This is a genomic window from Streptomyces sp. NPDC046197 (assembly GCF_040646295.1).
GTDB lineage: Bacteria > Actinomycetota > Actinomycetes > Streptomycetales > Streptomycetaceae > Streptomyces.
The window spans coordinates 1-57137 of the sequence record NZ_JBEYZY010000008.1 but is presented as its reverse complement, the minus strand read 5'-3'; the positions used below and the strand labels follow the sequence as shown (position 1 = coordinate 57137).

The 57137-nt window shown below is 72.2% G+C and carries 49 protein-coding genes and 1 pseudogene; 23 read left to right on the top strand and 27 right to left on the bottom strand.

All coding sequences use genetic code 11. The features are described from left to right. Positions 1-68: 68 nt before the first annotated feature. The 8 genes from AB0A61_RS13640 (at position 69) to hypE (ending at position 8697) form a co-directional block, all read left to right on the top strand. Positions 69-437 carry a hypothetical protein gene (locus tag AB0A61_RS13640; RefSeq protein WP_361290987.1) on the top strand — a complete coding sequence of 123 codons (369 nt, stop codon included), beginning with the start codon at positions 69-71 and terminating at the stop codon, positions 435-437. A 66-nt stretch (positions 438-503) separates the two neighbouring features. Beyond that, a complete protein-coding gene (locus AB0A61_RS13635) occupies positions 504-2213 on the top strand; it encodes a hydrogenase maturation protein (RefSeq protein WP_361290984.1) in 1710 nt (569 codons plus the stop codon). Further along, positions 2210-2791 (top strand): hydrogenase maturation protease, encoded by a 582-nt coding sequence (locus AB0A61_RS13630; protein WP_361290981.1) that lies wholly within the window; start codon positions 2210-2212, stop codon positions 2789-2791. Before AB0A61_RS13635 ends, AB0A61_RS13630 begins: the two co-directional genes overlap by 4 nt. A gap of 46 nt (positions 2792-2837) precedes the next feature. Continuing rightward, positions 2838-3707 carry a hydrogenase nickel incorporation protein HypB gene (gene hypB, locus AB0A61_RS13625; protein ID WP_361290978.1) on the top strand — a complete coding sequence of 290 codons (870 nt, stop codon included), beginning with the start codon at positions 2838-2840 and terminating at the stop codon, positions 3705-3707. Next, positions 3704-6088, top strand: a complete 2385-nt coding sequence (gene hypF, locus AB0A61_RS13620) for a carbamoyltransferase HypF (protein WP_361290975.1) — start codon at positions 3704-3706, stop codon at positions 6086-6088. The genes hypB and hypF overlap by 4 nt, the downstream gene beginning before the upstream one ends. 59 nt (positions 6089-6147) lie before the next feature. Further along, a complete protein-coding gene (locus tag AB0A61_RS13615) occupies positions 6148-6483 on the top strand; it encodes a HypC/HybG/HupF family hydrogenase formation chaperone (RefSeq protein ID WP_361290972.1) in 336 nt (111 codons plus the stop codon). Next, positions 6480-7622 carry a hydrogenase formation protein HypD gene (hypD, locus tag AB0A61_RS13610; RefSeq protein WP_361290969.1) on the top strand — a complete coding sequence of 381 codons (1143 nt, stop codon included), beginning with the start codon at positions 6480-6482 and terminating at the stop codon, positions 7620-7622. Before AB0A61_RS13615 ends, hypD begins: the two co-directional genes overlap by 4 nt. Further along, positions 7615-8697, top strand: a complete 1083-nt coding sequence (hypE, locus tag AB0A61_RS13605) for a hydrogenase expression/formation protein HypE (protein ID WP_361290966.1) — start codon at positions 7615-7617, stop codon at positions 8695-8697. Before hypD ends, hypE begins: the two co-directional genes overlap by 8 nt. A gap of 88 nt (positions 8698-8785) precedes the next feature. Here hypE and hypA read toward each other — a convergent pair whose 3' ends face one another. From hypA to AB0A61_RS13555, 10 genes are all read right to left on the bottom strand, one after another. Beyond that, on the bottom strand, positions 8786-9142 hold the full coding sequence (hypA, locus tag AB0A61_RS13600) for a hydrogenase maturation nickel metallochaperone HypA (protein WP_361290963.1): 357 nt from the start codon (positions 9140-9142) through the stop codon (positions 8786-8788). 7 nt (positions 9143-9149) lie between these two features. Continuing rightward, complete coding sequence (locus AB0A61_RS13595) at positions 9150-9389, bottom strand: hypothetical protein (protein ID WP_361290960.1); 240 nt, start codon at positions 9387-9389, stop codon at positions 9150-9152. A 22-nt stretch (positions 9390-9411) separates the two neighbouring features. Next, positions 9412-9618, bottom strand: a complete 207-nt coding sequence (locus AB0A61_RS13590) for a hypothetical protein (protein ID WP_361290957.1) — start codon at positions 9616-9618, stop codon at positions 9412-9414. Positions 9619-9683: 65 nt separating this feature from the next. Further along, positions 9684-10280, bottom strand: coding sequence for a DUF5947 family protein (locus AB0A61_RS13585; protein WP_361290954.1), 597 nt, complete (start codon positions 10278-10280; stop codon positions 9684-9686). Continuing rightward, positions 10277-10888, bottom strand: a complete 612-nt coding sequence (locus tag AB0A61_RS13580; protein WP_361290951.1) for a NifU family protein — start codon at positions 10886-10888, stop codon at positions 10277-10279. Before AB0A61_RS13580 ends, AB0A61_RS13585 begins: the two co-directional genes overlap by 4 nt. After that, positions 10881-12674, bottom strand: coding sequence for a nickel-dependent hydrogenase large subunit (locus AB0A61_RS13575; RefSeq protein WP_361290948.1), 1794 nt, complete (start codon positions 12672-12674; stop codon positions 10881-10883). The genes AB0A61_RS13580 and AB0A61_RS13575 overlap by 8 nt, the downstream gene beginning before the upstream one ends. A 64-nt stretch (positions 12675-12738) precedes the next feature. Continuing rightward, positions 12739-13827 (bottom strand): hydrogenase expression protein HypE, encoded by a 1089-nt coding sequence (locus AB0A61_RS13570; protein ID WP_361290945.1) that lies wholly within the window; start codon positions 13825-13827, stop codon positions 12739-12741. Beyond that, positions 13824-15503: a hypothetical protein gene (locus tag AB0A61_RS13565; protein ID WP_361290942.1), complete on the bottom strand. Its 1680-nt coding sequence runs from the start codon at positions 15501-15503 to the stop codon at positions 13824-13826. The genes AB0A61_RS13570 and AB0A61_RS13565 overlap by 4 nt, the downstream gene beginning before the upstream one ends. A gap of 243 nt (positions 15504-15746) precedes the next feature. Further along, a complete protein-coding gene (locus AB0A61_RS13560) occupies positions 15747-16070 on the bottom strand; it encodes an acylphosphatase (protein WP_361290939.1) in 324 nt (107 codons plus the stop codon). Positions 16071-16176: 106 nt separating this feature from the next. Then, complete coding sequence (locus AB0A61_RS13555) at positions 16177-16977, bottom strand: SDR family NAD(P)-dependent oxidoreductase (protein ID WP_361290937.1); 801 nt, start codon at positions 16975-16977, stop codon at positions 16177-16179. 150 nt (positions 16978-17127) lie between these two features. On the opposite strand from AB0A61_RS13555, the gene AB0A61_RS13550 reads away from it, so the two are divergent. Then, positions 17128-18114 (top strand): YhjD/YihY/BrkB family envelope integrity protein, encoded by a 987-nt coding sequence (locus AB0A61_RS13550; protein ID WP_361290934.1) that lies wholly within the window; start codon positions 17128-17130, stop codon positions 18112-18114. Here AB0A61_RS13550 and AB0A61_RS13545 read toward each other — a convergent pair. Next, positions 18077-18463, bottom strand: a complete 387-nt coding sequence (locus AB0A61_RS13545; protein WP_361290931.1) for a DUF6233 domain-containing protein — start codon at positions 18461-18463, stop codon at positions 18077-18079. The two genes, AB0A61_RS13550 and AB0A61_RS13545, sit on opposite strands and share 38 nt — an antisense overlap. A gap of 137 nt (positions 18464-18600) precedes the next feature. Between AB0A61_RS13545 and AB0A61_RS13540 the strand changes: the two genes are divergently transcribed. Further along, positions 18601-19569, top strand: coding sequence for a hypothetical protein (locus AB0A61_RS13540; protein ID WP_361291529.1), 969 nt, complete (start codon positions 18601-18603; stop codon positions 19567-19569). Between the two features lie 32 nt (positions 19570-19601). On the opposite strand, the gene AB0A61_RS13535 is transcribed toward AB0A61_RS13540, so the two are convergent. From AB0A61_RS13535 to AB0A61_RS13525, 3 genes are all read right to left on the bottom strand, one after another. After that, positions 19602-20810, bottom strand: coding sequence for a carbohydrate-binding protein (locus AB0A61_RS13535; RefSeq protein WP_361290928.1), 1209 nt, complete (start codon positions 20808-20810; stop codon positions 19602-19604). 145 nt (positions 20811-20955) lie between these two features. Further along, the gene (locus tag AB0A61_RS13530; RefSeq protein ID WP_361290925.1) at positions 20956-21969 is read right to left on the bottom strand and encodes an MASE1 domain-containing protein; all 1014 of its coding nucleotides are present in this window, start codon (positions 21967-21969) and stop codon (positions 20956-20958) included. A 131-nt stretch (positions 21970-22100) separates the two neighbouring features. Then, positions 22101-23435 carry a GAF domain-containing SpoIIE family protein phosphatase gene (locus AB0A61_RS13525; protein ID WP_361290922.1) on the bottom strand — a complete coding sequence of 445 codons (1335 nt, stop codon included), beginning with the start codon at positions 23433-23435 and terminating at the stop codon, positions 22101-22103. A gap of 400 nt (positions 23436-23835) precedes the next feature. Here AB0A61_RS13525 and AB0A61_RS13520 point away from each other — a divergent pair, with 400 nt between their 5' ends. Further along, on the top strand, positions 23836-24855 hold the full coding sequence (locus AB0A61_RS13520; protein WP_361290919.1) for a sigma-70 family RNA polymerase sigma factor: 1020 nt from the start codon (positions 23836-23838) through the stop codon (positions 24853-24855). A gap of 37 nt (positions 24856-24892) precedes the next feature. Here the strand turns inward: AB0A61_RS13520 and AB0A61_RS13515 are convergent, their stop codons facing one another. Further along, positions 24893-26560 carry an alkaline phosphatase family protein gene (locus AB0A61_RS13515; protein ID WP_361290916.1) on the bottom strand — a complete coding sequence of 556 codons (1668 nt, stop codon included), beginning with the start codon at positions 26558-26560 and terminating at the stop codon, positions 24893-24895. A gap of 508 nt (positions 26561-27068) precedes the next feature. Here AB0A61_RS13515 and AB0A61_RS13510 point away from each other — a divergent pair. Further along, entirely contained in the window at positions 27069-28142 is a 1074-nt protein-coding gene (locus AB0A61_RS13510; RefSeq protein ID WP_361290913.1) for an NAD(+)/NADH kinase, read from the top strand. A 62-nt stretch (positions 28143-28204) separates the two neighbouring features. Here AB0A61_RS13510 and AB0A61_RS13505 read toward each other — a convergent pair whose 3' ends face one another. Next, on the bottom strand, positions 28205-30232 hold the full coding sequence (locus AB0A61_RS13505; RefSeq protein WP_361291527.1) for an NPCBM/NEW2 domain-containing protein: 2028 nt from the start codon (positions 30230-30232) through the stop codon (positions 28205-28207). 310 nt (positions 30233-30542) lie between these two features. Here AB0A61_RS13505 and AB0A61_RS13500 point away from each other — a divergent pair, with 310 nt between their 5' ends. After that, a complete protein-coding gene (locus tag AB0A61_RS13500; protein ID WP_361290910.1) occupies positions 30543-31502 on the top strand; it encodes a LysR family transcriptional regulator in 960 nt (319 codons plus the stop codon). A gap of 143 nt (positions 31503-31645) precedes the next feature. Further along, positions 31646-33583 carry a collagenase gene (locus tag AB0A61_RS13495; protein WP_361290908.1) on the top strand — a complete coding sequence of 646 codons (1938 nt, stop codon included), beginning with the start codon at positions 31646-31648 and terminating at the stop codon, positions 33581-33583. Between the two features lie 42 nt (positions 33584-33625). Here AB0A61_RS13495 and AB0A61_RS13490 read toward each other — a convergent pair whose 3' ends face one another. The 6 genes from AB0A61_RS13490 to AB0A61_RS13465 all read right to left on the bottom strand — a co-directional run bounded on the left by AB0A61_RS13490 (position 33626) and on the right by AB0A61_RS13465 (position 41256). Next, on the bottom strand, positions 33626-34705 hold the full coding sequence (locus tag AB0A61_RS13490) for a PP2C family protein-serine/threonine phosphatase (RefSeq protein ID WP_361290905.1): 1080 nt from the start codon (positions 34703-34705) through the stop codon (positions 33626-33628). A 377-nt stretch (positions 34706-35082) separates the two neighbouring features. After that, positions 35083-36024: a LysR family transcriptional regulator gene (locus AB0A61_RS13485; RefSeq protein WP_361290902.1), complete on the bottom strand. Its 942-nt coding sequence runs from the start codon at positions 36022-36024 to the stop codon at positions 35083-35085. 70 nt (positions 36025-36094) lie between these two features. Continuing rightward, positions 36095-37894: an FUSC family protein gene (locus tag AB0A61_RS13480; RefSeq protein ID WP_361290899.1), complete on the bottom strand. Its 1800-nt coding sequence runs from the start codon at positions 37892-37894 to the stop codon at positions 36095-36097. Between the two features lie 571 nt (positions 37895-38465). Then, positions 38466-39308 carry a cytochrome c oxidase assembly protein gene (locus AB0A61_RS13475; RefSeq protein WP_361290897.1) on the bottom strand — a complete coding sequence of 281 codons (843 nt, stop codon included), beginning with the start codon at positions 39306-39308 and terminating at the stop codon, positions 38466-38468. Between the two features lie 17 nt (positions 39309-39325). Next, the gene (locus tag AB0A61_RS13470; RefSeq protein WP_361290894.1) at positions 39326-39886 is read right to left on the bottom strand and encodes a DUF2243 domain-containing protein; all 561 of its coding nucleotides are present in this window, start codon (positions 39884-39886) and stop codon (positions 39326-39328) included. A 221-nt stretch (positions 39887-40107) separates the two neighbouring features. Continuing rightward, the gene (locus tag AB0A61_RS13465; RefSeq protein WP_361290891.1) at positions 40108-41256 is read right to left on the bottom strand and encodes a PP2C family protein-serine/threonine phosphatase; all 1149 of its coding nucleotides are present in this window, start codon (positions 41254-41256) and stop codon (positions 40108-40110) included. A 435-nt stretch (positions 41257-41691) separates the two neighbouring features. Here AB0A61_RS13465 and AB0A61_RS13460 point away from each other — a divergent pair, with 435 nt between their 5' ends. The 5 genes from AB0A61_RS13460 to AB0A61_RS13440 all read left to right on the top strand — a co-directional run bounded on the left by AB0A61_RS13460 (position 41692) and on the right by AB0A61_RS13440 (position 45574). Further along, entirely contained in the window at positions 41692-42600 is a 909-nt protein-coding gene (locus AB0A61_RS13460) for a serine hydrolase (protein WP_361290888.1), read from the top strand. Between the two features lie 133 nt (positions 42601-42733). Further along, positions 42734-43393, top strand: a complete 660-nt coding sequence (locus tag AB0A61_RS13455) for a beta-glucanase (protein ID WP_361290885.1) — start codon at positions 42734-42736, stop codon at positions 43391-43393. 296 nt (positions 43394-43689) lie between these two features. Next, the gene (locus AB0A61_RS13450) at positions 43690-43902 is read left to right on the top strand and encodes a hypothetical protein (RefSeq protein WP_361290882.1); all 213 of its coding nucleotides are present in this window, start codon (positions 43690-43692) and stop codon (positions 43900-43902) included. 130 nt (positions 43903-44032) lie between these two features. Continuing rightward, positions 44033-44878, top strand: coding sequence for an RNA polymerase sigma factor SigF (locus AB0A61_RS13445; RefSeq protein WP_361290879.1), 846 nt, complete (start codon positions 44033-44035; stop codon positions 44876-44878). Positions 44879-45139: 261 nt separating this feature from the next. Beyond that, on the top strand, positions 45140-45574 hold the full coding sequence (locus AB0A61_RS13440; protein WP_361290876.1) for a hypothetical protein: 435 nt from the start codon (positions 45140-45142) through the stop codon (positions 45572-45574). 117 nt (positions 45575-45691) lie between these two features. Here AB0A61_RS13440 and AB0A61_RS13435 read toward each other — a convergent pair whose 3' ends face one another. From AB0A61_RS13435 to AB0A61_RS13425, 3 genes are all read right to left on the bottom strand, one after another. After that, positions 45692-48472 (bottom strand): SpoIIE family protein phosphatase, encoded by a 2781-nt coding sequence (locus AB0A61_RS13435; protein WP_361290874.1) that lies wholly within the window; start codon positions 48470-48472, stop codon positions 45692-45694. 119 nt (positions 48473-48591) lie between these two features. Then, positions 48592-51015, bottom strand: coding sequence for a SpoIIE family protein phosphatase (locus AB0A61_RS13430; protein ID WP_361290871.1), 2424 nt, complete (start codon positions 51013-51015; stop codon positions 48592-48594). 818 nt (positions 51016-51833) lie between these two features. Next, a complete protein-coding gene (locus AB0A61_RS13425) occupies positions 51834-52655 on the bottom strand; it encodes an NAD(P)H-binding protein (RefSeq protein WP_361290868.1) in 822 nt (273 codons plus the stop codon). Positions 52656-52923: 268 nt separating this feature from the next. Here AB0A61_RS13425 and AB0A61_RS13420 point away from each other — a divergent pair, with 268 nt between their 5' ends. Both AB0A61_RS13420 and AB0A61_RS13415 read left to right on the top strand, forming a co-directional pair. After that, complete coding sequence (locus AB0A61_RS13420) at positions 52924-53391, top strand: MarR family transcriptional regulator (RefSeq protein WP_361290865.1); 468 nt, start codon at positions 52924-52926, stop codon at positions 53389-53391. 107 nt (positions 53392-53498) lie between these two features. Then, positions 53499-54239, top strand: a complete 741-nt coding sequence (locus AB0A61_RS13415) for a hypothetical protein (protein ID WP_361290862.1) — start codon at positions 53499-53501, stop codon at positions 54237-54239. Between the two features lie 612 nt (positions 54240-54851). Here AB0A61_RS13415 and AB0A61_RS13410 read toward each other — a convergent pair. Together AB0A61_RS13410 and AB0A61_RS13405 are read right to left on the bottom strand one after the other, a co-directional pair. Further along, positions 54852-55181: a hypothetical protein gene (locus tag AB0A61_RS13410; protein ID WP_361290859.1), complete on the bottom strand. Its 330-nt coding sequence runs from the start codon at positions 55179-55181 to the stop codon at positions 54852-54854. A 126-nt stretch (positions 55182-55307) separates the two neighbouring features. Beyond that, entirely contained in the window at positions 55308-56102 is a 795-nt protein-coding gene (locus AB0A61_RS13405) for a polysaccharide deacetylase family protein (RefSeq protein ID WP_361290856.1), read from the bottom strand. Positions 56103-56362: 260 nt separating this feature from the next. Here AB0A61_RS13405 and AB0A61_RS13400 point away from each other — a divergent pair, with 260 nt between their 5' ends. Next, positions 56363-56710: a DUF1330 domain-containing protein gene (locus tag AB0A61_RS13400; protein WP_361290853.1), complete on the top strand. Its 348-nt coding sequence runs from the start codon at positions 56363-56365 to the stop codon at positions 56708-56710. A 95-nt stretch (positions 56711-56805) separates the two neighbouring features. Then, positions 56806-57042, top strand: a pseudogene (locus AB0A61_RS13395) (class I SAM-dependent methyltransferase); the annotation flags it as partial. Positions 57043-57137 lie beyond the last annotated feature (95 nt).

The following is a 57137-nucleotide window of genomic DNA, read 5'->3' as shown; positions in this document are numbered from 1 at the left end:
CGCCGACGGCCGGGCCTGCCGAGGTGCGGCCCGGTCCGCCGGTTCCCGGGGCGGGGTAAGGCTCACCCATGACCTTCAAGAGTCCCGTTCACCGCGGCGGCCCCCGGCGCGGCCGGTTCGAGCAGTTCGCGGAGTACGCCTCCTACTTCACCAGCTCCCCGGCCTTCTTCCTCATCTGCTTGCTCCTGGTCGGCTTCTTCGTCGCCGCCCACGCCGCGCACCTCCCCATCGAACTGCTGTTGCTGGCGGGCGAGTCCATGACCGCGGTGACGCTACTGCTGCTCGCGCTGCTGAAGAACGCCGAAATGCGCGCCGAGCACGCGGTCCAGCGCAAACTCGATGCGATCGCCCGGGCCCTGCTGGAGATGAACAGAAACGATACGAGCAAAGCCTTCCAGGATCTGAGGGATTCGATCCGGATGGAGGAAGAGACCTGACACAGGCGGACGAAACACGGTCAGGGTCCTTCGTGGCACCCGCAGAAGCGACGAACATGCCGCGTCATGGACATTCTGCTCGTCGCCAGCGCGTTCAACAGCCTGTCCCAACGCATGTACGCCGAACTGACCGACCACGGCCACCGGGTGGACGTCGTACTCGCCTCGCACGGGCCCGACGCCGTCCGAACCGCCGTACGCGACACGCCCCCGGACCTGGTCATCGCGCCGATGCTGAAGACGGCGCTGCCCGAGGACCTGTGGCGTGAGCACACCTGCCTCATCGTGCACCCGGGGCCACCGGGCGACCGCGGCCCGTCCTCCCTGGACTGGGCGATCGCCGAAGACGCGCCGCGCTGGGGAGTGACGGTCCTGCAGGCGGAGGCGGCGATGGACGCGGGCGCCGTCTGGGCCGCGGCGCCGTTCGAGACGGCACCGGTGGGCAAGAGCGACCTGTACCGCAACGAGGCCTCCGACGCCGCCATGGCCGCCGTCCTGACGGCCGTGCGGCGGTATGCCGACGGCGCCTTCAAACCGCAGCCGCAGACCGACCCCTCGATCCACGTGGTGTGGCGCGACGTCCTGCGCCAGCAGCAACGGCGGATCGACTGGGAGAACGACAGCACGGAGACGGTGCTGCGCAAGCTCCGCGGCGCCGACTCGCAACCAGGAGTGCGGGACGAACTCCTCGGCCGCGAGGTGTTCCTGCACGGCGGGCACCCGGAGGACCTGCTGCGCGGACGCCCGGGCGAACTGATCGCCACGCGCGCGGGAGCCGTCTGCCGGGCCACCCGGGACGGCGCCGTGTGGATCCCGCAACTCCGCCCGCGCAAAGCCTCCGGCGATCCGGCACCGTTCAAGCGTCCGGCCGTCTGCGTCCTCGGCCCGCTCCCCGTCCCGGAGTCGGCCGTCCCGCTCGAACTGCCCCCCGAGCGGCGCACCTGGACCGACATCCGCTACCGGCAGCGCGGCGACGTCGGCTTCCTGACCTTCTCCTTCCCCGGCGGGGCGATGAGCACCGACCAGTGCCGCAGACTGCTCGCCGCCTACCACCACGCGCTCGCCCGCCCCACCTCGGTACTGGTGCTCGGCGGGGCCCGTGACTTCTTCTCCAACGGCATCCATCTGAACGTCATCGAGGCTGCCGCCGACCCGGCCGCCGAGTCGTGGACCAACCTCAACGCCATCGACGACCTGGTCGAGGCGGTGCTGCGCACCACCGACCGGCTGGTTGTCGCCGCTCTGGGCGGCAACGCGGCCGCCGGCGGCGTCATGCTCGCACTCGCCGCGGACGAGGTGTGGTGCCGCGCCGGCGCCGTCCTGAACCCGCACTACCGGAGGATGGGTCTGTACGGCTCGGAGTTCTGGACCTACAGCCTGCCGCGCCGGGTCGGCCGGGAGACGGCAGAGCGGCTCACCACCGAGGCCCTGCCGATGAGCGCCGCGACCGCGGCCGGGCTCGGGCTGGTGGACCGTCTGGTGCCCGTACCGGCAAGGGAGTTCTCCGACGAGGTCGACCGCATGGCGGCCGCGCTCACCCGGGCACCGGACCTCGGCCGGCGGGTCGCGGCCAAGGCGGCGGCACGCGAGCGCGACGAGGCGGTACGGCCCCTCGCGGAATACCGCCACGCCGAACTGACCCGGATGCGCGAGATCTTCTTCGATCCCCGGGCCGGCTACCACGCCCTGCGCTCGGCGTTCGTCCGCAAGGTCCCGGGCGGCTCCGCGCGCCCCCTGGCCCCCGTCGCCGCGCCCCCGGCGGGAGCAGCCCGGTGAGCGGCGCGCGTGTGCTGGTCGCCGGCGTCGGCAATATCTTCCTCGCGGACGACGCCTTCGGCCCCGAGGTGATCAGGGCGCTCGACGCCCGCCCGCTGCCGCCCGGCGTCAAGGTCCGGGACTTCGGCATCCGCGGCCTCGACCTCGCCTACGAACTGCTGGACGGATACGACACCGCCGTCCTCGTCGACGCCGCCCCGCGCGGCCACCGGCCCGGCACCCTGTCCCTGATCGAGGCCGACCCGCCCGACGGCACGGCCCCGCCCGAGGCCCACGGCATGGACCCGGCCAAGGTGCTGGCGCTGGCCACCCACCTGGGCGACGGGCCGCTGCCCCGCGTCCTCGTCCTCGCCTGCGAGCCCCAGGTGCTGCCGCGCGGCGACGACGACATCGTCGGCGGGCTCAGCGCCCCGGTGCGGGCAGCGGTCGACCGGGCCGTGGAAGCGCTGCACACCATGGTCCCGGTCCTGCTCGCCGACCCCGCGGCCACACCCGTCTTGGTCCGCCCGGAGGAATCCGCGCGGCCGCACACGGCTCGGCTCCCCCACCTCGCGGCCGAGGGAGCCGAGGATCGGTAGGGGACGGACATCCGTTCGCCCCGAGCGACCACGAGGAGCAGCGCCCATGTGCCGGTCCGTCGACGTCAAGCAGGCCGTCCTGGCGAAGAACGACGATCTGGCCGCGGCTCTTCGCGGCGACCTGGCCCGGCAGGGCGTGACCGTGGTGAACCTGCTGTCCAGCCCCGGCAGCGGCAAGACCGAACTGCTCGGCCGGGTGCTGGCCCGGGCGGTCGAGCGGGACGTCCCGGTGGCCGCACTGACCGCGGACCTGGCGACCGAGAACGACGCCCGCCGGCTGGCCCGTTCGGGAGCCCCCGTGCAGCAGGTGCTGACCGACGGCCTGTGCCATCTGGAGGCGGGGCAGGTGCGCCGCCGACTCGAGGGCTGGCTGCCCGCCCGCACACAGGTGCTGTTCGTGGAGAACGTCGGCAACCTCGTCTGCCCGGCCTCGTACGACCTCGGCGAGACCCTGCGGATCGTGCTGATGGCCGTGACCGAGGGCGAGGACAAGCCGCTGAAGTACCCCACCGCCTTCGGCTCCGCCCACCTGGTCGTCGTCACCAAGACCGACCTGGCCGAAGCCGCCGGATTCGACGAGGCCGCCTTCCGGGCCAACGTCCACCGGGTCAACCCGGGCGTGGAGATCGTGGGGACCTGCGCACGCACCGGCGACGGCGTCGGCACCGTCCTGGAGCGCGCGCTCGCCACCCGCGACGCAGCCCCGCCGCACCGGCCTCCCCTCGCGCCGCACCCCCACGGCCACCAGCACGACGACGACCGGGACCGCGGTGACGGCCACGGACCCGCGCACGAGGCGCAGGAGGCCTACCAAGCCCACGAGGCGAACGAGGCCCACACCGTGCACGGGACCGCCGGCGACGCCCGCGGCGACCACCTCGCGCATCCGCGCCCGGCTGCCGCTCCCGCCTCGTGACCGCACACGCCACCGGCCCGGTACGCCGACGGCTTACCGTGCGCGGCACGGTGCAGGGCGTGGGCTTCCGGCCCTATGTGCACCGTCTGGCCGCCGACCTCGCGCTCGCCGGCTTCGTGAGCAACACCGCGAGCGGGGTGCTGATCGAGGTGGAGGGCCCGCCGGACGGCGTCACCCGGTTCTGCGACCGACTGGCCGAGGAACCGCCGCCCCTGGCCGCCGTGACCGGCATCGGGTCCGAGGACGTCCCCGCCACCGGCGCCACCACCCCGTTCACCATCCGTCCCAGCGAGCAGTCCACGGGACGGACCCAGCTCCCCCCCGACACCGCCACCTGCGCCGACTGCCTGCGGGAGCTGGCCGATCCGGCCGATCGCCGGCACCGGCACCCCTTCATCACCTGCACCCACTGCGGCCCCCGCTTCACCATCGCCACCGCCATGCCGTACGACCGGGCGGCCACGACCATGGCCGGCTTCCCGATGTGCCCGGCCTGCGCCCGCGAGTACGCCGATCCCGCCGACCGTCGCTTCCACGCCCAGCCCGTGGCCTGCCCCGACTGCGGCCCCCGCCTGCGCCTGGTGCCCGCGGCGGGCAGCGGCCTGCGCCCGGCCCGGGACGCGGACGCGCTGACGGGGGCCCGTGCCCTGCTCACCGCGGGGCGGATCGTCGCCGTCAAGGGCGTCGGCGGGTACCACCTGGCCTGCGACGCCACCGACGCGCGTGCGGTCGCCACCCTGCGCACCCGCAAGGAGCGGGGCGGCAAGGCGTTCGCCGTGATGTGCGCCGACCTCGCCACCGCGGAGCGGATCGCCGACCTCTGCGACCGCGAACGGGCCGCGCTCACCGGGCCCCGGCGCCCCATCGTCCTGCTTCGCCGGAGCACCGGGCAGGACGGACCCCGACTGGCCGACGCCGTGTGCCCCGGCAGCCCGCACGTCGGCGTGATGCTGCCCTACACCCCCGTGCACACCCTGTTGTTCGGGCTCCCCGGAGATCCGCCCGGCCCCCGTGTGCTGGTCATGACCAGCGGCAACCGGTCCGGCGAGCCGATCGTCACGGACGACGAGGAGGCGCTGACCCGGCTGGCCGGGCTGGCCGACGCCTGGCTGTCCCACGACCGTGCCATCGCCTCGCCGTGCGACGATTCGCTGCTGCGGGTACGCCCCGACGGAACCGAGCAGGTGCTGCGCCGCTCCCGCGGCTACGTACCGCGCCCGCTGCGCCTGCCGCGTCCGGTGCGCCCCGCGTTCGCCGTGGGCGGCGACCTGAAGAACGCGCCCTGCGTCGGCGACGGCGAGCAGGCCTGGTTCGGACCGCACATCGGCGACATGGGCGACCTGGCCACGCTGGACGCGGCCCGGCGCGCGGAGCGGCACCTGCTGCGCCTGACCGGTGTCGCGCCCGCACTCGTCGTGGCCGACCGGCACCCGGGCTACCACTCGGCCCGCTGGGCGCGCCGACGGGCCGCCGAACTGCCCGCCGGGCAGACCCGGTTCGTCCAGCACCACCACGCGCACGTCGCCTCCGCGATGGCGGAGCACGGCCTGGACGGCACCGCGTCCGTGATCGGCGTCGCGTTCGACGGCACCGGCTACGGCGACGACGGCACCGTCTGGGGTGGCGAGGTCCTGATCGCCGACTACGCCGGCTACCGGCGCTTCGCCCGTCTGGCCCCCGCCCCGCTGCCCGGCGCTGACGCCGGCGTCACCAACCCCTGCCGCCTCGCCCTGGCCCGGCTGTGGGCGGCCGGCCTGCCGTGGGACGCGGACCTGCCCTGTGTCGCCGCCTGCACCGGCGACGAACTGGCCGTACTGGAACAGCAGTTGGCGCGGCAGGTGGCCTGTGTGCCCACCTCCAGCATGGGACGCCTCTTCGACGCGGTGTCCTCCCTGGTGGGCGTGTGCCACCGCGTCGGATACGAGGCGCAGGCCGCACTGGAACTGGAGGCGGCGGCCGCCTCGGCCTGGGACGCGGAGCGCTCGGCGTACTCGTTCGGCATCGCCGCCGGGACCGGCGGCGGCACGGGCGTCCTCGGGTGCGACCCGGCACCCGTGCTGCGGACGCTAGTCGCCGACCTGCGGCGCGGCACCCCGGCACCGGTTCTCGCGGCCCGCTTCCACCGGGCCGTCGCGCGGGCCGTGGTGCGGATCTGCCGGGGCGCGCGCCAGGCCACGGGCCTGACCACCGTCGCCCTCAGCGGGGGCGTGTTCGCCAACGGCCTGCTGGAGGAGGAGTGCACGGCGCTGCTCGCCGAGGACCGCTTCACCGTGCTGCGACACGGCGAAGTCCCGCCGAACGACGGCGGGTTGGCCCTCGGACAGCTCATGGTCGCCGCGCACCGGCGGCAGGACGGGCGTCATCCGGCGGCCGCCCGGTGACCCGGCGGGCCCGTCGAAGCTCCGGCGGCCCGCACAGAAGCGACGAGACGGAGTGACCCATGTGCTTGGCAGTGCCCGGCAGAGTCGTGTCCATCGACCACCGCGCCGACCCGCTCACCGGGTTGATCGACTTCGGCGGTGTGCAGAAACAGGCGTGTCTGGAATACCTGCCCGACCTGCGGGTGGGCGAGTACGTCATCGTCCACGTCGGGTTCGCCCTGCAGCGCCTGGACGAGGAGTCGGCCCGGGCGTCCCTGGAGCTGTTCGAACAACTGGGGCTGCTGGAGGAGGAGTTCGGCGACGCCTGGCAGCAGGCGGCGCAGCAGGCCGGGGACGCGGCCGCGCACGACCGCGTGGCCGTGGAGCACGAGCGGAGCGGGAGCGAGGCCCGATGAAGTACATCGACGAGTTCAACGACCCCGACCTGGCACGGCGGCTGCTGGACGAGATCCGCTCGACGGTCACCCGGCCGTGGGCGCTGATGGAGGTCTGCGGCGGCCAGACCCACTCGATCATCCGGCACGGGATCGACCAGCTGCTGCCCGAGGAGGTGGAGCTGATCCACGGTCCGGGCTGCCCGGTGTGCGTCACCCCGCTGGAGCTCATCGACAAGGCGCTGGACATCGCCTCGCGCCCCGGGGTGATCTTCTGCTCGTTCGGCGACATGCTGCGGGTGCCGGGCAGCGACCGCGACCTGTTCCGGGTCAAGGGCGAGGGCGGTGACGTACGGGTGGTGTACTCGCCGCTCGACGCCCTTCAGCTCGCGCGCAAACACCCCGACCGTGAGGTCGTGTTCTTCGCCATCGGCTTCGAGACGACCGCGCCCGCCAACGCGATGGCCGTGCACCAGGCCCGTCGGCTGGGCCTGAACAACTTCAGCCTGCTGGTGTCGCACGTGCGGGTCCCGCCCGCCATCGAGGCCATCATGACGGCCCCCACCTGCCGGGTGCAGGGCTTCCTGGCCGCCGGACACGTGTGCAGCGTGATGGGCACCGCCGAATACCCGCAACTGGCCGAACGGCACCGCGTTCCGATCGTGGTGACCGGCTTCGAGCCGCTGGACATCCTGGAGGGCATCCGGCACGCCGTCCACCAGCTGGAGCGCGGCGAGTACCGGGTTGAGAACGCCTACCCCCGCGCCGTGCGCGAACAGGGCAACCCGGCCGCCCTGCGGATGATCGAGGAGGTGTTCGAGGTCGCCGACCGGGCGTGGCGCGGTATCGGACGGATCCCCGCCAGCGGCTGGCGGCTGACGGACGCCTTCCGCGCCTACGACGCCGAGCACCGTTTCGACGTCACCGGCATCCGCACCGAGGAGCCCGCCGTCTGCCGCGCCGGCGAGGTACTGCAGGGCCTGATCAAGCCCGCCGAGTGCGCCGCCTTCGGCACCACCTGCACGCCCCGCACCCCGCTCGGCGCCACCATGGTCTCCACCGAGGGCGCCTGTGCGGCCTACTACCTGTACCGCCGGATGAACGGCCCGGCGCCGCAGGGCTCCCGGGTCCCGCACGAGGAGATGAACACCGTTGGCTGAACTGGCTTCCGCGGCCGTCGAGGCCCCCGTCGACCCCGCGAACTGGACCTGCCCCGCCCCCCTGCGCGACCAGCCGGTCGTGGTGATGGGGCACGGCGGGGGCGGCGCCCTGTCCGCGGAGCTGATCGAGGAGGTCTTCGCCCCGGCGTACGGCAACCCCACCCTCGCCGGGATGGGCGACTCCGCCGTCCTCCACCTGGGCGGCGCCCGGCTCGCCTTCTCCACCGACGCCTACGTCGTCAGGCCGCTGTTCTTCCCCGGCGGCAGCCTCGGCGACCTGGCGGTCAACGGCACCGTCAACGACCTGGCGATGAGCGGTGCCAGGCCCGCCCACCTGTCCGCCGCCTTCGTCCTCGAGGAGGGCGTCGAGCTGACCGTGGTCGACCGGATCGCACGGGCCATGGGGGCGGCGGCCGAAGCCGCGGGGGTCACCGTGGTCACCGGGGACACCAAGGTGGTCGAGGCAGGACACGGCGACGGCGTGTACGTCACGACCGCCGGGGTGGGCCTCGTCCCCGAGGGGCTGGACATCCGCCCGCAGCGGGCCCGGCCCGGCGACGCCGTCGTCGTCAGCGGCCCGATCGGTCTGCACGGCGTGGCCATCATGAGCGTCCGGGAGGGCCTGGAGTTCGGCGTCGAGGTCGCCAGCGACACCGCACCGCTGGCCGACCTGGTCGCGGCCATGCTGGCCGTCACCCCCGACATCCACGTCCTGCGCGACCCCACCCGGGGCGGCCTCGCCGCCTCCCTCAACGAGATCGCACGCGCCTCGGGCACCGGCGTCCGCCTGCACGAGCGGGCCATTCCGATCCCGGACGCGGTCGCCAACGCCTGCGGGTTCCTCGGCCTGGACCCGCTGTACGTCGCCAACGAGGGCCGGCTCGTGGCCTTCGTGCCCCGGCACCACGCCGACGCCGTCGTGGCCGCGATGCAGGGCCACCCGCAGGGCGTCGGGGCCACGCTCATCGGCGAGTGCGTCGCCGAGCACCCCGGCATGGTCGTGGTGGCCACCGGCCTCGGCGGCACCCGGGTGGTCGATCTGCCGCTGGGCGAGCAGCTGCCGCGGATCTGCTGACCGATCCGCCGGACCCGGTACGGCTGTACGGCCGACCCCGCCGGTGCGCAAGGCGCCGGCGGGGTCGGCCGTTGATCGGGAGCCCGCGTCAGGTGGGGACCGGCGCGCCCTCGATTCCGGTGATCTCGAGCTCCCGTCCGCTGCGCAGCTCCTGCGAGGGACGGTCGCAGTGCGGGCACCAGAAGAAGGGAGGCATGCCGACCAAGAACTCCTCGGCGCACGGGACGCACCAGGCCCGGGCGGTGACCTGCTCGACGACGAGCCGGGCATCGGCCAGGGCGGTGCCCTCGCGGGCCACCTCGAAGGCGAAGCACAGGGCGTCGGGTACGACGCCCGCCAGCTCCCCGACCCGGACGGTCACCGCCGAGACGGCGTCCGCCCCGTCCGCCCGGGCGAGTTCGCCGGCCTGTTCCACGATCGCGGTCGCGATCGACAACTCGTGCACGACCGGCTCACGGGTAGCGGTGGCCCGCGCGCAGGCCACCGGTCATGCGCCAGATCCGCACTTCGCGCACGATGCTGGGGATCTCCGACGCGAGCAGCGCTGCCAGCAGCCCACCGACCACGGCCGCCTGCGCCTTCAGCACGCGCTTCGCCGTCAGCCCCGGGCTGACGCTGGACCCCACGCGGGCGCCCACGAGAGCGCCCGCGGCGGCGGCACGGGCCGCCGTACCTGCTTGTTCGACCTTCATTCCGGCCACTCCCTGCTGTCTGTCATCCCGGAGAGATGTTCGGCATCGCCTGCACGAGCGCGTCATGCCGCTTCCAGTGGATCCCGGTGGAACGGCGCGCGTCGGAGGTGCCGTCCTCGTGGTGTCCGGTCTGGTGCTGGTAGGGACCTTTGTTGCCCTGGTGCAGACCGGGCACGTGCGTGGGCGTGTCGGGCCTCGCCTGGGGACGGCCGACTCGGATGGTGCCCATGGGGTGTTCTCCTTCCTCGCCTCCGCGCGCCACGTCCTCGGCGGACGGGTCGGCGGAGCACGTGCTCACGGCCGCTCGGTGAGGTCCGCGAAGAACCGCTCGACGGCCGGCCAGACCCGACCGCCTCCGGACAGGCCCCGCCACTCGCGGCGTACGAGGGCGACCATCCGGAAGCAGTCGTCGATCGGCACGATCCAGTGGTGGTCCATGCCGCGGACGGTGTTCACCAGCAGCGCCTCCACATCGGGTTCCACGGAAGCGAGCTCCGGACACCCGGCGGCCACCTGCCGCCAGGCCGCGCCGTCCACCTCCCACCGCATGGCCCCGGCCGGGCTCGGCCCCTCGGCGGTGACCGTGCCGTCCGGGTGCGGCACGAAGAACGCCAGACCCACCGGTACGCCCAGCGCCTCGGTGTCGACCGGGGGAAGCCGCAGGCGACGCCGCGGAACCAGCCGGTAGTGCCCGTCGCCGGCCTCCCGCCCGGCGAACAGCACCGAGCAGGGGCCGCACACGCACCGCACTTCGGCGTGCCCGGTGTCGTACAGGTGGTGGTGTTCCTCGGCCACCGGGGCGGCGCACAGGTCGCACACCTCCGCCTCGGCCTCGGCCGTCCGGTCGGAGGCCGAGCGGATCAGGCGGGCGAGCGCTCCGTCCACGGTCACCGCGCCTCCTGCGGCCTGGGTGCGCGTCGGCGCGTCAGCGAGTCCAGCGGTACGAACGCCGGGGCGGTCGGCCGCTCGGGGCCGCCGGCCACCGCCTCCACCGCCATCAGCTCGGGAGCGGCGGCGAGAACCGCCTCACGGACCGCCTCGGTGACGTCGGCCGTGCCGCCGCCGCAACCGGAGCCGCACCCGCCGGACACCGACAGTCGCACCCGGCCCACCCGGCCGTCCACGCCGGCCCACTCCACGTGGCCGCCGCGTTCGCGCACCGCGGGCTGCAACCGCTCCACGGCGCGGGCGGCCCGGCGCTCGAGCGGCTCCGGGTGGATCGCGTGCAGCACCAGCAGGTGCCCCAGCAGCTCGTCGTCGGCCAGGCGCTCGGCCAGCGCGGCGTCCGCCCGCTCCAGCACGCGGGCCAGCGCCTCGCCGTAGACCTCGGTCAGTACCCGCACCGCCTCCAGCGCGGAGCGGGACGTCGGACCGGGGGCGGACTCCAGGCCCTCCAGCAGCTCGTCGAGACGGGCGAGACGGGCCTCGACGGCCGGGTCCGCGAGCCGTCCGGCGGGCGCCGGGTCCCCGGAGGGACCGCCCTGCCCGGCATCAGCCATGGTTCGCCCCGTACGTCGGCGAGTGCATGGTGGTGAGCGTCTTGCCCTTGCCCATGTACATGTGCACGCCGCACGGCAGACAGGGGTCGAAGCTGCGGACGGTACGCATGATGTCGACGCCCTTGAAGTCGTCGGGCCCGTTCTCCTCGAAGATGGGCTGCCCCTGCACGGCGTCCTCGTACGGTCCTGGGGTGCCGTAGATGTCGCGGGGACTGGCGTTCCAGGGGGTCGGCGGGTACGGGTGGTAGTTGGCGATCTTCTTGTCCTTGATCACCACGTGGTGGGACAGGACACCGCGCACCGCCTCGTGGAAGCCGCAGCCGATCGCCTCGTCGGGCACCTCGAAGTTCGAGAACACCTTGGTGTCGCCGGACCGCAGGAGCCCCATGGCCTCGTCCACGAACTGCAGGGCCATGGCGGCGGCGTAGGCGATGAAGTACGGCCGGGCGCGGTCCCGCTCGATGGTGTTGCTCCACTTCGGGATGTGCCATTCCAGCGTCGTCTCCGGCAGGCTCTCGCCCTTGGGCAGCGAGATGCGGACACTGTGGCCGGTGGCCTTGATGTACGGGGTGTCGACCAGCCCGTTCAACGCGGTCGACCACAGGCGGGCGAGGGGACCGCCGCCGGTGTCCAGGGCGAGGTGGTCCCCGCTTCTCTGGTCGTACCACCGGGGGCTCATCACCCAGCTGTACTTGTCGTCGAAGTCGCGCTTCTGAGGCACCGGGACGGTGGTCTGGTTCCACGGGTGGCGCATGTCGACGGGGTTGCCGAGCGGGTCGTGGGTGACGAAGGGCTGCTCGTTGACCCAGTCCTCGTAGTAGGAGCTGCCGAGCATGATGCGCATGCCGAGGTTGATGTCGACAAGGTTGTTGGTGACCAGCTCGCCGTCGACGACGATGCCCGGGGTCACGTACATCGCCTTGCCCCACTGGTTCATCGTCTCGTAGCGGTAGTCGACGACGTCCGGGTTCTGCCAGGCGCCCCAACAGCCCAGCAGGATGCGGCGCTTGCCGACCTCCTCGTAGCCCGGGAGGGCTTCGTAGAAGAAGTCGAAGACGTCGTCGTTCATCGCCACGGACTTCTTGGCGAAGTCGACGAAGTGCATGAGCCGGCTGAGGTAGTCGGTGAAGGTGTTCGGCTGCGGCATGGTGCCGACGCCACCCGGGTACAGCGTCGACGGGTGGACGTGCCGTCCCTCCATCAGACAGAACATCTCCCGGGTGACCCGGCTCATCTTCAGGGCCTCTTTGTAGACCTCGCCCTCGAACGGGTTGAAGGCCTTCATGATGTCGGCGATGGTCCGGTAGCCGTGGATCTCGCCGCGGGGCGCGTCGGTGCGCTCCGCGCGGGCCAGCAGACCGGGGTTGGTGGCCTTGACCATCGCCTCGCAGAAGTCCACGAACACCAGGTTGTCCTGGAAGATCGTGTGGTCGAACATGTACTCGGCCGCTTCGCCGAGGTTGACGATGTGCTCGGCCAGCCGTGGCGGCTTCACGCCGTAGGCCATCTGCTGGGCGTAGTTGGAGCACGTGGTGTGGTTGTCGCCGCAGATGCCGCAGATGCGTGAGGTGATGAAGCCGGCGTCGCGCGGGTCCTTGCCCTTCATGAACACCGAATAGCCGCGGAACAGCGACGAGGTGCTGTGGCACTCCACGACTTCCTGGTTGGCGAAGTCGATCTTCGTGTAGATGCCCAGGTTCCCGATGATCCGGGTGATCGGATCCCAGGACATGTCCACGATCTGTGCGGGCTTGCGTTCCGTGGGCCGGGCCTCGGTTGTGGTCATCTGCGTTACTGCCCCTTGCTGTCCGTGTTCCGTGGGTGAGTGGTGGGATGTGGTGCCGGCCGTGTCACGGGCGGTAGTGCGGGTCGTATCCGGTGGTCAACTTGCGTTTGTTGTGGCGCCACTTGGGCTCGTGGTTGACCATCTCGTTGGTCAGACCGCGCAGTCGGCGGATGACGGCGCCGTACGGCTTGATGACCAGGGACGACAGCGTTCCGCCGGGAGGTTCGTCCATGAACGGCATGAACGCGTCCGGGAAGCCGGGCATCGTGCACCCGATGCAGATGCCGCCCACGTTCGGGCAGCCGCCGATGCCGGCCATCCAGCCCCGCTTGGGTACGTTGCAGTTGACCACCGGACCCCAGCAGCCCGTCTTCACCAGGCACTTGGGGGAGTTGTAGTCCTTGGCGAAGCTGGCCTGCTCGTAGTAGGAGCCCCGGTCGCAGCCCTCGTGCACCGTCTTCCCGAACAGCCACTGCGGGCGCAGCATGTGGTCCAGCGGGGGCGGGGGAGCGGTCCCGGCCGCGTGGTGGAGCGTCCAGACAAGGGTCTCCATGAAGTTCTCCGGCTGTACGGGGCAGCCGGGCACGTTGACCACGGGCAGGCCACCCTGGGACGTGAAGTCCCAGCCCAGGTAGTCCGCGAGGCCCATGCACCCGGTGGGGTTGCCGGCCATCGCGTGGATGCCGCCGTAGGTGGCGCAGGTGCCGATGGCCACCACCGCCCAGGCCTTGGGCGCCAGTTGGTCGATCCACCAGTTCAGGGGCTGGGGCTCGCCGGTGTCCGGGTCGTTCCCGAACGACGTCCAGTAGCCGTCGCCCTTGATGATGTTCTGGTTGGGGATCGAGCCCTCGATGACGAGGATGAACGGGGCCAGGTCGCCGCGCGCCGCCGCCCGGTACGGGGCGAGGAAGTCCTCGCCGCCCAGGCTCGGTGAGAGCACCTTGTTGACCAGGTTCACCTTCGGCAGGCCCGGGATGAGACCGAGCACCACGTCCTCGATGGAGGGCTGGCCGGCGGCCGTGACGGAGACGGTGTCGCCGTCACAGCTCATCCCTTCCGAGATCCACAGGATGGTGATCTCGTCGAAACCCTTCCGTGCCTCGGCCCGGTCGGGTTCCTTGCTGACTTCGGTGGTGCCGCTCTGTGTGGTCATGTGTTCGGCCTCCGCTGCAGGGGGTCTCGGAGTCGGTCGGGTGCCGCGGCCTGAGGTGCGGCGGGAGCCGTTGCCGGCGGCTCGTCCTGGGCGTCCGTGGGGCGGCTCGGCTCGACTTCGTCGGGCCGGAAGTAGTGGAAGCGGCCGTACCAGCCGTTCAGTTCGGCCGCGGGATCGTCGTCCAGGGTGACGGCCAGATGCACGGTGCCGTCGACGTCGTGGAAGACGGCGGCGACCTGAGCGGTGCGCCCGGCCAGGAACATGTCCTGGGCGTCGGCGCCCCGGACTCGCGGGCGCAGCCGCACCCGGCTGCCGCCTGCGACGGGCACGCCGTCGACGAGGACCGTGTCCGTGGTCGGGGACAGGCCTTCGTCGGCGCCCTCCTGCCACCAGGCGGGGCGCCCGGCGGGCGGGCCCGCGAGCGCGTCGGACCCCGGTGGGGAGGCCGGGGCCGTGGGCACCGCGGTGTCTGTCGGGCCGGCCGGGACCACGGTCGCTGCGGACCCCGTCGAGCCGGCGGGGGCCAGTGAGCGGATCGCTCCGTGCAGCCGGGCGAAGACCTCCGGGGGCATGGTCTCGACCCGGTCGAGGATCCGTGCGGCCCGCGGGTCGGTGGCCCGCGCCTCGCGCTTCTCCTCGTCGGTCAGGAGCATGGTGCGCAGCGTCAGGATCTCGTCGATCTCCGCGGCGTCGTGCAGATCGCCGGGGCTCTCCGGCGCCACCTGGGGGTGGTCGGGAAGGATGATCGGCGAGGACAGCAGCACGGGACCGGTGCAGCCCTCGCGCCGTCCGCGCATGTCGCCGGTGCCGCCGGGAGCGGCGGGCGGCTCGCCGCCGAGAACGGGGAAGGTGAACGCGTTGCGGCACCCGCGGGCGTGCTGCTCCAGGTCTCCGGGCGGGTCGATGAGCGAGACGAACTCCACGCCCTCGCCGCCGATCAGCGCATGCGTGGCGATCAGCGCATGGCGCAGCGCCTCCGCACGCGCGGCCCGCGCATCCGGCGCGGCGCCCACGTTTTCGGTACGCACCCGGAGCCGGCAGACGTCGCCCGTGAGCCGCTCGGCCACGAGCGTGGTCCGCGCCCGGACCTCCTCGCGCCGCCGCACGATCCGCCCCACGTCCGGGGACAGCGACTCGGTGTGCTCGCCGGCCCCGGCTCCCACCGGGGCGGTGTGCTCCCGCCGCAGCAGGTCGTCCAGCTCGGCGACGAGCTCGGTCTCGCACGGCACCGCCTCGTCGAAGGTGAGATGCGTGGCGTCGTCGCCGGTCAGCAGCGACTCGACCGGGCGGTGACGGCCGTCGGGCCCGATCGCCTGCACCTGCTTGTGCTGCATCTGCAGGTACCGCACCTTCACCCGGACCACGGCACCGGGCCGCCGGATCCGCAGCAGGCACTCGGTCTGCTGGTACCAGGAGTCGGCCGCCCCGGACAGGCCGGCCACGACGGGGCCGTCCCGCTCCACCCAGTCCCGGGGCAGGAGCACCCCGAACTGCCAACGGACGCGGTTCTTGGGCGACGAGCGGCGGTACGGGTAGAGCAGGTAACCCTCGTAGAGGACCGCGTCGGCGACCGTGCTCAGCTGCTCGAAGGGATGCCCGCCACGACTCTTGGGCACGGCGGCGCCGTCCTTGGCGGCAGCGCGCGGAACGCCACCCTCGACCACAGCCTCCGGCATACCGGCTCCTCGGACTCCTGGGGTGGGCATGTACGCCATCCCTTCCACCACCGTCACATCGCTCACGCCCTTTCGCCCCCTGCGGACCAGTGGAGTTGGGCCGTCCAGGGGAACGAGAGGCGGCGGCCGGGGGAGCGCCGGTGCCTGAGCAGGCACGGGCCACGTCCGAAGGCCGCTGTTGCAACGGCGGCGGTGTCCCGGCCCGGGGCGCGGACCTCGCCCTGCGGGCCGGCCGGTCCGCAATCAGCCCGGGGCGCGGTCCGGTCCGCCGCGGGGGCGGTCCCCGGGTTCGGCGTCGGGCAGGACGCGGAAGCCGGACCAGCCCTCGGGCTCCTCGGTGACGGCGGTGCACTGCACGACCTTCGCCGTCGTCGGACCCTCGGCCGCCCAGCGCACCATGCTGTCGACGTCCCCGGGGCGCCCCTCGAAGACGGCTTCGACGTCGCCGTTGCGCAGATTGCGCACCCATCCCGCCACTCCTCGCTCCTCGGCGAGGCGACGACAGGTGTCGCGGTAGAACACGCCCTGTACGCGGCCACTGACGTGCACGTGCTGCTGGACGGTCATGGCACTCCACGGGGGTGTGAGGCCTGAGGACACGCGGCTGTCCGACGACACGCCGGCCGGGTCCGCCCGGCCGGGCTCTCCCGATCCGTCCGAGTACCCCGGACGTCTACCTCTGCTCGTCCGGGCCCCCGGAGCCTCCAGGCTCCGCCATCCTCCTGTGCATCGCCGCCTTGGCGCTGTCGGGCAGCACCTTGTTGACCGCACCCTGCACCTTGGTCTTCAGGGAGCCCGTGACCTGCTTGGTGCGGCCCTTCGTCACCGCATCGAAGGCCTGCCGGGCGACCTGGGCCGCATCGTCCTTGTCGTCACTGCCGACTTCGGTGTCGCCGCCGGCCCGCCGGAAGAAGTCCGTGTCGGTCGGCCCGGGCAGGAACGCGGTGACCGTGACGCCGGTGTCGCGCACCTCGTCCTGCAACGCCTGCGCGAAGGACTGCACGAAGGACTTCGAGGCGTTGTAGACGGCCTGGAAAGGGCCCGGCATGGTCGCGGCGATGGAGGAGGTGAACACCACGCGGCCCGCTCCGCGCGCCACCATGTCCCGCAGCAGCGGCTTGGCGAGCCGGACCGTCGAGGTCACGTTCAGCTCGACCACGGAGAGATCGTCGGCGAGGTCCGTGTCCACGAAGGCTCCGCCCCGGCCCACGCCGGCGTTGAGGGCGGCCACGTCCACCCGGAGCCCGGTCGTGGAGGCCACCAGGTGGTCCACGCCCGAGGGGTTTCGGAGGTCCGCGCGCACCGCCCGCACCTCGGCGCCCGTCTCCCGCAGGAGCTGTGCCGCGTGGTCGAGACGGTCGTCCTCGGCGTTGATCAGCAGGTCGTAGCCGTGCTCCGCGAACTGCTTGGCGAGTTCGTATCCGATTCCGCTGGATGCCCCGGTCACCAGGGCGAGCGGCCTGATGTCGTCCATGGGGACGGAGTAACCGGGCAGGGCCGTGCCAACCCTGGGCCCCGCCGGTGCCGGGTTCCGCGCACGCGGCATGAAACCGCCTGGCCAGGGCACCGGGAAGGGGTGGTGTCCGCGGGAGCCGGACCCACCACCGACGGTGTGGGAGAGCGCATGCGAGTGCTGGCCCGGCTGGATGGTTATCAGCGACGGCATCGCTGGGCGGGGCTTCCGCTGGCGGTGGCCTACAAGTTCTTCGACGATCAGGCCGCCTACCTGGCCGCACTCCTGACGTACTACGGATTCCTCTCCCTCTTCCCGCTGTTGCTCTTCCTCGTCGCCGTACTGAGCGCCGTCCTCAGCGGCAATCCCCACCTGCAGCATGCGGTGCTGAACTCGGCGCTGAGCGAGTTCCCGGTGATCGGTGATCAGATCGGCCGGAACATCCACTCCTTCCACGGCAGCTCGGTCGCCGTCGTGGTGGGCGTGGTGGGGAGCGTCTACGGAGCGCTCGGCATCGCCCAGGCCGCCCAGCACGCCCTGAACAAGATCTTCGCCGTGCCGCGCCACGCCCGCCCCGATCCGCTGCGCTCGCGGCTCAAGGGCCTGAAGTTCATCTCCCTGCTGGCGCTCGGCCTGTGCGTCACCACGGCCCTGTCCGCCGCGGAGTCGGCGGCGAGCGTGTTCGGGGCCCGGCTCGCCGTCGGCGTACGCGTCACCGCGGCCCTCCTGGCTGTCGCACTCAACTCGGCACTCCTGCTGGCCAGTTACCGTCTTCTGACCCGGCGCAGACTGCGCCTGCGCCTGATGTACGGCACGGCGCTGGGCGGTGCGTGCGCCTGGCAGGTGCTCCAGTGGGGCGGTTCGTACTACGTCGACCACGTGCTCAGGGGCACCACGGCGACGTACGGCATGTTCGGCATCGTCCTCGGACTGCTGGCCTGGATCTACCTCGGTGCACTGGTGTACCTGGTCACCGCGGAGATCACGGCGGTGCGGTGCATGCGGCTGTGGCCCCGCAGCCTGCTCAGCCCGTTCACCGACCGCGTGCACCTCAGTCCGGGCGACCAGCGGGCCTACCGGTCCTATGCGGCGACGGAGTCCTTCAAGGGCTTCGAGAAGGTCACCGTCCGCTTCGACCCACCCCCACACGTGGACTGACGACACCCCCTAAGTCCAGGATGTGCAGCCGTGCGTCGGGTCGGCAGTGGTCGCAGGAGGCGAGGCCTCCGGCAAGCAGCCGCCGGGCTTCGTCGCGGCTGACGGGCCGGCGCCGCTCCCCGGCCAGGTAGCAGTCGCCCGCGTGCACGCGGACGGGCGGCCGGCCGGTGCCGATGCCGAGTTCGACGATCCACTCCGGCGGCCTCGGCCGCTGCAGGCGGCCGCGTTCCTCTTCCGCCTGCCGCTTCCTGATCGCGGCGATCTTGCGGTCGATGCGCGAGAGCCACATGGCGTGCCACACCCGCAGGGTGTGCAGTCGCTCCAGGTCGGATGGCAGGTCGTCGAACACATTTTTGATTCTAGAGCCAAGATCCATCACTCACGCCACCCGCGGCCCTCGCGTGTTCGAATTTACGTTCGATAGTCTGGGGGTGGGAGGTGAGTGGCGTGACAGCGCATCCGAGAACGGACGAGGTGTCCACCGTCATGCACGTGCGCTGCCCCGAGCAGCTGCCGGAAGAGACCTACCGGCAGGTCCTGGAGCAGCTGGCGGAGCTGTCCCCGGTCGTGCGGGCGCTGCCGCCGTCCGCGGCTCTGGTGGAACTGAAGGGCGCCCTGCGCTACCACGGCGTGAGCGCCCGCCGGCTGGGCGAGGTGCTGCGGATCCGCACGATCTCCCGGCTGGGCGTCGACGTCCGGGTCGGCATCGGCCCGTCGATCACCGTCGCGGCCACCGCCTCCGGGCAGGTCGGCGCCCCGGGCGGTGTCCTCTGCATCGAGCCCGCCGAGGTCGCGCGCCGGTTCGCCCCGCTGCCCGTCGAGGCCCTCCACGGCATCGGCCCCCGCCAGGCGGAAGTGCTGCACGACTACGGCATCCACAGCGTCGGACTGCTCGCCGCCGCGCCGCCCACCACGGTGCAGCGCCTGCTCGGAGGCAGGGCCGGCCGCCTGGCCGTCGATCGTGCGCGCGGTGTCGACCCCCGGCCGGTGGTCCCCCGCGACCTGCCCGCCTCCGCCGCCCTGCGCCATGCCTTTCCCCAGCACGCTCTCGACGGCGCCGACGTGCGGGCCGCGCTCCTCGACCTGGTCGTCCGTCTGGGACGGCTGCTGCGCCGGCGCGGCCAGGCCGCACGCGCCCTGACGCTCGTCCTGCGATTCGCCGGTGACGGCAGTTGGGAGAAGACGCGCCGGCTGCCGCAGCCGTCCGCGCACGACGAGGACCTGCGCACCCTGGCCTACCAGCTGATGGACGCCGCCGGCCTCCAGCGCGGCCGCCTCACCGCGCTCGTACTGAAGGGCGAGGACCTGATCGACGCCGACCGGGTCGCCGAGCAGATCAGCCTGGACCAGGCGCGCGAGGCCCGCCTGGTCGCCGAGGAGGCCATGGACCGCGTCCGGGACCGGTTCGGCCCCGGCGCGATCGGCCCCGCCGCCACCTTCCGGCGCGTCGGCTGACGGCCCGGATCGTCAGTTGCGGTGTCAGCCGGTCAGCAGGCGCCCTCGTCCTGCCAGGGACCCCACTCGGAGGCGCCGGGAACCTCGTTCTGGGTCCACCACTTCGCCTTCCAGTTGTGCTTGCCGTACGACACCTCGTTGCCCTGGGTGTACACCGCGGTCGAACTCCACGCCGGCTTGCAGGCCGTGCCCGGAGGCGTCGGGGTGGGCGTGGGAGTGGTGGTGGGCGGGGTGGTGCCCGCGAACTTCACCGAGTACTTGGCGAAGTCCCAGGCGTTCTGCGTGACGCTGGAGCAAGTGCCGGACGTACGGCCGCCGTTGTCGGGCGGGGTGCACTGGCGGTCGCGGTTGAGGGACCAGAACGTGAAGCGGTCCATGTTGTGGCTGGTGGCGTAGTCCAGCACCGTCTGGAAGTCGGACTGGCCGAAGATCTCGCCGGTGTCGCTGCGCCCGTTCATCCCGGAGAAGCCCTCGTGGGCGTAGGCGGTCGCCTGGTCCCAGCCGAAGGTGGACTGCAGGATCTGGTTGAAGTTGGTCAGCGCGCCGGTCTGGGAGGCCGCGCCGTTGAAGCCGCCGTCGAACGGCATGATGGAGAAGTTGTTCGGGGTGAACCCCTGCGACTTGGCCTCCAGCAGCATCTGCTTGCCGAACCAGCCGGTGCCGTCCGCCGTGCCGGCCGTGGTGACGGAGACGTAGAGGCCGGGATTGTTCTGCTGGAGGATCCTGGCGGCGCCGATCTCGTTCCTGATCGCCGCCGTGTTCTCGTACTCCGGCTCCTCCAGGTCGAAATCGATGGCGCGCAGGCCGTACTTGGTGATGACCTGCTGGTACGCGGCCGCCGTGGTCGCCGCGTCCGAGCAGACCTGCCCGAGCTTGGTCCCGCCGTACCCGCCGACGGAGACGGAGACGTCACCGCCCTTGGCGCGGATGGTGTTGACGACCGAATGGACCGCCGTGTCCGAGGAGACCGCGGCGGTGCCGCCCCAGGTGGGAGAGCAGCCGCCGCCGTTGGGGGCCAGGACGAAGGCGAGCTGGAAGGCCTTCAGGCCGGTGGCGTCCATGATGGCGGCCGCGTCCGGCGGGTCGTTGTCGAGCGGCATCAGGTAGGGGGCCGCGGCGTACCAGCGGTTGCTCAGGGCGCTCGTCGCACCCGAGGCGTTGCCCGCGACCAGTGCGGTCGTGCCCGCGGCGGCGATCCCGACGGTCGCGGCCGCGCCCAGACATGCGCGTAGACGTCTCACTGTGCCTCCAGTGGGGGTGGGGAGTGGCCCCAGCTTCATGAGGCTGTTGCGAGCACGTCAATAGATTGGCCTAGACCAAGCGACACTTTGGACTAGACCATGCGATTGCTTTACCTCGGCCGGACGGGCGGGACGGGCCGGACGGTCACGCCGGCCTTCTCGCCCCGCCGTTCTCGTCCTTCTCGCCCTCGCCGTGCGGACCCGTCGCGCGGTACTCGCCCGCGGCGATCCTGGCCACCATCTCGGCGAGCTGGGTGCAGGCCCGTTCGATCTCCTTGCGGGTCTCGTTGCGCTCCGTGACGGCGGCCGCGAGCAGCAGTGCGGTGAGCGAGGCGGAACCGTTGAACGCCTGCAGCGTGATCATGTTGGTGAGCAGGTCGTGACCGGCGAACGGCCCCGTTCTATGGGTGGCGGCGATGATGGCGAAGGTCGACACGGCCAGCGCACAGGGCGCGGCCCCGGCCAGCTGGAAGCGGAAGGCCGCCCAGATGAGCAACGGGAAGCCGAGGAACAGAAGCGGCGCGGGACCGGCCTCGACGAGACCGACGCAGGCGGTGGCGACGACCAGCAGCAACCCCTCGGCCCAGCGGGACGGCGCCGCGTTCTTCGGCCAGTGCGCCGAGCGGAGGACCAGCAGCACCGGCGCGACCACCAGGACACCCATCGCGTCGCCGGTCCACCACACCGACCACGTCGGCCAGAAGGCACCGGCACTGAGCCCACCGGCGAGGGCCAGGGTCCCGGTGCCCGTCGTCGCGCTGACCAGCATCCCGGTGAACGCGCCGAGGAAGATCAGGGCCAGCGCGTCCCGCAGACGGTCCATTTCCTTCCGGAACCCCGCACGGCGGAGCAGCCAGTACGAACAGACGGGCGCCAGGGTGTTCCCCGCCGTGATCGCGAGCACGGCCGGGATCGACGGCCCGAGCGAGACGTTGGCGAGGAACGCGCCGAGGGTGATCCCGGGCCACACCCACGGGCCGAGCAGGAGCAGGCTCGCCAGGGCGATGCCGGTCGGCGGCCACAACGGCGTGACCTGGCTGCGTACCAGCTGCTGGATCAGTCCCGCCGTGGCCGAGCCGTAATACAGTGCGGCAACGGCACAGATCTTCAGCACAGCCACGCCACGCCGTCCGAGCCATTCACGCCGAGCGACAGTCATCGGGCGGTCTCCGCATCGATGTCGCCCCGTAGACCATCATCCGCCGGATCCGCCGGATCCTCCACGCCACCGTCGATCCGGATACGCGCGGCATCCGGTCACCGGTCGTGGCCGCCCGGCGGATCCGGAGGTCAGGCGCGCGGAGTGCGCAGGGCGAGGATGGCGGTGTCGTCGTGGCCGTCGCTGGGGTGGTGGTCGGCCAGGACGCGAACGAATTCCGGCAGCGGCCGGGCGGCGTGCGCGGCGGCGAGGTCGGCGAGCTGGTTCAGACTCTCGTCGATGGGGCGGTCGGGGTTCTCGACCAGCCCGTCGGTGAAGAAGACGACGGTGGCGTCCGACGGCAGGAAGCGCGAGTGGTCGGGACGCGGCTGGTCGGGGTCGACCCCGAGCGGCACCCCGGGCTCGGCGAACAGGTATTCGGCCCGCCGGTCGGGAGTGATCAGCAGGGGCGGCACGTGGCCCGCGGTGCTCCACAGGAGTCGCCAGCCCAGCCCCTCCGGCTCGATGCGGGCCAGGGTGGTGGTGGTGACGGGATTGTTCGTGATGGCATGCAGGGCGCGGTCGAGCTGCGCAAGGACCGCGCCGGGCGGGTTGCTCCGGTCGAACAGCAGAGCGCGCAGCATGTTACGGGTGGAGGCCATGGAGGCCGCCGCCTGCAGATCGTGCCCGACCACGTCGCCGATGACGACCGCCACCACGTTGTCGGACAGCAGGATGGCGTCGTACCAGTCCCCGCCGAGTTGACTGGGCTCGGCAGCGGGCCGGTAGATGGCGGCGGCCGTGAAGGGCCGCAGGTCGGGCAGCCTGGGCAGCAGCAGCCGCTGGAACTGCTCGGCTCCGACCCGCACCCGTTCGAACAGGCGGACGTTGTCGATGGCGATGCCGGCGGCGCTGGCCAGGGCGACGACGATGTTCTCGTCGTGCACGTCGAAGGGCTGCCCGTCGCGCCGCTCGGCGAGATAGAGGTCCCCGTAGATCTCGCCGCGCACGCTGATGGCGACGCCGAGCAGCGTGCGCAGGTGCGGGTGGCCGGGCGGGAACCCGGCGGAGGACGGATGGGCCGAGATGTCGTCGACCCGCAGGGGTTCGGGGTAGCGGATCAGGTGCCCCAGGACCCCCAGACCACGGGGCAGGCCGGCCTCGGCCAGAGCGGCGCGCTCCTGTTCGGACAGGCCGACGGGGATGAACCGCTCCAGGTGCTCCCCGGACTCGTTGAGTACGCCCAGTGCCCCGTAGCGGGCGTCGACCAGGTCCATGGCGGTCGTCACGATACGGTGCAGCACCGCGGGCAGCTCCACCTCCCGGCTGATGGCGACCACCGCGTCCAGCAGACCCTGCAGCCGGTCCATGGCGTCCAGCATGCCGCGCAGTTGCTCGTCGATCCGGCCCAGCTCGGCACGCAGGCGCACATGCAGGTCCGGGAGGCGCGGCTGTCCCGGCCGCCTTTCCCGCTCTTCGGCCGCCATCACGCGCGCCTGGGGACCTGGTGTCCGGTGCCGGCCGCCGTCAGCCGGTGGCGACCGGTGCCGGCCGGGGTGGGCCGGGTGGCGGCCGCCGGTGACGTCCGCGGCGGGACCGAGGGGTCCGCCCGCCGGTCAGGACGGATCCGCAGCCCCTCGCACGAGCGGTACACCCCGGCCTCCTGACGCGAGCCCGATCACCCAAGAGCACAGCGTGACGGCCGAACAGGGCCAACGTCCCTTCACGAGCGGCACGCCACACCCGGACAACCCAAGTGTCTCCCAACCCGGCGCCTTCGGCAGAGGCGGACAGGACCGCTCCCGTCCGCCCCCGTCGCCGCGGTTCCCCCATGGGCCCCCGGGGTACCCGAGCCGTCGGGGACGCGAGGAGATGAGGAGAGCGACGATGACTCCCGCGACAGGAAGGCCGGCGGCTGCCGCCGCGGACGGCCGCCGGAACCCCGCCCGCACCAGGAACCGGCTCGACGCCGTTCCCGAGCCCGACGCCGAACCGGATCTGCTGGGCCAGTACCTCCGGCAGATCGCGGCGACACCGCTGCTCGCCGCGGACGACGAGGTCCGGCTGGCGCAGTGCATGGAGGCCGGTGTGAACGCGCTGGAGGAGGTGCGGCAGGCCGAAGCCGACGGTCGCGTCCTGCCACCGGAGCGGCGGCGGGAGCTGGAGGCCGCGGTGCGCGACGGCCAGGCGGCCAAGGACCACATGGTCCGCGCCAACCTCCGGCTCGTCGTCGCGATGGCCAAGCGGCACGCCCACCGGGGGCTCCCGCTGCTCGACGTCATCCAGGAGGGGAATCTGGGACTGATCAGGGCCGTGGAGAAGTTCGACCACACCAAGGGATTCAAGTTCTCCACCTATGCCACCTGGTGGATCCGCCAGGCGATCGAGCGGGGCGTCGGGACGCACGCCCGCGCGGTCCGGTTGCCGATGCACGTCGTGGAACAGCTCCAGAAGCTCGCCAAGGTCGAGCGCAAGCTCCAGCTCCGCCTCGGGTACGAACCGGCCGTCGGGGAGGTCGCCCGGGAAGCCGGTATCGCCGAGGACCGGGTCACCTGGCTGCGCCGGGTCGGGCGGCAGGCCATCAGCCTGGACACCCCGGTGGACGACACCGGCGCAACGGTGGTCGGCGACCTCATCGCGGACACCGATGTGCTGCAGGCCCCGGAGGTGGCCGAATTCCAGGCGCTCGCGGAGGAACTGCGTGAGGCCATGGACACCCTGGCACCCCGCGAGGCGATGATCCTCAGCCTGCGGTACGGCCTGCACGACGGGCGGCCGCGCACCTTGCAGGAGGTGGCGGAGCAGGTGGGCCTGACCCGCGAGCGCGTGCGCCAGCTGGAGAAGCAGTCGCTCGCCCAGCTGCGGGAGCAGGAGCCGGGGGAGCGGCTCCAGGCGTGGGCGAGCTGACGGAGCCCTCCCGGCCGGAGCCGCCCTCACACGGGCGTCAGCGCGTCGGCAGTGCGCGCGTGTGCTCGATGCGCACGGCGTCCAGCCCGCGGGGATCCAGGCCCAGCAGCCGCAGGATGGTCGGGGCGATCTGCGTGGTCCGCACCGGAGCGCCGACCCGCCTGCCGTGCGCGGTCCCGGCACCCGAGACGACGAGCGGGACGTCGAGGTCGTCGGCGTGCGCGCCGCCGTGCTCGGCGATCTTGCCCTTGCCGCCGGTGTAGACGACGCCGTACCGGGTGACGCCGAGGAGGTCCGGTACGCGGGGGTCGCCCGGCGGGACGTGGAAGTAACGGGCGGCGGCCGCACCGGCGTACAGGGTCCGCAGACCGCTCGCGGTGAAGGGCCTGGGCCCGCCGTCGATGCCGGTGCCGGTGCCGGACCGCGCCAGCAGGTACGCCTTGGCGAAGTCGGTGGCGGCCGGGGACCGGTCGGTGAGCCAGACGAGCATGGCGTCGTCGTCCACGGCGTGTGCGACCAGGTCGCCGGCGCCGGGGTGGGCGGACTTCCAGGCGGCGTCGAGACCGTCGAGGAGCGGGCCGTCGTCGATGCGGTTCAGCGCCGCCGGGTCGGTCGGCGACTGCCCGTGCTTGGCCGACAGGATCACCGTCGTACGGTCGTCGAGGTGCCGCTTGCGGAGTTCGGCGAGGAACGCGCCGACCTCCTGGTCCACGAACGCGAGGTTCTTCGCCAGCAGCGGGCCGGGGACGCCCTTCGCCGCGTAGCCGCCGGCCAGACCGTCCGAGGACGGCAGTTTCTGGGCGGTGGAGACGGACTGGAAGTTCATGCCGAACACCGCGGGCGTGCCGACCCGGCGTGTACCGCTGTGGTCGTAGCCGTCGATCTCGTTGAGGACCGCCCGCACCTTGTAGCCGTCGTACTGTTCGGTGGCCGCGTTGTCCTTCGTCCAGTCGCCGCCCGCCGGGTAGCCGACGGCCTTGCTGTTGATCTCGGGCGCGAACAGGTCCTGGACGCCGTTGCCCGAGGGCCCGTCGAGGATCTCGTACGCGGCGTGCTTGTCGGCCCAGGCGGTGCGCAGCCCGGCCCGGCCGGCCACGTCGAAGACCGTGTTCACCCTCAGGTAGGCGTGGGGGTAGACGGGCTTGCAGGTCTTCGGGTCGACCGGCAACTTCGAGGGATCGATCAGGCTGCGGGGGTCGCCGGTCATGTTCAGGATGCTCCCGGGCAGGCCGCTCAGACCCTGGCCCGCGTCGAGGGAGTCCTTGTTCCGGTCCAGGTCCTCGGTGAGGTCGACCTCGGCACCGGCTCTGACGCCGGCGCAGCCGGTAGTCCCCGCCGGGAGCAGGGCGTTGCTGTAGGTGTCGTCGTAGTAGACGCCCGTGGTGCCCGGGTTGCCGCCGGTGAGCTGACCGATCATGCCGGGGAACGAGTCGGAGGGGACGGTGGCGCCGGCGTGGGTGTACTCCACCCCGTCGCCGACGAGCCGTGCGAGCGCCGACTGCGGGTGACGGGCCACGTACCAGGCGAGGTCGGACTGGTGCAGCCCGTCGACCGACAGCAGCAGGACGTGCCGGGCGGGCGAATGCCGGCGCGCGGTCGCGTGCGCGGCGGCGGGTGTCGCGGCCGCGGCGGTCAGCGCACCGACCGCGGCCAGGGCGGCGGCCGCGAGGGCGGGACGGGCAGGCGGAACGGAAGGTCGGGGCACGGGTTCTCCTCCGGTTGGGCAGAGCATGTGGGACGCCTCCGCGGCGTGCACCGACATACGAGAGGGAGAACGTGTACGGCAGTGGACTTCCGTGTCCTGTCATGCCCAAGAAAAGCACGGGCAGGCGCAAAGACGGCGCCGGCCCGTGGGGGAGGCCGGGCTCAGCGTTTGTGGCGCGGGGAGTGGCTGCGGGTCTCTTGCCGGGCGAGCAGGAGGAGGGCGAGCAGGAGAGGCCCCGCGGTGCACAGCGTGAAGATCACGGCTTGCTCCTCTCATACGGTGAACACTGTTTGGTCCTGTACCCCTAAGTAGTCTCCGATGTGCCTAAGTTCATCCTTTCCGGTTGCATGGGGGCCGGGGGCCGCTGTGCGACGGGCAGGGCGGATGATGCGACGCGAGCGGCGTCTTCCGGCGGCGTGGCGTTCCAGGAGCGGTGTGCCGCGCGGTGAGGATGGCACCCGGGAGGAGGGGGACATTCGTTCGTCCGCGAGGTGACTCGGAGGCAGACATGACGGTACGTCGTATCGGCTTGGTCGTGCACGGAGGACGCGCGGAAGCCGAGGCCGCGGCCCGGACCGTCCGGGAATGGTGCGCGGAGAACGCCGTGCAGTGCACGGACATCGACGTGTGGCGGGACGGCGGGCGGCACAGCGCGCGGGAGGAGGTCGAGGCCGCGGGCGAACCGGATCTCGTGGTCACCGTGGGAGGCGATGGGACCTTCCTGCGCGGCGCCCGGCTGGCGGCCGAGAACGACGCCCTGGTGCTGGGCGTCGATTGCGGCCGGGTGGGCTTCCTGACCGAGGTGCCCGTCAGCGTCGTACGTGCCGCACTGGACGCCGTGCGCGAGGACCGGCTCACCGTCGAAAGCCGCATGCTGCTCACCCTGCGTGCCTCACGCCGCCTGGAGGTGCCCTCGGGCATGGAGGCGCTGATGCGCTACGGGCGCGGCCCCCTCCTGCCGCCTCCGCGGGTCCGCACCGACTGCGAGGCGGGCGGCGACTGGGGCGTCGCGCTGAACGTGACCGCGCTGAACGACGTCGTTGTGGAGAAGCTGGCCCGGGACCGGCAGGTGTCGGTCGGGGTCTATCTCGCCGGCAGGCTGCTGGCGTCCTACTCCGCCGACGCGCTGATGGTCGCCACCCCCACGGGCTCGACGGCCTACAGCTTCGCCGCCGGCGGCCCCGTCGTCTCGCCCCGCGCCGAGGGCCTGGTGTTCACGCCGGTCGCCCCGCACATGGCGTTCAACCGGTCGGTCGTGGCCGCGCCGGACGAGCCCATCGCCCTGCGCGTGCTGGACCGGTCCGGGCAGGCCGCCGTGAGCATCGACGGTCAGCTGCGGGGCGTGCTCGACCCGGGGGACTGGATCGGTGTCTACGCGTCCCCGCGCCGGCTGCGCGCCGTCCGGCTGGGCCCGATGGACTTCTACGGCCGCCTGCGGGAGCGCATGAACCTGACCGACGCACCCGCCGCGGTCGCCGACGGGACCCCTGCGCCGCTCTGGCCGGTGACGACACCGCGGCCAGGAGACCTGGCACACCTGGCGATGCCTCCCCGACCCGACGATGCGCAGCCGTCCCGGTAGCGGCCCGGGCGGTCCGGCCTCGCCCAGGTCTTCAGCTCTTCGGTGGTGTGGGCCGGGACCGGTCATCCGCAGGTGAGCCGGGGCTGCGCCCAGTCGGCGTGGTCGTAGTCGATGCCGTCGCCGGAGTCGGTGACCACCAGGCGCAGTTCGAGGCCGCCGGTCAGGTCCGCGGTGAGTGGCTTGGCGGCGTCGGCGCCAGTGGCCCGGCCGCTGTCCGCCACGAGCGTGTCGTCCCGGTAGATCCGGAAGACGACCGATCCATTGCTGCCACCGGCCTCGTCGTCCACGCCCACGTCGACGGACAGCCCGGTGCAGGAACCGCCGAGGTAGTACGCGACGGTGCTCGCGGCGTGCGTTCCGAGGCCCTTGGCGTAGGTCGTGCCGTTGATCGTGAGGGTGCGGCCGTCACCGGCGGCCTGCTCGCCGTTGCTGCGGTCGCGCTCCACCGGTCCCCAGCCACCGGTGGCCGAGGCCCACGACAGGTCGCTCAGCGCATGGCTTCCGGCCGTGGGGCCCGGCCCACAGGCGAGGGTGGCGCCCGCCCAGTCGGCGTGGTCGTGGTCGATGCCGTCGCCGCCGTCCGTGACGACCAGCCGCAGCGTGCTGCCGCCCGTCAGGTCCGCCGTCAGCCGCAGGGGCGCATCGCTCGCCGTGCGGATCCCGCTGTCGGCGACCTTCGTGGAGTCCCGGTAGACCTGGAACACGACGGAACCTCCCGCGCTCACCTCGTCGTCGACGCCCACGTCCACCCGCAGGGACGTGCAGCTCCCGCCGAGGTGGTAGGCGATGTCGCTGGGAGCGTGCGTCCCGAGGCCCTTGGCGTAGGCCGTGCCGTTGACCGTGAGGGTGCGGCCGTCACCCGCGGCCTGTTCGCCGTTGCTGGTGTTGCGCTCGACCGGGCCCCAGCCGTTGGCCGCCGAGGTCCACCGGAGGTCGCCGAGCTGGTTCAGCCCGGTCGGCACGGGGAGCGGTGTGCCGGGGGTGACGCGGTACATCACCGTGCCGTGGGCGGGCACCGACGCGCTGATGGTGCCGGTGGTCGTGCTGGTCCGCTTGCTCCACAGGTCCTTGAGCCGGTACGAGGCCGCCCCGCCCAGGCCGATGGCGTCGGCGCTCGTGGAGACCGTTCCGGCCGTGGTGTTCTCGTTGGTCAGCGTCACCGAACGGCCGCCGTCGGCCAGCGGCTTGGTCATCACCACGAGCCCGCCGGAGCTGGAGACCACGGTGCCCTGCCGTCCCAGCGGGTCCTGATCGACGGCGATGACGTCGGCGTTCCTCAGGATGCCGAGCGCCTGTGACGACACGGTGCGCAGGTCGGTGCCGATCAGCAGCGGCGCGGCCATCTGGGCCCAGAGGCTGAAGTGGGTGCCGTACTCGGTGTCGGTCATGCCGCCGTTGCCGACCTCCAGCATGTCGGGGTCGTTCCAGGCGCCGGGTCCGGCGTAGGGGGCCAGCGGCTGGTTGCGGTGCGCGATGCCGATCATGCCCGCCCAGGAGTCCGTGATGTCCCCGGTCGTGCGCCAGGAGTTCCCGTATGCGGCGGCCCAGTTCCAGGGCTGGTTCTCGCCCCATTCGCAGATGCTGAGGACGATGGGCCGACCGGTGGCCCTGAGCGCGTCGCTCATCGCCTTGTACCGCTGCCTGGCGTCGACGCCGTTGTTGTTGCAGTTGTCGTACTTGAGGTAGTCCACGCCCCAGGACGCCCACAGGGTCGCGTCCTGCCGCTCGTGTCCGAGCCCTCCCGGGAAGCCCTGGGCGTCGCAGGTCCTGGTCCCGGCGCTGGAGTAGAGGCCGAACTTCAGCCCCTTGGAGTGGACGTAGTCGGCAACCGCCTTGATCCCGTGGGGGAAGCGCACGGGGTCGGGGACGAGGTTCCCGTTCGCGTCGCGGTTCGGCAGCGCCCAGCAGTCGTCGATGTTGACGTACGTGTATCCCGCGTCCTTCAGGCCGAGGGAGACGAAGGCGTCGGCGATGCCCTTCACCAGCCCCTCGCCGAATTCGGCGCGGCAGTGGGTGGAGTTCCAGTTGTTGAACCCCATGGGCGGGGTGCGTGCGAGTCCGTTGTCGGCGGTGGGCGTGGACGCCGTCATGGTGGTGCCGCTTCCGGCCGCATCCGCCCGTACGGCCGTTGCCGCCGGAGGGAGGACGAGCGACAGGGCGAGAGAGGCGGCCAACCAGGGTGCGTGGGCGCGTCGTTGGGGGAACACGTGCGGCTCCGGGGGGTGAGGGTGCACACGACCGAACGAGGGCGAACACAAGCTCACATGTCTCAATGCGATGCAGTGGGCATGTCAATAGCGACTGCTTCGGTGTCTTGTGCGTCGGCCGCCCCGGTGGAACGCTTCCTGCCCGCCGGTCGTGGCCACGGCTGGCGGTGTGAGCGGGTGGGGGAGTGGACGGATGGAGCTGGAGCTTCGGCACCTGCGCGTCCTGTGTGCGATCGCCGACGCCGGAAGCGTCGGCCGGGCCGCGTCCGAGCTGGGCTACTCCCAGCCGGCCATGAGCGCCCAACTCCGCCGCATCGAGCGGCTCTTCGGCGGGCCGCTGTTCGAGCGCGACGCGTCGGGCGTGCGGCCGACCCGGTACGGCGTCCAGGTCCTGGCCCAGGCACGGGACGTCCTGCGCCGCGCCGAGGCCATCGCCCGCCGCCCGCCCCACAGCGGCCCGGGCGCGGGCCGGATCCTGCGCATGGCGGCGACCAACTCCCCGGTCCTGCCCGGCACGGTCGCCCGGCTCCGTAACCGGCTGCCGGAGGTGTCGCTCACGGTGAGCAGTGTGTACGCCTCCTCGCGCATCGTGGAGGGCCTGGAGGAGGGCGCGGTGGACGCGGGGATCGCCGCCGACTACCCGGGGGCGGAGCTGCGGCACTCGGCCGCGGTGACCCATCGCGGCATCGTCACCGAGCCGACGTTCGTGGCCCTTCCGGCCGACCACCGCCTCAGACACCGCACGCAGATCCCGCTCGCCGAACTGGCCGAGGAGGCGTGGTTCGTCACCCCCGACGACGGGGCCGGCTGGCCGGGGGTCTTCTACACCGCCTGCGAGGCGGCCGGTTTCACCCCGGCCGCGGTGCACGAATTCCTGGGAGACCGACTGCAGTTGCAGAGCATGATCGCCGACGGCCTCGGAGTCGCCGCGGTGCAGGCCACGCACCGGCCGGTCCGGGGAGTGCTGGTCAAACCCCTGGTCGGCACCCCCCTGTGGTGTCGTTACGTACTGGCGTGGCGCCGCGGCGGCGTCGCGGACGACGTGGCGGAGACGGTGTTCGCCTGCGCCACCGCGGCGTACCGCGATCTGGTCGCACAGGCACCGCACTTGAGGGCCTGGGCCGCACGCACCTGGAGCGTGCCCGCACCGTAGGCACCCCCCACCGATCAGGCGTTATGCCCTGTGGGTGCCATGTGCTATGTCACATCGCATTGTCGGCGCCGGGAGCCGTTGAGACAGTGCCTCTCACGCCTCACCACCCCTTCCGAGGCGCATCCATCCGCGAAGGAGTCCAGATGCGCTACCGCTTCACGCTGCCTGGATGCCTGGTCGGCGCGCTCGTCGCGGGCGCGGCGCTCACCTGCGCCCCCGCGGCACCGGCACTCGCCGCACCTGCGCAGCGTCCCGCCACCGGGACCGTGACCGGACCACTCGGCACCCGGTCGCCCGTACCCCCGACCGGGTCGACCGTCGGGGCGCCGGACCGGACCGCCGTCCAGCGACACCGCCTGACCCCCGCCGAACTCCCGCCCCTGAGGCCGACGACCGCACCGGACCGCCGGCCTGCCGCGGGCCGGCCGAAGAAGGCCGACTGCACTCCCGCCGCCTTCGGCAGCCGGACCGGGTCGGCCCTCGTCCGCCTCGTCAGAGCCTCCACCACGGACTGCGTCAACACCCTGTTCTCCGTCACCGGCACGGACGCCCGCCGGGTGTTCCGCCAGTCCCAGATGGTCACCGTCGCCCGGGCGTTCACCGCCGCGGCCCGCGGATACCGCGGCGACAACACCGACAGCATCTGGCAGCTGGTCCTCTTCCTGCGCGCCGGCTACTACGTGCAGTACAACGACCCCACCGACGTCGGCCCCTACGGCGCGCCCCTGGAGGACGCCACCACGGCGGGCCTGGACGCCTTCTTCGCCCGCCCGCACGCGCAGGACGTGACCTCCGCGAACGGCGACGTGCTGGGCGACGTCGTCATCCTCACCGACAGCGCCGACCAGCAGGCCCGCTACCTGCCGGTCTATCAGCAGCTGCTCGACGGCTACGACAGCAGCTACGACGACGTCGCCAGCATGCTGGCGGCCGTGAACGACGTCTACACACCCCTGTGGCGGGGCAACTGGAACCCGGACTACGTCGACGCGGTCACGGACGACCCGGACATCCTGGGCACCCTCCAGTCCTTCGCGCTCGGCCACCTCGACCTGCTCGGCACCGACCGTGCCTACCTGGACTCCAACGCGGGAATGGATCTGGCCCGGCACGTCGAGCATCCCGCTCTGCAGGCCACGGTCCGGCCACTGATCGACGAGGTGCTGAACGCGTCCGCCATCACCGGCCCGACCGCCGCACTGTGGGTCGCGGTGGCGTCCCAGGCCGACTCCTACGACCGGGCGAACTGTTCGTACTACGACATCTGCAACCTCGCCGACCGGCTGATCGCGGCCGCCCTGCCGGTCACGCGCTCCTGCGACCCGGCGCACGACATACGGGCCCAGGCGCTCACCCCCGAAGAGCTCGACGCCGTGTGCCGGAGCATCCTCGGACAGGACCCGTACGTCCATGCCCTGGTGCAGGACAACGGCCCGGTGCCCGGCCAGTACGTGTCGACCGTACGGCTCGTGGTGTTCGCCGACCGCACCGCCTACCAGACGTACGCCGGGGCGATCTTCGGCGTGAGCACGGACAACGGCGGCATCACCATGGAAGGGAATCCGAGCGACCCCCACAACCAGCCGGTCTCGATCATGTACCAGAAGAACTACGACGACGGGTTCACGGCCCGCGTGTGGAACCTGAACCACGAGTACACACACTTCCTCGACGCCCGCGACGACATGAAGGGCGACTTCACCCAGCAGACGACCGTCCCGGACATCTGGTGGATCGAGGGCCTGGCCGAGTACGCCTCCTACGGCTACCGCGGCCTCACCGACGACCAGGCCGTCACGGAGGCGGCCAAGCACACCTACACGCTGAGCACACTCTTCGAGAACACCTACGCCAACAGCGATGTGACGCGCACCTACCCGTGGGGGTACCTGGCGGTGCGCTACATGTTCGAACACCACCCGGCGGACATCCAGCACATGCTGGCCCGCTTCCGGGTCGGTGACTACACGGGCGGCTACGCCGTCTACCACTCCGGCATCGGCACCCGTTACGACGCCGACTTCGACCGGTGGCTCACCGACTGCGCCGCCGGTGCCTGCTCCCGGCCGGCCAGGACCTGACGCCGCGAGTCCCGGGGAGGGTGCACTCGCCGGGCACCCACCTCAGGGGTGAGCCCCACCGGGAAGGCGGTGGGCGGCGAGGGCGGCGATGTCGTCGTTGAGTTGCCCGCCGCTGTAGGCGAGCAGGTCTTCGTGCAGGTGAGCCAGCAGGTCGCGGGGAGAGAGCGTGGCCCAGGGTCGGATGCGCTCGGTGAGCGGATAGAAGGCGCCGGTGCGGTCACGTGTCTCGGTGACGCCGTCGGTGTACAGCAGCAGTTGGTCTCCGGGGCGGAAGGGTTCGACATCCACGTGGTAGGAGTCCCCCACCAGCATGCCGAGGTTGATGGGGGGCGAGGGATCGGACGCGTGCAGCTCGGTGACCGTCCCGCGGGTGATGAGCAGGGGCGGTGGGTGGCCGCAGTTGACGATGCGGACCACGTGCTCGTCGTCGGGCACCTCGGCGAACACCGCGGTGATGAAGCCCTCCGTCACTTCGCCGCCCTGCAACTGCTGTGCTCGGCGGCTCATGCTTCGCTCCACCCGGTGCGCCAGTTCGGTCAGTTCGGGCTCGTCGTGGGCGGCCTCGCGGAAGGCGCCGAGCAGCGTCGCGGCCGTCTCCACGGCGACCAGGCCCTTGCCGCGCACGTCTCCGACGAGCAGACGGACTCCGTACGCCGTGGGCATCGCCTCGTACAGGTCGCCGCCGATGCAGGCCTCCGCGGCGGCGGACAGGTACAGCGTCTCCAGGGAGACCTGCCCGAGGCGGCGGGGCACTGGCCGCAGCAGCACGCGCTGCGCGGTCTCGGCCACGGTCCGGACGGTGGCCAGGGTGCGTTCGCGGCGGACCCGGTGCGCCGCCAGGATCGTGCCGAGGGTGCCGACCAGGGCCGTGGACAAGTAGGCCGCCACGTAGTGACGGTCCCACAGGTACCCCACGGCCCGTCCCGCACAGCAGGGAGTGCCGGCCAGTACGCCCTGGAGCACGAGGGCGAACACGGCGACGGCGGCGACGAAGCCGGGGCCGTGGGCGAAGGCGGCGACCAGGGGCAACGCGACGAGCAGGAAACTCACCGGCCACTGCACCGGAGTGATCGGTTCGACAGCCAGCAAGACGGCGACGTACAGGGCAGGCAGCCAGCGCATCCAGGCGGGCGCAACCGGAAGCTCTTGCGCCGGGCTCGGTGACGGAGCCCCGGCCGCCCCCGCTGCCTTGCGGCGCCCGGGCCGCCTCACCGCTCGCTCCGCGGGCACCCCGGGCGCGGCAGGGGAAGCCCGGGCCGGCCGGGGGAGCGCACAAGGGCGCGGCCCGGGTCCGGACGACGGTCCTCGCGGAAACACTCACGTGGCCTGTGCACAAGAACTCCCGGCGGGCTTGATCAAGACACCAGCCTGATGCGGTTCGCCACGACGGGCTGACCATTGCTCCAGGTAAGGGCATGTCAGATGTGGGCGGCCCGGCCTGCCGTGCCGCGGCCGCCGCCCCGCCCAGAGGAGGCGACGAGAACCGCGCTCGACGTGCCTCAGCCGCCGTCCTCCTGCGGTCGGGCGGTGGTCGTGCCGCCCCGGGCCGGATCCTGGCCGGTCATCGCCTCGAGGGCGTGGTCGATGAACCTCTGGGGGGCCGGCGGCAGGGTGCGGCCCGACAGCCAGGCGATGCCGATGTCGCGGGCGCCGTGCACGTCGGTGATCTCCAGGTAGCGGATCGGGACGTCCCGGGTCGCCGCGGCGTCGGGCGAGGACGGGATGAGGGAGACACCCAGGCCGGCCGCCACCAGGCCGCGCAACGTGTGCACCTCCTCGCCCTCGAAGCCGATGCGCGGGGTGAAGCCCGCCCGGTGGCACAGGGTGTCGGTGAGACTGCGCAGCCCGTAACCGGGCTTGAGCAGGATGAAGGGCTCCTCGGCGACCTCGGCCAGGCGCACCTGGCGGCGCTGGGCCAGGCGGTGCTGCGGGGGAACGGCGAGCCACAGGGGTTCGACCAGGAGCCGCCGCCAGGTGATCGACGGATGGCCGGGGTCGTCGCTGGTGATGATCAGATCCGCGGTGGCGTCGAGGAGGTGCTGGACGAGGCCGTTCTCCTCGTGCTGATGCAGCTCGAACCGGACCTGGGGGAAGGCCCGCCGGAAGCCGGTGACGAGTCTGGGCACCAGCCAGGTGCCCAGGGTGTGCAGGAAGGCCAGCGACACCAGGCCCGCCTCCGGGTCGACGACCTCGGCGACGGCCCGCCGGCCCCGGTCGTAACTCTCGAGCACGGCATCGACGTGCTCCTTGAACACCCGCCCCGCCGGAGTCAGCCGCAGCACGCGGCCGGCCCGCTGCAGGAGTTCCGCGCCCACTTCGTCCTGAAGCCGGCTGAGCGCCCGGGACAGCGCGGGCTGGGTGATGTGCGCCTCCGCGGCGGCCTCGGTCACGGTCAGCCCCTCGGCCACGGCCTGGAAGGAACGCAGTACCTGCAGATCCATCTCGCCCACTCTCCCACTGCTTCGGACCCCGGCCGTCAGGAAGCCCGTCAACAAGCCCGTCACAAGCCCGTCAAGAAGCAGGGTGCACGAACCGCGCGCCGTTGGTCAGGGACCGCGCGGCCACGGCGTCGCAGAGCTGCTCGCCCTCGGTGATCGCGTGCTCCCAGTCCGGCAGCCTGCGGCCCGGGCGGCCCGGCTCGCCGTGGGCATGGGCGGCGGCCAGCCGCGCCGCGGCGAGCCGGCCGTAGGCGGCGCGGCGCAGCGCGTGCCGCTGAGCCGGCGCGGCGCCCGGGGCCAGGTCGCGGTAGCGGTGGGCGGCCGCCAGGGCCGCTTCGGTCTGCGCGGCGGCCCGCCCGGCGGCCGAGTCGGGCCACAGCGCGAAGTGCGCGACGAGGACGATCGCGGCGGCCAGGGCGGTGTCGAGGATGCGCGCCGTGTACAGCGCGCGGTGGTCGCCGAGCATGTCGAGGAGTACGAACACGATCGCGGTCAGAGCCAACGTCGCCAGTGCGTAGTGATGACGTACGCCCACGGCCATCAGGGCGCCGAAGGCCGCCACGGCGCCGATGAGGGCGTAGGTGTCGGTGGTCAGCAGCGTCACCGCGCCGATGGCGGCGACGCCGACGACCGTGCCGACGCAGCGGTGCACGGCCCGCCGGAAGACCGGCCCGAAGTCGGGCTTGTAGACGAAGGCCACGGTCATGGGCAGCCAGTAGCCGCGCGGGCCGTGCAGCACCTCGGCGCCAAGCTGCGCCACCAGGACGCAGGCCGCCAGGAGCACGGCGTACCGCAGGTGGGTGGCCCGGGCCTGGCAGAACGCGTCCCGCAGTCCGGTCGCCCGTTCGTGCCGCGGCCGGAGCGGGAGGTGCAGCGCCGTGTCGTTGCCGCGTTCGCCGTCGGTTGCCGCGTACAGCTCGGCGAGCGCCCTCAGGCCCGGAGAGCTCGCCCAGGAATCGGCCATCGGCAGGGTCTGCGCCCGGTCCGGGGCCGCAGCGGCATCCGCACCGTCCGGTGCCGGAAGCAGACGCGCGGCCATCAGCAGGGGTACGCGCGTCACCGACGCGGGAAGCGGGCGCGCCTCCCACACCAACGCCGACGCCGCCTCACCCAGCCGGACGGCCATGTGGAAGGCGGCGTGCAGCGCCCGCTCCTCGGGATCCGCCCGGCCGCCGGGCGCCGGACGGCGGTCCATCACCTGCTGCGCGTGGTCGAGCGCGGCGGTGAGCCACCGCCGTGCGTCCTTTGCGACCGGCGTACCGGCGGCCGACAGGGCCCCGGAGGCGGCCCGGTACACGGCGAGGACCGCGGCCCGCTCGATCTGGTGGCGTCGCCACAGCCAGGGAGTCGCCGACAGCACGACGACCAGACCCACCCCGGCGAGCAGCGCCAGGGGGGCCTGCCACCACGGCCCCGGCACGGGGATGCCACTGCCGATCGTGGCGCCGAGCACGACATGCATCCCGGACACGGAGGCGACCGGGCCGCGCAGGCTGACCGAACCGGCGACCAGGGCGGCGGCGACCAGACAGACCGTCACCGCCGCCGGCTGCCCGCTGCGCAGCGCGAGTTCGCCGGCGAGCAGGCCGACGGCGGCGGCCAGGCCCATGCAGACCATCCGTCGCAGGCGCAGCCGGTAGGGGTCGGAGCCGTCCTGGCTCACTCCCCACAGAGCGCCGATCGCCGCGATCACCGCCGGGACCACCGCACCGGTCCGCACGCCGACGAGCAGCGGCAGTGCGAGCGCCGCGGCGCCCCGCGCCGCCGCCGCGAGCGGCAGCGGGGTCAGGGGGGTGCGGAGGACGCGCCGCAGCCGTGACGGCAGGACGTCGCGCACTGTGTGCGGCCGTCGGGCGCGGGCTGCCGTGGTCATACGGGCGGTGTCCCTTCCAGTGCCGGGGTGGCGGATCCAGTGCCGGGGTGGCGGACTCGGGTTCCCGGGCCGGGCGCCTCAGGGCTGCTTCAAGAGTGGGTCACCTGCACACATGCGTCCAATGCCTGTGTGATGCAAGATCCATTCATTTCAGTCATGAAAGCGGCTGACGTGGGGATTCCGCGGCGCACAGGTCGGGCAGATCGCACTGCTGTGACGAGCACCGCAGCCGGGCCGGCGGGCTCAGCGGACGGCGCCGCCGGAGCGGGGAACGCCTCTCCGTGCGTTGTTGTAGAGGCGCAGGAGGTGCTTGGCCACCGCGCACGGCACGGTGTCCACGTGACACTGCCGGCACGTTCGCATGTGGTGTTCGTAGTCGGCACACGCTTGCTGAAGGGCATCGCCCTGGGACGACATCGCGGTCCTCGCATCGGGGTGTGGAGAGCAGGTGGGGAAAGCATGCGGAGCGCTCAACTTGGCTGTAAGGAGCACCTAAAGAAAGTTGATCATGTTACTGCCGGTAGTGGAAAGCTCGCGCATGACACATGTTCATCGGCGGAGTGTCACGGGTTCACCGGGGCAGTGCCGCGCCCGTTTCCGGCTGCCCGGACAGTGGCACCCCGTCCCTGCGGCGCTCCGGCCGCCAGGTGGTCACCAGGGCTGCGGCCAGCAGCAGTTCGGCGATGTCCCCGCCGTAGTACATGATCTCCGCACCCTGCTGCACCTGGTCGACCGGCACGTGGAGGTCGACGAGGAATCCGCCGTACATGGCCTGCGCGACCAGCGCGTGTACGGCCACGGCCGCCCCCAGGTACACCAGGCGGGCCCGCACCCCCGGGCGGCCGGGCGCGGGATCGGGCCCGGCGACCGCGTGGGCGAACAGGCAGCCGGAGGCGAGGAAGTGGGCGTGCAGCAGCCAGTGGCCCCACGGATGCCGCATGGACGCGTCGAAGAGCGGCGTGAAGTACAGCAGCCCGAGGCTGCCCGTGCTCAGCAGCAGGGCGACGGCCGGATGGGCCGGTATCCGCGCCCACCGGCCGCTGACCACCTTGATCACCTGACGGGCCCGGGCCGGCGGCAGGGCGCGCAGCAGCAGGGTGACCGGCGCCGACAACACCAGCGCGAGGGGCGCGTACATGCCGATCAACAGGTGCTGGATCATGTGCGCCCGGAAGTCGGTGTGTGCGGCGGTGGCCACGGGTGGCAGCAGCGCGAGGGCCAGCAGGGCCAGCCCGGCCGGGAAGGAGGCCGACCGCAAGCGGCTCCAGCCCTGGGCGGGGTTGCGCCGCAGAGCGCGTCGGACGAGCAGCAGATGGCCCACGCCGGCGCCCAGCAGGACGAGTGCGGTCACTCCCGCGCCCAGCAGCGCGCCGCCGGCCGCGGCGTGGTCGTGCATCGGGTGTCCGTCGTGCATCGGGTGTCCGTCGTGCATCAGGCGGTGTCCCGGGCACGCGCGGCACCGGCGGAGGAGGCCGTGTCGACGGGCCGGCCGCTGCGCTGCCACAGGTGGCCGCCGGCCAGCAGAAGCCCGCCGAGGACCAGGAACCCGGCGTCCCACCAGGCCTGGTGCGGGCCGCCGCGCACATGATGAATGCCCAGGATCTGGTGGTCCAGGATCCCCTCGACCAGGTTGAACAGGCCCCACCCGGCCAGGATCCACCCCCACAGCACCCGCGAGGCCCACACCGCTCTGCGGTTGTCCACGACCCGTGAGTACAGGATGCCCAGGCCCACGATCACCGCCACCCAGCACACCGCGTGGAAGACACCGTCCCACACGGTGTTCATCTCCAGCCCGGAGACGGTGTGCGGGTCGTAGTACTTCACGCCGATGTGGTCGTGGTTGGTGCTGGAGAGCATGTGATGCCAGCGCAGCAGCTGGTGCAGCAGGATGCCGTCGACGAACCCGCCCAGCCCCACACCGAGCACGATCCCCGGCAGCCGAATGCTGCTGGACGCCGGGACGGGACGCGCTGTGCCTGTGGCGGTCATCGTGCACTCCCTCTCGTCAACGGGGGACGAGCCCGCGCAGCAGGGCCGCCACGGGTCGCCCGGGTCGGATCCACCGGTCACCCAACCACCGTCCGGCCCGCACCCGTGCGCACCTAAACGGCCAAACCGTCGCGACCGCGGGGAGGAGGAGCCGGGATGCATCGGTTTCGGCCGTCTGCGCAGTGCCGGGGTGGCACTCGGATCCGGCCGGCCGGTGGTTCTCAGTCCGGGGCTCCGGAGGAGGAGCGTCTGCGCAGGACCAGTACCGCCGTGTCGTCGCTCGGCGTGCCCGCCGTGTGCTGGTGGAGCTCGCGGTAGAGGGTCGCGGGAATGTCGCCGGCCGGCACATGACTCCACGCGGCGACGCGCTGCTCCAGGGGGTAGAAGGCGCCCGAGGGGGCCCGGGCCTCCGTGACACCGTCCGTGTACAGCAGCAGCGTGCTGCCGTACGGGAACTCGAACCACTCGACGGTGCGCGGCTCGGCGGCGAGGGTGTCCAGGCCCAGCGGGACGCACGGCTCCGCGCGCAGCACCGGACCACGGCGCTCGCCCTGGTCGCCGTGCAGGAGCAGGGGCGGCACATGGCCGCAGTTGATCGCCTGCACGTCCCGGTCGGACCCGACGCCGAGGACGAGTGCCGTCACGAAGCGCTCGCGTTCGCCCACCTGGGAGGCGAAGGAGTTGTGCCGCAGGACCGCCTCCTCCAGGGCGTCGACGACGGCGGTGAGGGTGGGCTCGGCGATGGCCGCCTCGCGGAAGGCGCTCAGCACGGCGAAGGCCGCGCTGATGGCGGACAGGCCCTTGCCCTGGACGTCGCCGATGAAGACACGGCTGCCGTACGGCGAGGTGACGACCTCGTAGACGTCGCCTCCCACCCGGCTGTCCTCCTCGACGGGCTGGTACAGGCCGTGCACCAGCAGCTGGTCGGTCACCAGCGGGAAGGGCCGCAGCAACTGCCGCTGCAGGGCGGCCGCGGCCGAACGCAGCCGGGCGATCTCCCCTTCCCGGTGGATGCGCTGGGCCGCCCTGGCGATGCCAAGGCCGTTGAACACCAGCGCGAACACGACCACGGCGACATTGGCCCCCACCGTGCCCATCGGGGTGTCGAGCAGTGATCCGACGATGACGAGCGTCACCCACACGGAGGCCACCGTCGTCTGCCGAACAGTGCCACGCCCGGCGATCAGGGCGGGCAGGACGATCAGAAAGGGAGCCAGTCTGGTCTCCCGGCCGAGGACGACGCCGGTCACCGCCAGCACCACCGTGGTGCCGATGAGCCAGCACAGCACGACGGGCCACGAGAGGGAGGCCACGGGCACGCCGCGGGAGCCGACCGCACGCCGGTCGCCCGGTCCTCTCCTGCGCACCATGTCCGTCGCTCCGTGAGCCGTCGGGCGTCTCGCCGCCCGTGGACGCCGTGAACGCCCCGCCTCCCAATATCGGGGCCGCCGCATGTGCCCGCGACGCGTGCAACCGATGTGTCGCGGCGGTCCTGTTCTTCAGCGCCTTTCTCATCAAGCGGCGCACATCTCGGCCAACCACACCTTCACCTCGGCCAACCTCATGCGCCTCGGGCTCGCCATGCACCCTGCTCGCCCTGCACGCGCTGCACGTCGCGGGCGTGGTGAGCGGTCGGCCGGTGCGCGGCCGCAGACGCTGAGGGTGTGAAGGGACAGCTTGTGGTTTTCCCCACAAAACGGGCCGAAAGCGCCCTGTGGTGACAGCCGTCACCCCGTGGGACGGGTGCTTTTGCCTATGTTCGTACGCACCCCGCCCACAGGAACTGCCGAGAGGCCCGCCCCACCATGCCCAACCGACTCTTCTCCCCGCCGCGCCCGCACACCAGGGAGCGACGCCGGGGCCGACGCACGGCCGCCTGGGCCGGCGTGCTGGTGGCGTCGGTGACGGCGCTCGGCTCGGCCGGCACCCTCGCGGCAGCCTCACCGGCGAGCGCGGCCACGTCAGCCGCACGGGCGGGCGCCGCACCGGCGGGGGACCCCGCACCGGCGCACCCCCAGGGCAAGCCGCGTGTGACGGCCGCGGTGCTCGGCCTGGACGACACCGGCGGCCAGCCCAAGGTGTACGGGGACGACACCCCGTACGACACCGCGAGCATCATCAAGGTCGACATCCTCGCGACGACGCTGCTCCAGGCCCAGGACGCGGGACGGCAGCTCACCGCCCAGGAGCGCACCCGGGCGGACGCGATGATCCGGCGCAGCGACAACGCGTCGGCCGACGCCCTGTGGCGGAGCATCGGCCGGGCTCCGGGGCTGGAGGCGGCCAACAAGCGGCTGGGGCTCACCTCGACGAAGGGCGGGCCCGGCCCCAAATGGGGACTGACCCGGACGACGGCGAGTGACCAGATCCGCCTGCTGCGCGCGGTGTTCGACACCAATGCGGCGGCACGGGGCGGTGCCAGGGCCCTGACCGGGGATTCCCGCTCCTACGTCCGGATCCTGATGGCCCGCATCACGAGCGAGCAGTCGTGGGGCGTCTCGGCGGCCGCGCGATCGGGCTGGGCGCTGAAGAACGGCTGGCTGCAGCGGAACACCACGGGTCTGTGGGACGTCAACAGCGTCGGGCGGATCACGGTGGACGGACGGCGTTACGTGGTCGCGGTCCTCTCGGAGGGCAACAGCTCGATGAGCGAGGGCATCTCACGCGTGGAGCGGGCGGCCCGCACGGCCGTGGCGTCGGCGTCCGGCCGCTGACGGCGTCGTTCACCCGGTCGGGTGGACCCTGCCGTCGCAGGCCGCTTCGCCGCATGACCTCGGGCACCGCGGGCAGAACAGCACCGCGCAATCGCAGCACCGCGCAACCGCACCGGACGTGGAGGTGCCCGCCGTGACCGATGCCGTCCTCGTGGCCGACTTCTCCTCGGCCCGGCAATGGGTGGCGGGGCGCTCCTGGGCGTATCCGGACGGCGGCCCGGTCAACCCGGACGACGACAAACTGGACCATCTGGTGCCGGACCCCGGCCACTGCCGCGACGGTATTTTCCGCGCCACCCGCCGGGACGACGGCCTGTGGGACACGGGACTGCTGACCACCGAGGGAAGCGGGGAGGGCTTCGTCGTCCGCACGGGCGACGTCCTGCGCACCCGGGTCCGGCTGCCCACCGAGACGGGGGCCTGGCCGGCGATCTGGACCTGGCGCGACGGCGACCAGGAGATCGACGTGTTCGAGTACCACCCCGACAACCCCGACCTGCTGGAGTTCTCCAACCACGTCGGCGGTGGCCATCTCGACCACCGGGACGCGGCCGTATGCCCGGGCGGCTGGATCGACCTGAAGGTGAGGTTCGGTGCGGACGACGTCGTATGGTCGCTCAACGGGCGACCGGTGTTCGCGGACCACCGTGGGGTCGGCGACGACTGGTACGCGTACCTCATCGTCAACCTGTCCGTGTGCGCGGGCCGTTACCACCCCCCGCCGGATCCGCAGACCACGCGGATGTCCTTCGAAGTGACGCACCTCGTCGTGCACCGCCCCGGCGGCGGCTGACGCGAGAGCGGAAGTGCAAGAGGTGGGGCATGTCAGTCCATGACCCGGGCAGCGCCCGAACGGGATCGTGTCGTGCGGCAAGGACGCCGCACCGCACCCCGGCAGCAAGGAGCACCCGCGCGACTCTTCCGCAGAACAGGCGGCGCCGCTGTCGCGGCCCTCGTCCTGATCCTGGCCGGTGCCGCGCAGCCAACGGCGTCGGCCGCCTCCTCACCGGACGGCACGTACGTGGATCGACCCGGACACCGGCGACTGGTACGGCCTGGTGCGCAACGAGTTCACCCCGCAGCCCTTCGGTGACGGCCCAAGCCTTCCGCCTCGTCAACCGCTACAGCGGCCTGACACTTGCCCTGTCCGCGGACCCCCACCGCCGTGCCGAGACCACCCCGGCGCGCAGCTGGACGGACTCCAGCGGCGGCCCTGTCGGTGGGGCACGCCGCGCCGCCGAACAGACCCTGTCCCTGATCCCGGCCGGCAGCGCCGAGGGGCAGCACCCCGCCGCCCACTGACCCGGACGCGAGAGGGTGAACCCGGACATCGAGAAGAGGGGGGAGTGCCCGCCGGAAACGGGGGTAACCGCACTCTCGTCGGCACCTGGAGGACCGGCACCACGGTTGGACGACGCGGGAGGGAAACCTGATGACGGCGCTCACGAGGGCGAAGGCGGAAGTGGGAACGGCCCGGCTGCCGGACGTCGCCGACCCGTCCAGGGTCGCCCCGCGGGACGCCCGCGAGCTGTCGAAGCTGTTCTTCGACCAGTTGACGGTGCTGGAGGAGGGCACGCCCGAGTACCAGTACGCGCGCAACACGCTGATCGAGATGAACATGTCCCTGGTCCGCTTCGCCGCGGCCCGGTTCCGCAGCCGGGGGCCGGAGGAGATGGAGGACATCGTCCAGGTCGGCATGATCGGTCTGATCAAGGCCATCGACCGGTTCGAGCTGTCCCGCGAGGTGGAGTTCACCTCCTTCGCGGTGCCGTACATCGTCGGCGAGATCAAGCGGTTCTTCCGCGACACCTCCTGGGCCGTGCACGTTCCGCGGCGCCTGCAGGAGGCCCGCGTGCAGCTCGCCCGCGCCACGGAGGAACTCGGCAGCCGCCTGGGGCGCACCCCGACGGTCAAGGAGCTGGCGGAGCTGATGTGCCTGTCCGAGGAGGAGGTCGTCGAGGCCCGGCTGGCCTCCAACGGCTACAACTCCTCCTCCCTGGACGCCACCATCGGCAACAGCGAGGACGGCGAGACCGTGCTGGCCGACTTCATCGGCGCGGACGACGCGGCGCTGGAGCTGGTGGAGGACTTCCACGCCCTGGCCCCACTGATCGCCGACCTCGACGAGCGGGACCGGCAGATCATCCACTGGCGGTTCGTCGACGAACTCACCCAGGCCCAGATCGGGGAACGCCTCGGGGTCTCCCAGATGCACGTCTCCCGTCTGCTCTCGCGCACGCTCAAGCGCCTGCGCGCGGGCATGCTCACCACCCACTGACACATCCGCGGACGCGCACGGGACCGGAGCGGCACGCACGGCGTGCCGCTCCGGCGTCGTTTCCGGCGCAGTCCTGAATCCGGCCGGCGGCGAATTCCGCGGCGGCGCGGCTTCTTTGCATGGGTTTCGGCCGAGCATTCGGTCCGGTCCGGGTGGGGCTGGCGCAATTGCGTCAATTCGCTTGAAGCGTGGGAGGAGTCGATCTCCCTGTGCTTTATTTGTCGCGCTTCGACGGTTCAGTTCAATTGAAAGGAAAACGTTGTGCGCACATTCCTGACCGGGGTGATCGCGATGACCGCGGCGGCGGGTCTGAGCCTGGTGGCGGCACCCGCTGCCTCGGCACTCCCGGAGGGAGCCTACGGATGCTCGGGCAATGAAATCGGCACGTATGCCATCAAGGACACGGACGGCAGTACCTGGGGCACGCTGCACCTGTACTACTCGAGCGCCGACGGCGGCACCAACTGTCTGGTCAACGTCGCCAAGAAGTACTACGGCCAGCGACACATGATCGAGGTCACCATCAAGCAGGGCGACCGCGGCGACTCCGACCGCAACCACTTCTACTACGAGTACGCCGGTCCGGTCCATCTGAACAGGATGAACGGCAAGTGCGTCACCGTCAGCGGCTGGGTGACGGCCCCCAACAACGGCAAGGCCGTGGGCGACCAGTGGACCAACGTCCACTGCTCCTGAGCGCATTGCTCCTCGCCCGCTGCTCGTGAACGCCGGTGTCCGGCCGGGGTCCTGACCTGAGGAGCACTCATCCTCGGGCCCAGGCGGCCTCGGTGTCCGGCTCGCCGCGGTCCGCCGTCACCAGGCCATCGCGTCGAGCAGTGCCGCCGGGTCCAGGTCCCCAATGCCGCCCAGCGTCTGCTCCGCCCAGATCACCTTCCCGCTCGCCACGTATCGCGTGCCCCACCGGTCCGCGAACTGCGACACCAGGAACAGGCCGCGGCCGCCTTCGTCGGTGGCGGCCGCGCGCCGCAGCCGGGGCGAGGTGTTGCTGCCGTCCGACACCTCACAGATCAGGGAGCGACCCAGCAGCATCCTGACCCGTATGGGCGGCGCACCGTACCGGATCGCGTTGGTGAGGAGCTCACTGACGATCAGTTCCGTCACGAATGCCACCTCCTCCAGCCCCCACTCGGCGACCGTGCGGCCGGCGTCCGTCCGCACCCGGGAGATCGCCATCACGTCGAACGGCACGTCCCAGGTCGCGACCCGGGACGGGTCGAGCAGCCGGGTCCGGGCGACGAGCAGCGCCACGTCGTCGATCGGATGCTCCGGCAGCATCCTCTCCATCACGGCCCGGCACGTCTCCTCCGGTGTCTGGCCGGCGAGGGCCACGGCCGAACGCAGCATCGCCAGGCCCTCGTCGACGTCGCGTCCGCGATCCTCGATCAGGCCATCGGTGAACAGGACCAGCCGACTGCCCTCCGGCAGGTCCAAGTCGGTCGCCTCGAACGGATGACCGCCCACGCCCAGTGGCGGCGACAGCGGCGGATCCGGGAAGGTCACCCGGCCCGTGGGATCCACGACGGCCGGTGCGACATGCCCCGCGCGGGACAGCGTGCAGCGTCCGCCGACCGGATCGTAGACGGCGTACAGGCAGGTTGCCCCGGTGACCTCTGCGCGTTCGCCGTCCGCGCTCGCTGTCTGGGTGTCCAGACGCATCACCATCTCGTCAAGATGCCCGAGCAGTTCGTCCGGCGGCAGGTCCAGGGACGAGAAGTTCAGCACCGCCGTGCGCAGCCGCCCCATGGTCACGGCCGCGTGCAGGCCGTGCCCCACCACGTCGCCGACCACCAGCGCCACCCGGAAACCGGACAGCGGGATGACGTCGAACCAGTCGCCGCCCACGCCCGACCGCGCCGGCAGATAGCGCCACGCCACCTCCAGCGCGTCCTGCTCCGGAAGATCCCGGGGCAGCAGACTGCGCTGCAGCGTCACGGCCATCGCGTGCTCGCGGGAGTAGCGACGCGCGTTGTCGATCGCGACGGCCGCCCGGGCCGCCAGCTCCTCGGCGACCGCGACGTCCTCCTCCTCGTACCGCGCAGAGCCCGCCTCCCGCCAGAAGTTGACCATGCCGAGCACCACACCGCGCGCCCGCAGCGGCACCGCGATCAGCGAATGAATGCCGTAGTCGAGCACCTCTCGCGCGCCCTGGGGATCCTGCGCCCGCCAGTCCTGGGCGGCATGCAGGTCCGGCACCAGGACGGCCCGGCCGCGGCGCAGTGCCGCGACCATCGGTGTGTCGGCCACCACGAACTGGATCAGATCGCCCACCGGCTGCAGAGGAGTGCCGCCCCGCGCCCCGTGCAGCGCGGTGCGCCGCATCCGGTTCACCGCACCCGTGGGCTCCTCGCCGCGCAGCACGGCGTCGAGCAGCTCCACGGTGACGACGTCCGCCATCCGCGGGACCGCCACCTCGGCGAGCTCCTCCGCCGTACGGCGAACGTCGAGCGTCGTGCCGATCCGCACGCCCGCCTCGTACAGGAGTGTCAGGCGCCCCCGGGCCACCTCCGCGCGGCCGGCCAGGGCCTGCAGCTCCGTGGTGTCGCGGAGGCTGGCCACCAGGCCGGGCGCGCCGCCGTACGGCATGGTGCGCCGGGTGCTCACCGCCAGCAGCCGCTCCCCGGCCGGGAGCACCGCGTCGGACACGACCTCGTCCGACGCCAGGATCCGCGTCAGCTCGGGCCCCAGCCCCAGCTCGGTGACGTGCCGCCGGTCGGCGTCCTCCGGGAGGTCCAGCAGCCGGCGTGCCTCGTCGTTGGCGAGCAGGACCCGACCGTCGCCGGCGATGATCAGCACGCCCTCTCGCACCGCGTGCAGCACCGCGTCGTGGTGCTCGTACATCCGGGTCATCTCCGCCGGACCCAGACCGTGGGTCTGCCGACGCAGCCGTCGGCTGACCAGGGCCGTGCCCGCGGTGGCGAGCGCGAGCGCCAGCGCCGCCGACCCCAGGGCCACCGGGATCTGCCAGTCCAGCATGTGTCCCACGGTCTCGATCTGCAGCCCGGCGGAGACCATGCCGACCACGCGCCGGCTGCGGTCCACCACGGGCACCACCGCGCGCACCACGTCGGTGGGCGCACCGTGGAACGTCTCGGTGAACGCCTCACCCGCGGCGGCCCGGCCGACACCCTGCGCCTTGGTGCCGATCAGCTTGGCATCCGGATCGGTGATCCGCACCCCGTTGCCGTCCAGAACGCTGATGAAGTCGACGCCCGCACCCTGCTGTGCCCGCTGCGCCGCGGGCCCCAGCAGCGCCCCCGGATTCGGCGACCGCAGCGCGGCCGACGTCCCGGGCGCGTGCGCGAAGGCCTCGGCGGCGGCCAGTGAGCGGTTGCTCGCGTTCTGGACGGCGTCGTGCCGCTCCTGCAGTACGAGGGCGCCGGCGGCCGCCACGACGAGCACCAGCACGATGACGACCTGCAGCAGGAAGACCTGCGCGGACAGCGAACGCAGGCTCAGCGACGGCGCTAGGCGTCGTCCGGGCGAGCGCCGACCCGGACGAGACGGATCACCTGACCGCCGGTCGCCGAGCGACGGCGCCGCTCCCGTCCGGGACCGGCGGGAACGTCCGATCATGCCCCCAGTACAGCACTGCGATTCCGCTGCGGGCGACCGGTGTGTCCGCAGGGTCGGCATCACGAAAGGTCGGACGGGGCGTGCGCCGGCCGTGGCCGCGCGGCGTCGGGCGGGGGCGGTCAGTGGCGGCGGGGCAGTGACAGTTCCGTCCAGATCGTCTTCCCGGACGAGGTGTAGCGGGTGCCCCAGCGCTGCGCCACCTGAGCGACCAGGAAGAGGCCCCGTCCGCCCTCGTCCGTGCTGAGCGCGCGCCGCAGGTGCGGGGAGGTGTTGCTGGCGTCGGAGACCTCGCAGATCAGGGTGCGCTCATGGATGAGGCGGACGGTGATCGGGTCGCACGCGTGCCTGATGGCATTGGTCACCAGTTCACTGACGATCAGCTCCGTGGTGAAGGCCAGTTCCTCCAGCCCCCACAGGGACAGTTGCCGGCTGGCGTTGTTGCGTGCCACCCGCACGGCCGACGGGTCGGCGGGCACGTTCCAGGAGGCCACGTAGTCGGAGCTCAGGACGTGCGTGCGCGCGATGAGGAAGGCGACGTCGTCGCGCGGGCGGTCCGGAAGCAGGGTTCGGACCATGATGTTGCAGATCTCGTCGAGCGGCCGGTCGGGGTGGGCCAGCGTGAAGCACAGCCGCTCCATGCCGACGTCCACGTCCCGGTCGGATGCCTCGATCAGCCCATCGGTGTAGAGGGCGATGATGCTCCCCTCCTCAACCGGGATCTCGGCGGACTCGAACGGCAGACCCCCGAGCCCGAGCGGCGGACCGGCGGGGATGTCGGGGAACTCGACGGGCTCCCTGAGGTGGGCGATCGCGGGAGTGGGGTGCCCTGCGCGCGCCACGACGATCTTCCGGTCGATCGGGTCGTAGACGGCGTACACGCAGGTCGCCCCCATCACCGCGGTGCTCTGGGCGGACGCCTCGTCCTCGGCCAGGCGTACGACCAGGTCGTCCACGTGGGTCAGCAGTTCGTCCGGGGGCAGATCCAGGTCGGCCAGCGTCTGCACGGCGGTTCGCAGCCGCCCCATGCTGGCCGCGGCGTGCAGCCCGTGGCCGACGACGTCGCCCACGACGAGCGCCACCCTGGCGCCCGACAGCGGGATCACGTCGAACCAGTCTCCGCCGACCCCTGATTCGGCGTCGGCAGGCAGGTAGCGGTAGGCGACCTCCACCGCGTTCACGTGCGGCAGGTCGACCGGCAGCAGGCTCGTCTGCAGGGTGAGCGCCGCCTGGTGCTCCCGGGCGAAGCGCCTGGCGTTGTCGACGCAGACGGCGGCCCGCGCCACCAGTTCCTCGACCAGCAGTTCGTCGTCCTGGCCGAACGGGTCGGGGTTCTTCCAGCGCAGCAGGGTGACCACACCCATGGTGATGCCGCGGGCCCGGAGCGCCACCACCAGTTCGGCGTGCACGCCGAGCCGGGTCAGCTTGGTCCACCGCAAGGGGTCGTCGGCGAGCCAGGGAGTGGAAGGGACGACGATTTCGCGGATGGTCCGGCCCGTGGCCAGGCACCGGGCCTGCGGCGACCGCGTCGGATACCGAGTGGGTGCGCCGATGTCGACGACCACCTCCGGGTGGTCCTCCTGGATGGACAGGTGGGCCGCCCGGAGCAGTGCCGCGCCCGCCTGTGCCGCCGCCGCGGTCGGTCCCGCCGCCTGAGCGGTGTCCAGGAGGTCGACCGACACAAAGTCGGCGACCTGCGGAACGACGACCTCCGCCAGTTCCTGCACGGTACGGTCCAGATCCAGCGTCGTCCCGATGTGTTCGCTTGCCGCGTTCAGCACGGCAAGCCGCTCGCGCGCCGGATCCTGGCCGGTGGCATCGAGAGCGGCGAGACAGATCCCCAGCGTCTTGCCCGCGGTGTCGCGCAGGGGGAAGAAGGAGCGCAGCCGAACACGCCCTCGGCTCTCGGCGGCATGCACCGCCCCGCGATCCGGGGCCTGCTCCAGGGTCACCTGAGACTCCCCGGTGATCAGTACGTGCCGGGCCTGGCGTGTCACCACGGGTGACGTCTCAGGGACGTCCGCGAGAGCGGGGACGGAGTTGCCGGTGCTCGCGGCACGGCCCTCCATGTCGGCGAGCACGCGGTTCACCCAGCGGTACCGCAGCTCGGTGTCCAGTACCCCGACGCCCACGGGCGAGTGCTCCAGGAGGCCCTGCGCGACGGCCTCGAACACCTCGCGCCGCCGACAGGCCCCGGCGTCACAGGCCACGAGGAGCCAGCCGCCGCTCCCACCCCCGGCCTGCAGCGGACACGCCCGCAACGCCAGCTCGACCGGGTGGCCCGCACGGTGCCGGGCGGTCACGGCACCCTCCCAGCCTCGGTCGAGGCGATGCAACCGTGTGCCGGCGGCCTTCCGGTCGGTACCTGTGACCAGGGCCTCCGCCGGCAGCCCCACCGCCTCACGGGCCGGGTAGCCGAGCAGGTCCTGGGCTCCTTGGCTCCAGTGGACGATCAGTCCCTGGGCATCCACGACCGTGACCGCCGTGGCCGTGATGTCGAACGGATCGGCATGGTCTGCACTGCGCACCGCACCGCTGACGCCCATGCGTTCATCCCATCCAGGGCAGGAATCCCGTCGGCCCAATTCTCGCATTCGCCGCGGCGTCCGGCGCCTGGTGTTCGAGCAGCCGCCCGGCCGCGGAGGCGGCCCCGCCCGAGGGAACGGGCGGCCCCGCCGTAGTTCCTGCCCCGTCCCAGCCTCGTGCGATCCTCATCCCGGGGCAACCCGGTAGCCGGGTCGGCCCGGGGTCCCTCACCGGCGGGGACCCGCCGGTGTCCCGGGACGGCGAGGCGCTGCCTCTCGTTGCGGGCGCCTCGGGCGGCAGGCACGCCGAGCGTCGACCGGCCCTTCTGCGGGCTGCGGCGGCACGGCACCCGTCACCCGAATGGCCTGCGCCCGTTTCGCCCTCGGGGCTTGCGTGAGTTGTCCTGGGGTGAGAAAGGCGTCCACCTCAGGGAGGCCGGTCATGTACGAGATGTGCGTAGGCCCGGAGAAGCCGGGGGCATCGTTGGTGTGGCACGTGGTGGCCAAGCAAGGGGGCGCCACCTTGTGCGGGCAGCGCATCGCCGAGCGCGTCGACTCGGCCCGCGCGCAGCGGGCGGGTCACTGCGGTCGCTGTATGTCCGCGTTCGCGAAGCTGGTGACAGCCGTCCCATCTGCCACGTCGCGGTGAGAGGTTGCGGCGCCGCCAGGAGCGCAAGGCCTGCCGGGCGCTCCATGCGAACCCCGCCCCTGCGTATGAGGGGCGGGGTTCATTTTGTTCCCGGGAGTCCGCGGGGAGAGTGCTTCACCTCACCGGTGACGACAGGTCACCGGTGCGGGCCGCCCGACCGGCGTCCCCCACGGCGAGCGGAGATCCGCGGTCAGCCACGGAAATCGTCGGCGTGGTCACGGGCCCAGGTGGCGAAGGTACGCGCGGGGCGGCCCGTCAGCTCCTGCACGGCCCGGGTGAGTTCGACGGGTGAGCCGTCGTTCGACTGCCACCAGTCCAGCAGCGAGTCGGCGAAGCCGGCCGGGATGTACTCGGCCGTCTCCTGCTTCCACTCCTCGCGAGTGACCTGCCGCAGGGGGACGGACCGGCCGATCGCCCGGCTCAGGATGCCGATCTGCTCGGCGAAGGTGAGGGACTCCGGGCCGGTGAGGGTGTACGGGCGTCCGCCCCGATGGGGGTCCGTGATCACGGAGAGGGCGGCCTCGGCGACGTCGGCCTCGTGTATCGGGTCGCTGTGGGACCCCGGGAAGGGCAGGCTGATGGGTCGGTCCGTCCGTATGTTCCCGCTCCACGCCAGTGCGTTGCCCGCGAACGAACCCGGGCGCAGGCAGGTCGAGTACAGGCCGGAGGCGTTCAGCGCCTCCTCCACGTCCAGGTGGGACGCGGCCAGAGGGCTGTCCTTGGCGTCCGGGGCGAGGACTGCCGAGGAGGACAGCAGCACCACGTGCTCGACTCCGGCGGCCTGGGCCTCCTCGGCGAACGCCCTGATCCCGGACCGCTCGGCGTACAGGAAGACGGAGGTCACCCCCTTGAGCGCGGCGGCGAAGGTGGAGGGGTCGGTCAGGTCGCAGTGGACGGTGTCCGGGTCCCCGGGACGGCTGGAGCCCGTGCGGACGGCCAGCCCGCGTTCGCGCAGCAGTCGTACAAGTGTCCGGGCGACTGCGCCACGGCTCCCGGTGACGAGAACGGTCATCTCGGAAAATCCTTCCAGTTGGCTCTTGGCTCTTGGCTCTTGGCTCTTGGGCCTTGGGTCTTGGCTCTTGGGCCTTGGGTCTTGCGTCTTGTGGTTGGCCCTCGTCTTGGGGCCGCGACGCGGCACGGGCCCCCAGCGGCCGCGGCGCGGCTGTTGCCTCACGGCGGGCCGGATAGGATGCGAAGACGACGCAGATACTTCGCCCCGCAGAATCTGTGTGACAAAGTATATGCGTCGCGAAGATAACTTTGAGGCTTGGAGGTGCCGGGTGTCAATCCGGGCGGAGTTGCTCGCGCGTGTCGTGGGGGAGAGCCAGCGGCACTACGCCGCCTACACCCTGTTCAACCAGGCGCTGGCCGACCGGGTCGGGCTGCATCCCACCGACGTGCAGTGCATCGCGCTGCTCGACCTGGAACCGGGGCCGGTGACGACCGGGGAGATCGCCCGGCTCACCGGGCTGGCGTCCGGCTCCGCGTCCCGGCTGGTCGACCGCCTGGAGAAGGCGGGCTTCGTGGAGCGGCGGCCCGATCCGGCCGATCGCCGCCGGGCTCTGGTCGCCCTCGTCCCCGACGCGGCGGCGCGCATGGCCGAGGCATGGGAGACACCGGGCAAGGCGTTCGGCACGATGCTCGACCGCTACACCGACGAGCAGCTGGAGATCATCGCCGACTACCTCGCCGCGGCTGCCGAGGTGGGCCGCGAGCAGGCCCGGCGGCTCACCGGCCGGCCGTCGTAGCGCCGGCCGCGTACCGCCCCGGCAGTCCGGATGATCCGGAGCCTCAGCCGCTGACGCCCGGCGGGTCCCCCGTCACCCATCTCCTCGCCCCACGTCACACTTGTTCCGTGAACGAAGAGTTCAGGGCTCTGCATGAGCGACTCGCGCGACTGGAGACCATGCTCTCCGCGGCTCAGGAGAGGGCGGCCGAGCCCGCCTGGCGGCGACCCACCCGCGACGAGTCGCGCTGGGGCGTCACCGCGGCGGTGCTCGCCGCGGTCGCCCTGCAACTGCTGCTCCCCAACCGGCTCACCTTCCAGCCGGCCTGGCTGCTGCCCGCGCTGGAGTTGCTTCTGCTGGCCGTGCTGTTCCCGACCCGCCGGGCCCGGACGAGACGGACGACCTCGTTGCTGCGCGGCGGCGGGTTGACGCTGGCCGCCATGGTCAGCCTGGCCAACGGCTGGTCGGCGGTCCTGCTGATCCGCGGACTGGTGCGGGGAGTCGAGGGGAACGACGCCGGAAGGCTGCTGATGACGGCGGCCGCCATCTGGCTGACGAACGTGATCGTCTTCGCCCTGTGGTACTGGGAGTGGGACAGAGGCGGACCCGCGGCCCGTGCGGAGGGCCGTAAGGACCACCCCGACTTCCTCTTCCCGCAGATGCAGAGCAAGGAGCTGGCGCCGGCCGAATGGGAACCGGCCTTCGCCGACTACCTGTACGTGTCCTTCACCAATGCGACGGCCTTCAGCCCCACGGACACCATGCCCCTGTCCCGCTGGGCCAAGCTGCTCATGAGCCTTCAGGCGTCGATCTCCCTGCTCATCCTGGCCCTGGTCGTGGCGCGATCGGTGAACATCTTCCGCGGCTGAGCCACGGCCCCCACGCAGTCGGCGGACGAGCAACGGATTTGCCCAGCCGGACACGCCGCCCACGAAACGGGTCTGCGCGGGGGCTCCTCCGCCCCGTCCGGACGGCGCGTACGAGCCGCTCGTCGATGGCCGGCCGGTCGGCACCCTCCTCGACGGCCGTAAAGCTCTACGGTGAGGCCGACACCGCCGAACTGCCGTTGCCGCCCCAGCTCCACCCGGACGCCGCCACCCACCCACCGCCGCATCGGTGAACGCCTTGACCGTGTTGGTGTCGCGCGCCCGGGCGACGACGACCAGGCGATGAACGACCTGCTCACCGAGATCACGCCGTACGTCGCCCGGGTGTGCCGTCCGATCGCGGGCGGCAACGGCTCCGACGCCGTCCAGGAAGCGCTTGGCAGCGACCCACTCCCTTCCGGTCGGCACGGTCCGCTCCCGCCTGTACCGCGCCCGGCGCCGCTTCCAGGGGGTCTGGCAGCCACACACGGCATGCAGGCCCTTCGCGGCCCGGCCCCGCGGTGCCGCGAGCAGGGGCGGGCCGGCGCGCGCAGCGGGAACAGGCGGGACGGGCGGGACCGCGGGACTCGTGGGACAGGCGGGACCGGCCCTGAGTCAGGCCCCCAAGGCGTGGACCATGTTGACGATGGCCGTCATCTGGTGGGCACTCTTCACCGCGTAGTCGGAGCCGTCGTAACCGAACCGGTCCCAGCAGCCCTGCGGGTTGACGGGCCACACACCGGAGACGGCCTGCGGGTAGAGGGCGACCAGGTTGTTGGTGTCGGCGTAGGCGTCGAGATTGCCCTTCTCGGCGAAGGCGGTGCCGAGGAGTTGCTGCGCCCCTGCTCGGCGAGAACCCTCCGCAGGACGTGGCCGACAGCATGCACGCGGCGTGGGTGTCCTTCGCCGCCACCGGCGACCCGGGCCGGCCCGCCTACCGCGCACACGACCGCGCCGTCCGTGTCTTCGGCGGGCCGACGGCCCCAGTCATCACCCATGCCCCACGCGACGGCCTCCGGGCCCTGTGGGAGGGCCTGCGCTGACGCGTGCCCGGGCGGTCCCGGGGTGGATTCAGCGCACGGGGAAGCCGAAGGAGTACCCCCGCTGCTTCAGCCACGGCAGGACCTCGCGCAGGGCGGCCACGGTCTGGGAGCGGTCCCCGCCCGCGTCGTGGAACAGGACGGTCGGGCCGTTGGAGATCTCCCTCTCGACCGTGGCGACGATGGCGTGGGTGCCGGGACGCTCGAAGTCCTTGGAGTCGACGTTCCAGCCGAGCGGCCGCATTCCCCGGGAGGCGGCGAGGTGGCGGCTGTACGGGGTGAAGGCGCCGCCGGGGGCCCGGTAGTACAGCGGCCGGACGCCCCCCGACGCCTCGGTGATCATGCGTTCGGCGTCGAGGATCTGCTGCGACTGGTAGCTCTGGGACTTGGTGTCCATGGCGGTGTCGTGGGACACCGTGTGGTCGCACAGCCGGTGTCCGGCGGCCACGACCGCCTTGACCAGTTCCGGGTGGGCCTTGGCCTGCGTACCCACCATGCAGAACGTGGCCTTCACACCGTAGTCCTTGAGCACCTGCAGCACCCGGGGCGTCCAGACCGGGTCCGGTCCGTCGTCGATGGTGATGTTGACGCCGCGGGGGCCGCGGTCCGAGGCGTGGGCGATGTCCACGGACACCGGCGTTCCCGCGGGGCCTTGCGCACCACCGTTCGGCGACGACGGGTTCGCGGAGACGCTCGCCTGCGCCTGCGGCTCCTGGACGGAATCGGCCTGCGCGGTCCACACCGAGGTGGCGGCGGCCACCGCGGTCACCCCGAGCGCCGCCGCGAGGACCCGGCCGTGCCATCCCCGTCCGCCATGCCGCACCATGTCTGCCCCGTTCCTTGCCGTCTGTGGAGGTCGTGTGTACTCGTCAGGACGGTGGAAAGGCGGCGAGGGATCCCTCTGTTACCGATCACGGACAATTCCGGGGGGATTTGGCGACAGGTCAGAGGACCAGGGGCGGCTCGGCGGCTCACTCCGACCCCGGTGGTGCAGTGGGGTCGCTTACCTGTCAGGTCATCGACCCGGATCGAATCCGCGTGCCACGATCGTCCGCGTACCGAGCCCGGCCGAACCGGAAGGACATCATGCCCGCGTACGCCATAGCCCATTTGCAAGAGGCCACCCCGCACCCGGAGATCGCCGAGTACATCGAGCGCATCACCGCCACCTTCGAGCCCTACGGCGGCCGTTTCCTCGTGCACGCCACGCAGCACGAGGTGAGGGAGGGCAGTTGGCCGGGGCACGTCGTGGTGATCTGCTTCCCGGGCATCGGCGAGGCGCGGGCCTGGTGGGACTCACCCGCGTACCAGGAGATCGCACCGCTGCGCTCCCGGCACATCGAGGGCGACATCATCCTGGTCGAAGGCGTCCCCGAGGACTACGACCCCACCACCACCGCCAAGGCGCTACGGGAGGCCCTGCCCGCAGACTGACGGCCGGGGGAACCCGGTACGCCCCAACGGGCCTGGTCCTGGGACTCGTTGGGGCATCGCGGGGTGTTGTCGGCACCCACCGCTATGTTCGCCGTGTGACTGAGCCCTCCTACCTCGCCGCGGTCCGGGAGTCGTACGACACCGTCGCCGCCGACTACGCGGAACGCGTCCCCGCGCCCGCCGGCCTGGACCCGTTGTCGCGCGCGGTGCTGGCGGCCTTCGCCGACCTGGTGCGGGCCGCCGGCCCGAGGGCGGTCGCGGACGTGGGGTGCGGGCCCGGCAAGGTGACGGCACACCTGGCCGGACTGGGCGTGCCCGCATTCGGTGTAGACCAACGCCAGTGCGTTAAGGATGTGTGCGCCCTGTCAAGAGGGCGGGACCTCTGGTAGTTCGCATGGTGTCGAAGCCATTGCGAGTGCCCCGGAGG

Coding starts and splice junctions, on each gene's coding strand:
- AB0A61_RS13595 (WP_361290960.1), bottom strand. CDS start 9,389: ATGAAGGTCGAACAAGCAGGTACGGCGGCCCGTGCCGCCGCCGCGGGC.
- AB0A61_RS13480 (WP_361290899.1), bottom strand. CDS start 37,894: ATGACCACGGCAGCCCGCGCCCGACGGCCGCACACAGTGCGCGACGTC.
- AB0A61_RS13640 (WP_361290987.1), top strand. CDS start 69: ATGACCTTCAAGAGTCCCGTTCACCGCGGCGGCCCCCGGCGCGGCCGG.
- AB0A61_RS13490 (WP_361290905.1), bottom strand. CDS start 34,705: ATGCGCTGGCTGCCTGCCCTGTACGTCGCCGTCTTGCTGGCTGTCGAA.
- AB0A61_RS13465 (WP_361290891.1), bottom strand. CDS start 41,256: ATGGTGCGCAGGAGAGGACCGGGCGACCGGCGTGCGGTCGGCTCCCGC.
- AB0A61_RS13430 (WP_361290871.1), bottom strand. CDS start 51,015: ATGGGCGTCAGCGGTGCGGTGCGCAGTGCAGACCATGCCGATCCGTTC.
- AB0A61_RS13635 (WP_361290984.1), top strand. CDS start 504: ATGGACATTCTGCTCGTCGCCAGCGCGTTCAACAGCCTGTCCCAACGC.
- AB0A61_RS13475 (WP_361290897.1), bottom strand. CDS start 39,308: ATGCACGACGGACACCCGATGCACGACCACGCCGCGGCCGGCGGCGCG.
- AB0A61_RS13560 (WP_361290939.1), bottom strand. CDS start 16,070: ATGACCGTCCAGCAGCACGTGCACGTCAGTGGCCGCGTACAGGGCGTG.
- AB0A61_RS13405 (WP_361290856.1), bottom strand. CDS start 56,102: ATGGTGCGGCATGGCGGACGGGGATGGCACGGCCGGGTCCTCGCGGCG.
- AB0A61_RS13615 (WP_361290972.1), top strand. CDS start 6,148: ATGTGCTTGGCAGTGCCCGGCAGAGTCGTGTCCATCGACCACCGCGCC.
- AB0A61_RS13590 (WP_361290957.1), bottom strand. CDS start 9,618: ATGGGCACCATCCGAGTCGGCCGTCCCCAGGCGAGGCCCGACACGCCC.
- AB0A61_RS13565 (WP_361290942.1), bottom strand. CDS start 15,503: ATGCCGGAGGCTGTGGTCGAGGGTGGCGTTCCGCGCGCTGCCGCCAAG.
- AB0A61_RS13495 (WP_361290908.1), top strand. CDS start 31,646: ATGCGCTACCGCTTCACGCTGCCTGGATGCCTGGTCGGCGCGCTCGTC.
- AB0A61_RS13460 (WP_361290888.1), top strand. CDS start 41,692: ATGCCCAACCGACTCTTCTCCCCGCCGCGCCCGCACACCAGGGAGCGA.
- AB0A61_RS13530 (WP_361290925.1), bottom strand. CDS start 21,969: ATGACTGTCGCTCGGCGTGAATGGCTCGGACGGCGTGGCGTGGCTGTG.
- AB0A61_RS13510 (WP_361290913.1), top strand. CDS start 27,069: ATGACGGTACGTCGTATCGGCTTGGTCGTGCACGGAGGACGCGCGGAA.
- AB0A61_RS13550 (WP_361290934.1), top strand. CDS start 17,128: ATGCGAGTGCTGGCCCGGCTGGATGGTTATCAGCGACGGCATCGCTGG.
- AB0A61_RS13445 (WP_361290879.1), top strand. CDS start 44,033: ATGACGGCGCTCACGAGGGCGAAGGCGGAAGTGGGAACGGCCCGGCTG.
- AB0A61_RS13580 (WP_361290951.1), bottom strand. CDS start 10,888: ATGGCTGATGCCGGGCAGGGCGGTCCCTCCGGGGACCCGGCGCCCGCC.
- hypB (WP_361290978.1), top strand. CDS start 2,838: ATGTGCCGGTCCGTCGACGTCAAGCAGGCCGTCCTGGCGAAGAACGAC.
- AB0A61_RS13485 (WP_361290902.1), bottom strand. CDS start 36,024: ATGGATCTGCAGGTACTGCGTTCCTTCCAGGCCGTGGCCGAGGGGCTG.
- hypD (WP_361290969.1), top strand. CDS start 6,480: ATGAAGTACATCGACGAGTTCAACGACCCCGACCTGGCACGGCGGCTG.
- AB0A61_RS13500 (WP_361290910.1), top strand. CDS start 30,543: ATGGAGCTGGAGCTTCGGCACCTGCGCGTCCTGTGTGCGATCGCCGAC.
- AB0A61_RS13470 (WP_361290894.1), bottom strand. CDS start 39,886: ATGACCGCCACAGGCACAGCGCGTCCCGTCCCGGCGTCCAGCAGCATT.
- AB0A61_RS13400 (WP_361290853.1), top strand. CDS start 56,363: ATGCCCGCGTACGCCATAGCCCATTTGCAAGAGGCCACCCCGCACCCG.
- AB0A61_RS13525 (WP_361290922.1), bottom strand. CDS start 23,435: ATGGCGGCCGAAGAGCGGGAAAGGCGGCCGGGACAGCCGCGCCTCCCG.
- AB0A61_RS13425 (WP_361290868.1), bottom strand. CDS start 52,655: ATGACCGTTCTCGTCACCGGGAGCCGTGGCGCAGTCGCCCGGACACTT.
- AB0A61_RS13555 (WP_361290937.1), bottom strand. CDS start 16,977: ATGGACGACATCAGGCCGCTCGCCCTGGTGACCGGGGCATCCAGCGGA.
- AB0A61_RS13570 (WP_361290945.1), bottom strand. CDS start 13,827: ATGACCACACAGAGCGGCACCACCGAAGTCAGCAAGGAACCCGACCGG.
- AB0A61_RS13505 (WP_361291527.1), bottom strand. CDS start 30,232: ATGACGGCGTCCACGCCCACCGCCGACAACGGACTCGCACGCACCCCG.
- AB0A61_RS13540 (WP_361291529.1), top strand. CDS start 18,601: ATGCACGTGCGCTGCCCCGAGCAGCTGCCGGAAGAGACCTACCGGCAG.
- AB0A61_RS13435 (WP_361290874.1), bottom strand. CDS start 48,472: ATGATCGGACGTTCCCGCCGGTCCCGGACGGGAGCGGCGCCGTCGCTC.
- AB0A61_RS13520 (WP_361290919.1), top strand. CDS start 23,836: ATGACTCCCGCGACAGGAAGGCCGGCGGCTGCCGCCGCGGACGGCCGC.
- AB0A61_RS13575 (WP_361290948.1), bottom strand. CDS start 12,674: ATGACCACAACCGAGGCCCGGCCCACGGAACGCAAGCCCGCACAGATC.